The 49,059-nt window shown below is 73.1% G+C and carries 42 protein-coding genes and 1 pseudogene; 23 read left to right on the top strand and 20 right to left on the bottom strand.

What is annotated here, in order from left to right; all coding sequences use genetic code 11:
- Window positions 1–46: 46 nt before the first annotated feature.
- Window positions 47–268, bottom strand: coding sequence for a hypothetical protein (locus ACYVM4_RS07330; protein WP_368821554.1), 222 nt, complete (start codon window positions 266–268; stop codon window positions 47–49).
- A gap of 564 nt (window positions 269–832) precedes the next feature.
- Here ACYVM4_RS07330 and ACYVM4_RS07325 point away from each other — a divergent pair.
- Window positions 833–1,726, top strand: a complete 894-nt coding sequence (locus ACYVM4_RS07325; RefSeq protein WP_460668099.1) for a PIG-L deacetylase family protein — start codon at window positions 833–835, stop codon at window positions 1,724–1,726.
- 210 nt (window positions 1,727–1,936) lie between these two features.
- Here the strand turns inward: ACYVM4_RS07325 and ACYVM4_RS07320 are convergent, their stop codons facing one another.
- A complete protein-coding gene (locus ACYVM4_RS07320; protein ID WP_368821855.1) occupies window positions 1,937–3,292 on the bottom strand; it encodes a glucose-6-phosphate dehydrogenase in 1,356 nt (451 codons plus the stop codon).
- A 122-nt stretch (window positions 3,293–3,414) separates the two neighbouring features.
- On the opposite strand from ACYVM4_RS07320, the gene ACYVM4_RS07315 reads away from it, so the two are divergent.
- Both ACYVM4_RS07315 and ACYVM4_RS07310 read left to right on the top strand, forming a co-directional pair.
- Window positions 3,415–5,346: a glycoside hydrolase family 15 protein gene (locus tag ACYVM4_RS07315; RefSeq protein WP_368821856.1), complete on the top strand. Its 1,932-nt coding sequence runs from the start codon at window positions 3,415–3,417 to the stop codon at window positions 5,344–5,346.
- A 113-nt stretch (window positions 5,347–5,459) separates the two neighbouring features.
- Window positions 5,460–6,353 carry a fructosamine kinase family protein gene (locus ACYVM4_RS07310; protein WP_368821857.1) on the top strand — a complete coding sequence of 298 codons (894 nt, stop codon included), beginning with the start codon at window positions 5,460–5,462 and terminating at the stop codon, window positions 6,351–6,353.
- A 43-nt stretch (window positions 6,354–6,396) separates the two neighbouring features.
- Here ACYVM4_RS07310 and ACYVM4_RS07305 read toward each other — a convergent pair whose 3' ends face one another.
- Window positions 6,397–7,329, bottom strand: coding sequence for a tryptophan-rich sensory protein (locus ACYVM4_RS07305; protein WP_368821859.1), 933 nt, complete (start codon window positions 7,327–7,329; stop codon window positions 6,397–6,399).
- A gap of 372 nt (window positions 7,330–7,701) precedes the next feature.
- Between ACYVM4_RS07305 and ACYVM4_RS07300 the strand changes: the two genes are divergently transcribed.
- Window positions 7,702–8,985: a saccharopine dehydrogenase NADP-binding domain-containing protein gene (locus ACYVM4_RS07300; protein ID WP_368821860.1), complete on the top strand. Its 1,284-nt coding sequence runs from the start codon at window positions 7,702–7,704 to the stop codon at window positions 8,983–8,985.
- Between the two features lie 163 nt (window positions 8,986–9,148).
- On the opposite strand, the gene ACYVM4_RS07295 is transcribed toward ACYVM4_RS07300, so the two are convergent.
- Both ACYVM4_RS07295 and ACYVM4_RS07290 read right to left on the bottom strand, forming a co-directional pair.
- Window positions 9,149–10,324: a zinc-dependent alcohol dehydrogenase gene (locus tag ACYVM4_RS07295; protein WP_368821861.1), complete on the bottom strand. Its 1,176-nt coding sequence runs from the start codon at window positions 10,322–10,324 to the stop codon at window positions 9,149–9,151.
- A gap of 71 nt (window positions 10,325–10,395) precedes the next feature.
- Window positions 10,396–11,127, bottom strand: coding sequence for a hypothetical protein (locus ACYVM4_RS07290; protein ID WP_368821862.1), 732 nt, complete (start codon window positions 11,125–11,127; stop codon window positions 10,396–10,398).
- Window positions 11,128–11,408: 281 nt separating this feature from the next.
- Between ACYVM4_RS07290 and ACYVM4_RS07285 the strand changes: the two genes are divergently transcribed.
- Both ACYVM4_RS07285 and ACYVM4_RS07280 read left to right on the top strand, forming a co-directional pair.
- Window positions 11,409–12,071, top strand: a complete 663-nt coding sequence (locus ACYVM4_RS07285) for a TetR/AcrR family transcriptional regulator (RefSeq protein ID WP_368821864.1) — start codon at window positions 11,409–11,411, stop codon at window positions 12,069–12,071.
- 161 nt (window positions 12,072–12,232) lie between these two features.
- Entirely contained in the window at window positions 12,233–14,794 is a 2,562-nt protein-coding gene (locus ACYVM4_RS07280) for an MMPL family transporter (RefSeq protein ID WP_368821866.1), read from the top strand.
- Between the two features lie 285 nt (window positions 14,795–15,079).
- Here ACYVM4_RS07280 and ACYVM4_RS07275 read toward each other — a convergent pair.
- Window positions 15,080–16,675, bottom strand: a pseudogene (locus ACYVM4_RS07275) (N-acetylglutaminylglutamine amidotransferase); the annotation flags it as partial.
- Window positions 16,676–16,947: 272 nt separating this feature from the next.
- On the opposite strand from ACYVM4_RS07275, the gene ACYVM4_RS07270 reads away from it, so the two are divergent.
- From ACYVM4_RS07270 to ACYVM4_RS07250, 5 genes are all read left to right on the top strand, one after another.
- Window positions 16,948–18,201, top strand: coding sequence for a M20 family metallo-hydrolase (locus tag ACYVM4_RS07270; RefSeq protein ID WP_460668098.1), 1,254 nt, complete (start codon window positions 16,948–16,950; stop codon window positions 18,199–18,201).
- A gap of 66 nt (window positions 18,202–18,267) precedes the next feature.
- Window positions 18,268–18,993 carry a DUF5058 family protein gene (locus tag ACYVM4_RS07265; RefSeq protein ID WP_368821868.1) on the top strand — a complete coding sequence of 242 codons (726 nt, stop codon included), beginning with the start codon at window positions 18,268–18,270 and terminating at the stop codon, window positions 18,991–18,993.
- Between the two features lie 26 nt (window positions 18,994–19,019).
- A complete protein-coding gene (locus tag ACYVM4_RS07260) occupies window positions 19,020–19,757 on the top strand; it encodes a hypothetical protein (RefSeq protein WP_368821869.1) in 738 nt (245 codons plus the stop codon).
- 50 nt (window positions 19,758–19,807) lie between these two features.
- A complete protein-coding gene (locus ACYVM4_RS07255; RefSeq protein WP_460668097.1) occupies window positions 19,808–21,034 on the top strand; it encodes an amidohydrolase in 1,227 nt (408 codons plus the stop codon).
- Complete coding sequence (locus ACYVM4_RS07250) at window positions 21,031–22,488, top strand: amidase (protein WP_368821872.1); 1,458 nt, start codon at window positions 21,031–21,033, stop codon at window positions 22,486–22,488. The genes ACYVM4_RS07255 and ACYVM4_RS07250 overlap by 4 nt, the downstream gene beginning before the upstream one ends.
- Before the next feature lie 76 nt (window positions 22,489–22,564).
- Here ACYVM4_RS07250 and ACYVM4_RS07245 read toward each other — a convergent pair whose 3' ends face one another.
- From ACYVM4_RS07245 to ACYVM4_RS07225, 5 genes are all read right to left on the bottom strand, one after another.
- Window positions 22,565–23,194: a methylated-DNA--[protein]-cysteine S-methyltransferase gene (locus ACYVM4_RS07245; RefSeq protein WP_368821873.1), complete on the bottom strand. Its 630-nt coding sequence runs from the start codon at window positions 23,192–23,194 to the stop codon at window positions 22,565–22,567.
- Window positions 23,191–23,715, bottom strand: coding sequence for an RNA polymerase sigma factor (locus ACYVM4_RS07240; RefSeq protein ID WP_368821874.1), 525 nt, complete (start codon window positions 23,713–23,715; stop codon window positions 23,191–23,193). Before ACYVM4_RS07240 ends, ACYVM4_RS07245 begins: the two co-directional genes overlap by 4 nt.
- A gap of 189 nt (window positions 23,716–23,904) precedes the next feature.
- Window positions 23,905–25,410: a tripartite tricarboxylate transporter permease gene (locus ACYVM4_RS07235; RefSeq protein WP_368821875.1), complete on the bottom strand. Its 1,506-nt coding sequence runs from the start codon at window positions 25,408–25,410 to the stop codon at window positions 23,905–23,907.
- 1 nt (window position 25,411) lies between these two features.
- Window positions 25,412–25,987, bottom strand: a complete 576-nt coding sequence (locus tag ACYVM4_RS07230) for a tripartite tricarboxylate transporter TctB family protein (RefSeq protein WP_368821876.1) — start codon at window positions 25,985–25,987, stop codon at window positions 25,412–25,414.
- Window positions 25,988–25,989: 2 nt separating this feature from the next.
- Window positions 25,990–27,003 carry a tripartite tricarboxylate transporter substrate binding protein gene (locus ACYVM4_RS07225; protein ID WP_368821877.1) on the bottom strand — a complete coding sequence of 338 codons (1,014 nt, stop codon included), beginning with the start codon at window positions 27,001–27,003 and terminating at the stop codon, window positions 25,990–25,992.
- A 233-nt stretch (window positions 27,004–27,236) separates the two neighbouring features.
- On the opposite strand from ACYVM4_RS07225, the gene ACYVM4_RS07220 reads away from it, so the two are divergent.
- The 4 genes from ACYVM4_RS07220 to ACYVM4_RS07205 all read left to right on the top strand — a co-directional run bounded on the left by ACYVM4_RS07220 (window position 27,237) and on the right by ACYVM4_RS07205 (window position 32,127).
- Window positions 27,237–27,596 (top strand): universal stress protein, encoded by a 360-nt coding sequence (locus ACYVM4_RS07220; protein ID WP_368821878.1) that lies wholly within the window; start codon window positions 27,237–27,239, stop codon window positions 27,594–27,596.
- Between the two features lie 3 nt (window positions 27,597–27,599).
- Entirely contained in the window at window positions 27,600–28,868 is a 1,269-nt protein-coding gene (locus ACYVM4_RS07215) for an MFS transporter (RefSeq protein ID WP_368821879.1), read from the top strand.
- A 153-nt stretch (window positions 28,869–29,021) separates the two neighbouring features.
- Window positions 29,022–30,263, top strand: coding sequence for a heparan-alpha-glucosaminide N-acetyltransferase domain-containing protein (locus tag ACYVM4_RS07210; protein ID WP_460668096.1), 1,242 nt, complete (start codon window positions 29,022–29,024; stop codon window positions 30,261–30,263).
- Window positions 30,264–30,495: 232 nt separating this feature from the next.
- Window positions 30,496–32,127, top strand: a complete 1,632-nt coding sequence (locus tag ACYVM4_RS07205; protein WP_460668095.1) for a peptide chain release factor 3 — start codon at window positions 30,496–30,498, stop codon at window positions 32,125–32,127.
- Window positions 32,128–32,308: 181 nt separating this feature from the next.
- Here ACYVM4_RS07205 and ACYVM4_RS07200 read toward each other — a convergent pair whose 3' ends face one another.
- Both ACYVM4_RS07200 and ACYVM4_RS07195 read right to left on the bottom strand, forming a co-directional pair.
- A complete protein-coding gene (locus tag ACYVM4_RS07200; RefSeq protein WP_460668094.1) occupies window positions 32,309–33,532 on the bottom strand; it encodes a glycosyltransferase 87 family protein in 1,224 nt (407 codons plus the stop codon).
- A gap of 64 nt (window positions 33,533–33,596) precedes the next feature.
- A complete protein-coding gene (locus ACYVM4_RS07195; protein ID WP_460668093.1) occupies window positions 33,597–34,904 on the bottom strand; it encodes a glycosyltransferase 87 family protein in 1,308 nt (435 codons plus the stop codon).
- 284 nt (window positions 34,905–35,188) lie between these two features.
- On the opposite strand from ACYVM4_RS07195, the gene mptB reads away from it, so the two are divergent.
- Complete coding sequence (mptB, locus tag ACYVM4_RS07190) at window positions 35,189–36,766, top strand: polyprenol phosphomannose-dependent alpha 1,6 mannosyltransferase MptB (protein ID WP_460668092.1); 1,578 nt, start codon at window positions 35,189–35,191, stop codon at window positions 36,764–36,766.
- Window positions 36,767–36,784: 18 nt separating this feature from the next.
- Here mptB and ACYVM4_RS07185 read toward each other — a convergent pair whose 3' ends face one another.
- On the bottom strand, window positions 36,785–38,338 hold the full coding sequence (locus ACYVM4_RS07185) for a sensor histidine kinase (protein WP_460668091.1): 1,554 nt from the start codon (window positions 38,336–38,338) through the stop codon (window positions 36,785–36,787).
- Window positions 38,338–39,087: a response regulator transcription factor gene (locus ACYVM4_RS07180; protein WP_368821891.1), complete on the bottom strand. Its 750-nt coding sequence runs from the start codon at window positions 39,085–39,087 to the stop codon at window positions 38,338–38,340. Before ACYVM4_RS07180 ends, ACYVM4_RS07185 begins: the two co-directional genes overlap by 1 nt.
- A gap of 218 nt (window positions 39,088–39,305) precedes the next feature.
- Here ACYVM4_RS07180 and ACYVM4_RS07175 point away from each other — a divergent pair, with 218 nt between their 5' ends.
- The gene (locus ACYVM4_RS07175) at window positions 39,306–39,722 is read left to right on the top strand and encodes a hypothetical protein (RefSeq protein ID WP_368821892.1); all 417 of its coding nucleotides are present in this window, start codon (window positions 39,306–39,308) and stop codon (window positions 39,720–39,722) included.
- An 83-nt stretch (window positions 39,723–39,805) separates the two neighbouring features.
- Here the strand turns inward: ACYVM4_RS07175 and ACYVM4_RS07170 are convergent, their stop codons facing one another.
- Window positions 39,806–40,228, bottom strand: a complete 423-nt coding sequence (locus tag ACYVM4_RS07170) for a hypothetical protein (RefSeq protein ID WP_368821894.1) — start codon at window positions 40,226–40,228, stop codon at window positions 39,806–39,808.
- Window positions 40,229–40,374: 146 nt separating this feature from the next.
- Here ACYVM4_RS07170 and ACYVM4_RS07165 point away from each other — a divergent pair, with 146 nt between their 5' ends.
- Window positions 40,375–40,782: a hypothetical protein gene (locus ACYVM4_RS07165; protein ID WP_460668090.1), complete on the top strand. Its 408-nt coding sequence runs from the start codon at window positions 40,375–40,377 to the stop codon at window positions 40,780–40,782.
- Between the two features lie 121 nt (window positions 40,783–40,903).
- On the opposite strand, the gene ACYVM4_RS07160 is transcribed toward ACYVM4_RS07165, so the two are convergent.
- The gene (locus tag ACYVM4_RS07160) at window positions 40,904–42,121 is read right to left on the bottom strand and encodes an MFS transporter (protein ID WP_460668089.1); all 1,218 of its coding nucleotides are present in this window, start codon (window positions 42,119–42,121) and stop codon (window positions 40,904–40,906) included.
- A gap of 249 nt (window positions 42,122–42,370) precedes the next feature.
- Window positions 42,371–43,549 (bottom strand): acyl-CoA dehydrogenase family protein, encoded by a 1,179-nt coding sequence (locus ACYVM4_RS07155; protein ID WP_460668088.1) that lies wholly within the window; start codon window positions 43,547–43,549, stop codon window positions 42,371–42,373.
- Between the two features lie 273 nt (window positions 43,550–43,822).
- Between ACYVM4_RS07155 and ACYVM4_RS07150 the strand changes: the two genes are divergently transcribed.
- From ACYVM4_RS07150 to ACYVM4_RS07140, 3 genes are all read left to right on the top strand, one after another.
- Window positions 43,823–44,707, top strand: a complete 885-nt coding sequence (locus ACYVM4_RS07150) for a hypothetical protein (protein ID WP_460668087.1) — start codon at window positions 43,823–43,825, stop codon at window positions 44,705–44,707.
- Between the two features lie 330 nt (window positions 44,708–45,037).
- Entirely contained in the window at window positions 45,038–46,405 is a 1,368-nt protein-coding gene (locus tag ACYVM4_RS07145) for an acetamidase/formamidase family protein (protein WP_460668086.1), read from the top strand.
- A 23-nt stretch (window positions 46,406–46,428) separates the two neighbouring features.
- Window positions 46,429–46,881 carry a DoxX family protein gene (locus ACYVM4_RS07140; protein ID WP_368821903.1) on the top strand — a complete coding sequence of 151 codons (453 nt, stop codon included), beginning with the start codon at window positions 46,429–46,431 and terminating at the stop codon, window positions 46,879–46,881.
- On the opposite strand, the gene ACYVM4_RS07135 is transcribed toward ACYVM4_RS07140, so the two are convergent.
- On the bottom strand, window positions 46,860–47,054 hold the full coding sequence (locus tag ACYVM4_RS07135) for a hypothetical protein (RefSeq protein WP_368821905.1): 195 nt from the start codon (window positions 47,052–47,054) through the stop codon (window positions 46,860–46,862). The two genes, ACYVM4_RS07140 and ACYVM4_RS07135, sit on opposite strands and share 22 nt — an antisense overlap.
- A gap of 116 nt (window positions 47,055–47,170) precedes the next feature.
- Window positions 47,171–47,824, bottom strand: a complete 654-nt coding sequence (locus ACYVM4_RS07130) for a hypothetical protein (protein ID WP_368821907.1) — start codon at window positions 47,822–47,824, stop codon at window positions 47,171–47,173.
- A 149-nt stretch (window positions 47,825–47,973) separates the two neighbouring features.
- Here ACYVM4_RS07130 and ACYVM4_RS07125 point away from each other — a divergent pair, with 149 nt between their 5' ends.
- Together ACYVM4_RS07125 and ACYVM4_RS07120 are read left to right on the top strand one after the other, a co-directional pair.
- Window positions 47,974–48,525 carry a MarR family winged helix-turn-helix transcriptional regulator gene (locus ACYVM4_RS07125; RefSeq protein ID WP_368821909.1) on the top strand — a complete coding sequence of 184 codons (552 nt, stop codon included), beginning with the start codon at window positions 47,974–47,976 and terminating at the stop codon, window positions 48,523–48,525.
- A 122-nt stretch (window positions 48,526–48,647) separates the two neighbouring features.
- Window positions 48,648–48,842 (top strand): CsbD family protein, encoded by a 195-nt coding sequence (locus ACYVM4_RS07120; protein ID WP_368821910.1) that lies wholly within the window; start codon window positions 48,648–48,650, stop codon window positions 48,840–48,842.
- The last annotated feature ends 217 nt before the right edge of the window (window positions 48,843–49,059 follow it).

Here is a 49,059-nt window from a genome sequence, read left to right as displayed (position 1 = left end):
AGGATGGGGGCCGCCGCTGCGTCCGGGGACGTGCTGTCCGGAGGACCTACTTCTTGGAGGAGGTCTCCTCGAGCTTCAGCGCCACGCCGATCGCGAAGAAGGTCGGGGTCCACTCGCCCACGAAGAGGCCCCAGCGGTCGGCCTGGGGCTTGGACTTGCTCTTGCCGAGGCTGATCGTCCAGGAGAGGACCGACAGGCCGATGGAGGCGAAGCCCGCCGCGTAGGCGTGCTCGCTGCGGACACCAAGGTTCTGGATCGTGCTGATCATGGAAGTACCTCTTTCATGTGGCGGTCACCGGGAACGGTGAGCTCCTCGAGCGGTGTCCGCCCAGTCTCACACGAAACAGGAGAATACGAAAGCAGGCTGACTATAAAGTCGGCTGGGAACGGGAAGCGTGTGCTCAGCGCAGGGTGCGCCGGACCATCATGGGCCGACCACCAGGGGACCGGCTCCCAGAATCCGGCGTTGAGCCGTCCTGAGCCGTCTCGCGCATGCTGCTCCCTCTCGTGGTGCTGCCGCGGCAGCCGGAGAGCAGGTGCCCGCGGCGCCCGGTCAACCACTCGAGAGCGCGACGGGACCGGGGGCCGGCGGGCCAGTGCGGGGAGATCCTTCCGTCGATGTGGGCGGATGTGGGGTCGCCCGAACGCCTATTAACGGATGCAAAAAACTGTTTCCTCATGCAAACTGATTCATACCCGACCCGGTGGTGTCCACCACCCCGGTCGGGGGGACGTCGAACCGGTCGGGGGGCCGGTGGCGTCCTCGACCCGGAGCGAAGGAGCTTCCGGGCCGGGCCGATCATTCCTGGGGGGAAAAATGTTGCCATCCGTCGTGGGTGCTCTGCTGAGCACCGTCGTCCTCGTCTACGTCCTGTCGACCACCGCCTACACGCGGCACAAGCGGTTCATCGCCGGGGCCAGGTCGCTGCGCCAGGCCATCGTCGTCGTCTACTCGGTGTTGCTGGTGCTCAACCTGTGGTGCGCCACGGTCATGCCCGTGACTCTGGTCTGCGACGCGATCGCGGTGGCCACCCTGGTCGCCACCGGTGTCTTCGGCTTCGCCATCGCCGAGCGGCGGATCCCGGCCACCACCGTGGTCGAGCGACGGAGGGTGCTGGCCATCGGGGCCCACCCGGACGACCTCGAGCTCGCCTGCGGGGCGACCCTGGCCAAGCTGGTGGACACCGGTCACGAGGTCCGCGGCCTGGTGATGAGCTCCGGGGAGGTCGGCGGCAACGCCGGGGTGCGCCCGGCCGAGGCCCAGCGCGGCGCCTCGTTCCTCGGCCTCACGGGGCTGCGGGTGCACGACTTCCCGGACACCAAGCTGGAGGCGGCCAGCAACGACATGGTCCGGGCCATCGAGGCCGCGATCCGGGAGTTCGAGCCGGACGTGATCTTCACCCACTCCGCCCACGACCAGCACCAGGACCACTACGCGGTGCACCAGGCCACCCTGCGCGCCGCCCGGGCCCACCACTCGATCCTGTGCTACGAGTCCCCGTCGGTGACCCGCGACTTCGACCCGTCCGTGTTCGTGGACATCGACGGCTACGTCGACGTCAAGGTCGAGGCCGTGCTCTCCCACCGGGACCAGGCCGGCAAGCCCTACATGACCCCCGGGCGGGTCCGCGGCATGGCCGCGTTCCGCGGAGCGCAGGCCAAGAACACCAACGCGGAGGCCTTCGAGCCGGTCCGCCTGCTCGGCTCCGCGATCGGCGACCTCTAGGTCCCGGGGTGCCGAGGTCGTCCCGCGGACATCCCGGCACCCCGGCGGACCCGGACGGAGAGACCGACGGCGACTCCGGCCGTGGACCCCACCGGCGTTCCCGACGGAGCTCCCGTCCGGGACCCCGAGGGTGTTTCCGGCGACGGCCCCGGCGACGGCCGCCGCGACGGCTCGGCGGCGCCCGGCCGCGCTCCGGCCGGCGCCTCCCGCTCAGACGGGCCCGGAGCTGCCGGCCGGGTACTCGAGCAGCGGGACTCGGCCGTCCTCGAAGGCGGCGAGCACCTCGTCGACGATGCGCCATCCCTGCTCCGACGCGTCCCCGCGGACGCCGAAGGTGTGGTCGCCCTCGAGGATGCCCCGCAGCACGCTGCCGTAGGCGGTCAGGCCCGGCCGGGCCATCCCGGACGAGAGCGTCACCCGGGTCATCCCGCGGGAGTCGAAGGGCCCGCCCACGTTCAGCTCCAGGCTCAGCTGCTCCTCCTCGAGGCCCATGCGCAGGACGTTCGGGGCCACGTCCCCCGAGCGGGGCAGCTGCTCGTAGTCGTGCGGCGGGCGGCGGAACGTGATCGCGATCTCCTGGCGGGGGTTGCCGACCGCCTTGCCCGAGCGCAGGGTGACCGGCACGCCGTTCCAGCGCCACGTGTCGACCTCGAGGACCACCTGCGCGAACGTCTCCGTCCCGCGCCCCGGGTCCACGCCGTCCTCGGCCGTGTAGTCGGGCAGCTCCCGGCCGTCCACGCTGCCGGCGGTGTAGCGGCCACGGGCCGCGGCCCCCGCGACATCGTCCTGCCAGAGCTTCGTGGCCCGCAGCACGTGGCTGGTCAGCGTGGGGATCTCCACCTGGTCGAAGGAGGAGGGCGGTTCCATCATGACGAGGGCCATGACCTGCAGCAGGTGGGACTGGATCATGTCCCGCAGCGCCCCCGTGGCGTCGTAGAACCCCGCACGTCCCTCCAGGCCCAGGGTCTCGTCGAAGACGATCTCCACGGACTCCACGTGCTCCCGGCTCATGAGCGGCTCCAGCAGCCGGTTGGCGAAGCGCAGCCCCACGAAGTTGAGCACCGCCGGCATGCCCAGGAAGTGGTCCACCCGGAAGGTCCGCTCCTCGGGGACGATCCGGCCCACGAGCCGGTTCAGCTCCCGGGCGGTCTCCGTGTCGGAGCCGATCGGCTTCTCGAGGGCCAGCACCAGGTCCTCCGGCAGGTCCATCCCGGCCATGACCTCGCACGCCTGCGCGGTGACCGCCGGGGGCAGGGCGAAGTACAGGCAGACCGGGCCCTCGACGTCGTCGAGCAGGCGGGCGAGGTCCCCGGCATCGGTGACGTCGCCGGCCACGTAGCGGGCGGTCTCCCGCGTGTGCGCGGCGGCGGGCCCGGAGGCGCCGACGGCGTCGAAGGCCTCCGCCACGACCTGCTCCCACCCGTCCGCGGGCTCGCGGGAGGATCCGACGACGTCGATCCGCAGCTCCGGCTGCGAGCTGAGCAGCGTGCCCAGCCCCGGCAGGAGCAGGCGGGACGTGAGGTCGCCGGTGGCGCCGAGAACGATCAGGGTCCTGATGGTGGTCATGCCAGCACGGTACCCCGGCCTCCGAGGAGCACGCCTCCCGTCCCGCCGGCCCGGGCGGCCCGCGGCGACGGCGACGGCGCTGTGCCGACCGGACGCCGGGTCGAGGCTGGTTGAATGGGCGGATGAGCGACCACGCGACCCGGCCCCCGTCCACCCCCCTGGAGGACTACGCCCTGCTGTCCGATCTGCACACCGGGCCGCTCGTGTCCCGGGACGGCAGCGTCGACTGGCTGTGCTTCCCCCGCTTCGACTCGCCGTCGGTCTTCGGGGCCCTGCTGGGCACGCCCGAGGACGGGTGCTGGAAGCTCTCCGCCGTCGACGGCGAGGTCACGTCCCGCCGCTACCTGCCCCGCACGTTCGTGCTCGAGACGACGTGGCGCACCCCCACCGGGACCGTCGTGGTGACCGACTTCCTGCCCCCCGTGGCCGCCGGGGACGACCACCCGGACCACGCCGACCTCGTGCGGCGGGTCGAGTGCATCTCGGGGACGGTCGAGGTGGAGCACGACCTGCGGATCCGCTTCGACTACGGTCGCGCCCTGCCCTGGACGCGACGGGTCGACATCGACGGCAACGGCACGTGCGGGCAGCTCTCGATCGCCGGCCCGGACGCCCTGCTCCTGACCGGACCGATGCTGCACGCCGAGGACTTCCCGCGCGTCGACCCGCTCGAGGACGCCGTCCGGAACGGGACGGGGCACCCCGACGAGGACGAGGGCGTCGTCGCCGACCGGCTCGGCGGGCGCTTCCCGCTCTCGTCGGGGGAGTCCCTCGACTGGGTGCTGACCTGGCACGAGTCCCACCACCCGCTGCCCACCCCCGTGGACCCCGCCGCCGCCCTCGACCGGGCGGTGTCCTTCTGGACCGAGTGGTCCTCGCACGTGAGCACCCACAAGCGCCACGAGCAGGCGGTCCTGCGCTCGCTGCTCGTGCTGCGGGCCCTCACCCACCGCGGGACCGGGGGGATCGTCGCGGCGCCCACCACCTCGCTGCCCGAGGAGTTCGGGGGATCGCGCAACTGGGACTACCGCTACACGTGGCTCCGGGACGCCGCCCTGACCATCGAGGTGCTCGTCGCCCACGACTTCACCGACGGCGCGCTGCACTGGCGCAACTGGTTGCTGCGGGCCGTGGCCGGGGACCCCGACCAGGTCCAGATCATGTACGGCCTGGCGGGGGAGCGGCGACTGCCCGAGAGCGAGCTGGGCCACCTCGGCGGGTACGAGGCCTCGACTCCCGTGCGGATCGGCAACGGCGCGGTGGGCCAGTACCAGGCGGACGTCGTCGGGGAGGTCATGCTCGCGCTCGCCGCCCTCCGGGACGCCGGTGTGGAGGAGGACCAGTGGTCGTGGGGCCTGCAGAAGAACCTGCTGCGCTTCTGCGAGCGCAACTTCGACCGGGCCGGCCACGGGATCTGGGAGATGCGCGGGAACGCCGGGTTCTTCGTGCACGGGCGCGCCATGATGTGGGCGGCCTTCGACCAGGGCGTGCGCGCCGTCGAGGAGCACGGGTTCTCTGGGCCGGTGGAGCGGTGGCGGGACCTGCGGGACCGGCTGTGCGCCGAGATCCTGGAGCACGGCTTCAACACGGAGCTGAACACGTTCACACAGACCTACGACAACACCGAGGTGGACGCCTCGCTGCTGCAGCTGCCGCACACGGGCTTCGTGACCTACGACGACCCGCGGATGCTCGGCACCGTGGCCCGGATCGAGCGGGACCTGCGGGGAGCGCACGGTCTGGTCCACCGCTATCGGACCGCCTCCGGCCTGGACGGTCTCGAGGGCGACGAGTACCCGTTCCTCATCTGCACGTTCTGGCTCGTGGAGCAGTACGCGCGCAGCGGCCGGGTGGACGACGCCGGCGAGCTCCTGGAGCAGCTCGCGGGCTACGCCAACGACCTGGGCCTCTACGCCGAGGAGTACGACCCCGTGAGCAGGCGGCTCGCCGGGAACTTCCCCCAGGCGTTCAGCCACCTCGGGTTCATCCGCGCCGTCGACGCCGTGGTGCGGGCGCGGGCCGGCGTGAACCTCGCGGAACGGCTCGAGGCCTAGGCGCGGCATCGGCACGGCGCCCGCACGACAACCGCGGGACGACGGCCGGGTTCCGGCAGGGCGGGGGCGCGGACGTCGGCACGGAGCAGGACGGATCGAGGAGAACGGACCGCATGAGCACCTTCGACCGAGCGGCGGGCCTGCCGCACGACCTCACCGACGACCTCGTCGACGGACTCGGGGTGGAACGGGCCTCTCCTCTCGCCGGGGGCGACACCGCGTCGGCCTTCCGCCTGGAGACGGCACGGGGACCCCTGTTCGCGAAGACCATGGCGGACCCGCCAGCCGGGATGATGGCGGCGGAGGTCGCCGGCCTGCAGGCCCTGCGGGAGCACGTGCCGGAGGCCCTCGGGGTGCCGGAGGTCGTGCGGTGGACGGACGACGGCATCGTCCTCGAGTGGATCGACGAGGCCCCGGGCCGGCGTCGGCCCGGCACCGAGGAGGAGTGCGGGCGCGGGCTCGCGGGGCTGCACCGCACGCAGGGAAAGGCCTTCGGCGGGCTCGCCCCGGAGCTGCCCGCGAGGATCGGGTCCTTCCAGGTGGACCTGTCCCCGACCCAGGACTGGGCGGCGTTCCTGCTCGACCGGCGGATCCGCCCATTGCTGCGGGACGCGCTCGCGGCCGGCCGGATCGCTGCGCACGCCGCGGACCTGCTCGAGGAGCTCGCCCCACGGGCCGAGGAGCTCGCCGGTCCGCAGGAACCGCCCACCCTGGTGCACGGCGACCTGTGGGCCGGCAACCGACTCGTGGACGTCCGCGGGCGGAACTGGCTGATCGACCCGTCGGCACACTGGGGGCACCGCGAGGTCGACATCGCGATGATGCTGCTGTTCGGGGGCTTCGGCGAGGAGTGCCTGGCCGCCTACGACGCCGAGCACCCGCTCGCGCCCGGCTGGCAGGAGCGGGTGCCGTGGTACCAGCTGCCGCCGCTGCTGGTGCACGCCGTCCGGTTCGGCGGCGGCTACGGGGACGCGGCGGTGCGGGCGCTCCTTCGGCTGCGCGGCTGACCCGCGGCGCGGGAAATCGGTGGCGGGGGCTCGCGGAGGACCCTCAGTGCTGCTCGTCCGCCGTTCGATCGGTGTGCGCAGTCCGATCGGCCCGGTGCTGGTCGGCGCCGATCCGACCCGCACCGTTCCGGCCGGCGCCGTGCTGGGCGGTGCCGTCCCGGACGCCGGCGCGCCGGCGGAGGTACGCGGTGGCCAGCACGACCAGGACCGCCGCCGCGGCGGCGCCCCAGGCCAGGAGCATGGACCGCGGCTCGTCCGTGGCCCGGCCGACCGCGATCCAGGACAGCCCCCACGCGGAGGCGGCGGCCACGGCCCACCGGCCGCCGACCCGCCTCTGGATGGCGGCGACGACCGCGGCGAGCACGAGCACGACGCCGACGCCGATCCACTCGGCGCCCCGGCCCTCCTGCGGGACGCCCGAGGCCACGAGGGCGGCCGCCACGTTGGCGGCCGTCGCGACGGACACCCATCCCAGGTACAGCCCGAAGGTGCCGTCGACCACGAGCAGGTCGAGCGGGCCGCGCCGGCCGGGGAGCTCGGTCAGGCGCACCACCAGCAGGCCCAGGACCAGCACCAGGGCGACGATGACCCCGACACTGGTCCAGATCCAGCCCTGCTGGGTGACCAGCAGCCAGCCGGCGTTGAGGAGCATGGACGCCGCCGCGAGCCAGCCGGTGGCGCGGGCCCGGGGGTCCGTCGCCCGCGAGGGCAGCCACTGCCAGACGGTGTAGGCGAACAGTCCCAGGTAGATCACCGACCAGATCGAGAACGCCGTGCCGGCCGGGGCGAGCAGGGTGGCGTCCGCGGAGAGGCTGCCGCCGGACGACTCCTCGACCCGGGTGCCGAAGATGCCGATCCCGACGAGCGTGCCCAGCAGGCACGCGATCTCGCTGACGGTGACCACGACCTGCCGGACGCGGTCCGCGGTGGTGGGCCGCAGCCCGGTGCGGCGGGTGCTGGCGGGGGAGGCGGTCACGGCGGGACCTTTCTCGAGTGGCGCGGGTCGGGAGTCACGGAGCGGGAAGGGCGGAGCGGGAAGGGCGGAGCGGGAAGGGCGGAGCGGGAAGGGCGGAGCGGGAAGGGCGGAGCGGGAAGGGCGGAGCGGGAAGGGCGGAGCGGGAAGGGCGGAGCGGGAAGGGCGGGAGGCGCGGAGCGGAAGTCACAGGCCGGGAGGCGCGGATCGGCGGATGTGGATCAGTGGGCACGGGCCGAGGACCCGGACCCCTGTCCGCCACGGTAGGCCCTGGACCTGGGCGCCGCCAGGGACGATGCGGTGCCTGAGGGACTCCGGCGCCCGGGACGCCCCGGTGCCCGGCCGGCGGCCGGGCCGTTCCCCTAGAGTGGCCGGATGGAACCCGAGCACAGTCCCCGGCCCGTCGTGGGCCTTCTCGGCGCCACCGGCATCACCGGGCGTGTGGCGCTGGCCCATCTCCTGGCGCGGGCGCCCGAGGCGGGAGTGGACGTCGTCGTCGGCGCCCGGGACCCCGAGCGCGTCCGCGCCCTGTGCGCCGACCGGCACCTCCCCGTCCCCGAGGTCCTGCACGCCGACATCGCCGACCCCGACTCCCTGCGCGCGTTCGTCCGCCGGGTCGACGTGCTGGTCGACCTCGCCGGGCCCTACACGCGGCTGGCGCCCCCGGTGCTCGCCGCGTGCGTCGCGGAGGAAACCCACTACGTCGACGTGACGGGAGAGTCCCAGCTCGTGCACCGGACCGACCGGGACCTGCACGAGGCCGCGCGGGCCGCCGGGGTCACGCTCGTGCACACGGCGGGCTTCGAGGCCCTGCCCGCCGACGTCCTCGTCGACGCCGCCCGCCGGCACGCCGCCGCCCGGGGCGAGACCCTGCGCACCGCGGACGTCGTGACCTCCGTGCGCACTCCACCCGGGACCGGATTCTCGGAGTCGGTCTCGGGCGGGACCGTGCAGAGCCTCGTCGAGGTGCTGCGGGACCCCGACCCCGCCCGCACCGGGGACGTCGCCGCCCGCCTCCCGGACCCGGCGCCGGGCAGCGGGACCGCCGCGGACCCCGACGCCGTCCGCGCGTTCAGCCCGCTGCGCCTGCGCGCCCGGACCGCCGGCGGCCGGGTGCTCGCGGCCATGAGCCCGCTCGCGGCGATCAACCCCCCGGTGGTGCACCGCACCCAGGCCCTCAGTCCCGTCCCGGGGGCCGCCGCGCACCCCGTGGCCTTCCGCGAGGCCATGGACGTCGGCCGCGCGGGCGGGCTCCGAGGGGCCGGGCGCTTCGCCGCGGCCGTGGCGGTGGCCGTCTTCCAGGCGCTCGCCGGTCTCGCCACCGGCCTGCCGCACCCGGTGCGGGCGCGGCTCGCCGACGTCCTGGCGGAGGTCCTGCCGCAGGTCGGGACGGGTCCGGTGGGCGATGTGCGCACCGGCTGGTCCTGGACGACCCGCGGGGTGTTCACCACCCACGAGGGCAGCAGCTTTCCCGCCGTGCTGGAGGCGGAGGGCAACCCCGGCTACGGCACCACCCCGTGGCTGACCACGGAGCTCGCCCTGCGCATGGCGGTGCACGGCGTCCCGGACGCCGCCCTCGGCTCGAGCACGCCCGCCCTGGCCCTGGACGGCGATCTCGACGCCCTGCGCCCGGCCCGGGTGCGGATCACGGTCGGTTGAGCGCGGCCGCTCGAGCGCGGCCGGCGGGGCACGGGGGGCCGAGCGCGGCCGGCGGGGCACGGGGGGCCGAGCGCGCGCCGGCGTGGCACCGTGGGCCGAGCGCGCGCCGGCCCCCGTCCCTCGCGAGGGACGGGGGCCGGCGGCACGTCCGCGGTGGGCGGGACTACGGCTTGAGCACCACCTTGATGCAGCCGTCCTCCTTCTTCTGGAACTTCTCGTACATCTCCGGGGCCTGCGACAGCGGGACCTGGTGGGTCGCCAGGTCGAGGACGCCCAGCGGGTCCGAGGGGTCGTCCACGAGCGGCAGGAGCTCGTCGACCCAGAACTTCACGTTGCACTGGCCCATGCGCATCTGGATCTGCTTGTCGAACAGCGTGAGCATCGGCATGGGGTCCTTCATGCCGCCGTACACGCCGCTGAGCGAGATGGTGCCGCCGCGCCGGACGGCGTCGATGGCGGTGTACAGCGCGCTGAGCTTGTCCACCCCGGCCGTCTCCATCGCCTTGCGGCCCAGGGGGGACGGCAGGAGCCCGACCGCCTTGTGGGCCACACCGGCCACGTGGGAGCCGTGGGCCTCCATCCCGACCGCGTCCACCACGGAGTCCGGGCCGCGGCCGTCCGTGAGGTCCTTCAGCCGCTCGGCCACGTCGCCGGAGGAGTCCAGCGTCTCGATGCCGTGGCGCTCGGCCATGGCCCGGCGCTCGGCGACCGGGTCCACCGCGAGCACGCGGTAGCCCAGGTGCCGGCCGATCCGGGCGGACATCTGGCCGATCGGGCCCAGGCCCAGCACGGCCAGGGAGCCGCCCTCCGGGGGAGCGGCGTACTTCACGGCCTGCCACGCGGTGGGCACCACGTCGGACAGGTAGAGGTAGCGCTCGTCCTCACCGGTCTCGGGGACCTTGATGGGCCCGTAGTCGGCGTGCGGCACCCGCAGGTACTCGGCCTGGCCGCCCGGCACGGAGCCGTAGAGCCGCGAGTAGCCGAGGAACGCCGCGCCGCTGTTGTACTCGCGGACCTGGGTGGTCTCGCACTGCGACTGCAGCCCCTGGTTGCACATGAAGCAGTGCCCGCAGGAGACGTTGAACGGGATGACCACGCGGTCCCCGGCCTTAATGTGGGTGACGGCCGAGCCGACCTCCTCGACGATGCCCATCGGCTCGTGGCCGATGATGTCGCCCTTGTCCATGAACGGGCCCAGCACCTCGTACAGGTGCAGGTCCGACCCGCAGATCCCGCTCGACGTGATCCGCACGATCGCGTCCGTGGGCTCCTGGATCTGCGGATCCGGAACCTCCTCGACGCTCACCGAGCGCTTTCCCTGCCATGTCAGAGCCTTCATCGATCCTCCTTCTCAGAGCCGCCCTTCCGGTCCGGAACGACAGCATGCTGATCTGTTCGGTTGGCCCCAGCCTACTCGGCGGTGTCCGCGCCCGCATAGTGCGCGGCCTCGGCCGAGGTCTCGCCGCGGAGGAAGTACGCCCCCACCGAACCGGCCAGGGTGGCGAAGACGGCCACGGAGTAGAGCGCCAGCACCACCTCCAGCACACGGGGAAAGACCCCCTGCGCCCCGAGCTCCCGGCCCGTGACGGTGGACATCGCAGCGTCTGACAGCGCCGTTCCGTATCCCGCGTAGTGGCCGAGGACGTACAGCAGCTGGCTCGAGACCAGGACGACGACGCCGGTGACCGCTGCGAGCCAGCCGATCCGGCTGGACAGCAGCTTCCCCGCCGAGCGGGAGCCCCGCACCCCGGCCGAGAGCACGCTCCCCGCCCGCGTCAGCCGGGTGAACCGGAGCAGCCGGGCGGCCTGCAGTGCGCGGACGAAGCGCAGGAAGGGCAGCAGGAGGAACAGCACCTGCCACCAGTTGCGCTTCCAGAACCGGACGGAGAACCGGGCGATGTAGGCCCGGAGCAGGAACTCGCCGACGAACACGGCCCAGAAGAGCCAGCCGACCACGTTGAGGGCGGCCACGAGCCCGGGGTCCTCGGCGAGCAGCTGGCCCAGCACCACGAACAGGAACAGGACGCCCAGGATGCCCATCGGCCGGTCGAGCCGGCGTGAGAGCCCCTCCGCGAGGCCGAGCTGCTCGGCCTCGTCGACCGGCCGCCGGTGCTGGTGCCGGGCGTCCTCGTTCCGCTCCACTGCTGTCCTCTCCGTCGGGCCGGCCGGTCCTGGCCCCACGGTAGGTCACGTGCCCGGGCCTCGCCCGCCCCGCCCGCCCGCCCGATCCTCGGGCGCAGCCGCCCGATCTGCCCTCTCCGTGTCCCGGAGGGGCTGCGGTCCCTGCCGCAGACCCGCGGCCCCCGTGGGGAACGAGCGCGCGTCGGGAGCGCAGAGGGGGCGCTCCACCTGCTGTCGGAGTGAGCCATTGCACTTTGTGCAACGTTGCACAGAGTGCACGCTTGCACGTAGTGTCAGCACTCGTGACGAATCTGCCCGCCGAGCCGGCCCAGGACCGCCCCCCGGAGGACCGGCGGGAGGCGGTGAAGTACCACAACCGCCGCGCCATCATCGACGCCGCCGCCGCTCTGGCCGCGGAGCGGGGACTGGGCCGCTTCACCGTCAACGACCTCGCCGGGCGGGCCGGGGTCTCCCGGCGCACGATCTTCAACCACTTCGCCTCCGCGGACGACGCCGTCTACGCGCGCTTCAGCGAGCTGCTCGGAGTGTTCGTCGACAACTTCGCGCGGGTCGTGGCGGCCACCCCGCCGCCTGCGAACCCCAGCCCCGGAGCCGTCCTCGAGCAGCTGGCCGACGTCATCGAGCGCACCGAGCTGATTCCTGCCATGTGTCACATCGCCCACCTCATGGGCGCGAGCGAGGACAGCCCCATCACCGCGATGTGGGCGCACGAGGTGTTCCAGACCCTCACCGCCCGGCTGGCCTCCGAGATCACCGACCGGGTCCCCGGCGCGCCCCCCTTCACCGTGGACCTGCTCGCGAGCCTGCTGCTCCACGCCCTGGCCGTCGCCTTCGAGCGGTGGGCCGAGGAGACCGGCGCGGTGGACACCCCGGACAGCCGCGCGACCTGGCAGCGGCTGGTGCGCACAGCCGTGGACCGCCTGCGCCACGGCTTCGCGGACTGACCCGCACCGCCGTGGACCGCCTGCGCCACGGCTTCGCGGACTGACCCGCACCCACGACCCGCCTTCCCGGCACGAGCTTCCCGGCACGAGATCCCTGAGACGACAGTCCGCACACGACCGTCCTGACACGACCGTCCTGACACGACCGACAGAGAAGAGACATGGCACATCTGCTGTACCGACTCGGGCGCTTCGCCGCCCGCCGCGCCTGGGCCGTGGTCGCGGCCTGGGCGGCGGTCCTGCTCCTCGCCGGCGGCGCCTTCGCGACCTTCGGCGGGCAGCTGACCAACGCGATCACCGTTCCCGGCACCGAGACCCAGCGGCTGGCCGACCGCCTGCAGACCGAGCTCCCCGACGCCGGCCACGGCACCGGCCGGATCGTGTTCCAGACCGAGGACGGCGACCCGTTCGGCGCCGGCCAGCGCGAGCAGATCGGCGAGGCGCTCGCCGCGGCGGAGGAGTCCCCGGGCGTCGACGGCGTCCTGGACCCGTTCGCCGCGCAGGACGAGCGCGAGGCGCAGGAGCAGCAGCTCGCGGACGGGCGCGAGCAGGCGGCCGACGGCCGCGCGCAGCTCGACGCCGCCGAGGGCACGCTCGACAAGAACCAGGAGAGGCTCGACGCCGCCCGCGAGCAGGCCGAGCGGGCCGACGCCCCCGACCAGGTCCTGGACGAGCTCGACGACCGCCAGGAGGCCCTCGACGACGGCCGCGCGGAGCTCGAGCGCAACCGGGAGCGGCTCGCGGACGGGCTGCCCGAGCTCGACCGCGGCGAGCGGATGATGGCCCTGGCCGCGGAGACCCGCACGGTCTCCGCGGACGGGACCACCGCGATGGCCGTGGTGACCTTCACCGCCGAGCAGCAGGCGGTCACCGCGGAGGAGAAGGAGTCCCTCCAGGCCGCCGTGGACGGCACGGAGATCGAGGGCGTGCAGGTCGACTACTCCCTGGAGATCGCCCAGGACATCTCCCAGCTCGTCGGCCCCGCCGAGATCATCGGTGTGGCCATCGCCGGGATCGTGCTGCTGGCCATGCTCGGCACCCTCGTGGCCGCCGGCCTGCCCATCCTGATGGCGCTCACCGGCGTGTCCGTCGGCGCCCTGGGGGTGCTGTCCTTCTCCGGGGTCCTGGACATGATGTCCGTGACCCCGATGCTGGGCGTCATGCTAGGCCTGGCCGTGGGCATCGACTACTCGCTGTTCATCCTCAACCGGCACCGCCAGCAGCTGCTGGCCGGCACGGAGCTGCACGAGTCCATCGGCCTGGCCACCGGGACCTCCGGCAACGCGGTGGTCTTCGCCGGGCTGACCGTCATCATCGCCCTGGCCGCGCTCAACGTCACCGGCATCCCGTTCCTGGGCGTCATGGGCACCGCGGCGGCGATCTGCGTGGCCGTGGCCGTGCTGATCGCCGTGACCCTCACCCCGGCGCTGCTGTCCCTCGTGGGCGGACGCCTGCTCTCCGCCCGCGCCCGGGCCCGCGCCGCCCGCCGGCCCGCCCACCTCGGGGAGCCCCGCCCCGGGGTGGCCACCCGCCACCCGGTGCTGACCCTCGTGGCCGGCGTGCTCGCGCTCGTCGTCGTCGCGCTCCCCGCGGCCTCGATGCGCCTGGGCCTGCCGGACGCCTCCTCCGAGCCCGAGGACTCCACCCAGTACCGCACCTACCAGGTCCTCGACGAGAAGTTCGGCGCCGGCGCCAACGGCCCGCTGCTCGTGGTCGCCGACTTGCCGGAGGGCACGGACGCGTCCGGGGCCGCCGAGCTGCAGCTCACCGTGGGCGAGGAGCTCATGGCGAACGACGACGTCGTCTCCGTGGTCCCGGCCGGCCTGTCGGAGGACCACCGGACCGCCGCGTTCCAGGTCGTGCCCGTGGACGGCCCCGCCGCCGAGTCCACCGAGGAGCTCGTCAACGACCTGCGCGCCCTGTCCCCCGCCCTGGAGGAGGAGCACGGTGTGGGCATCGGCGTCACCGGCCAGACCGGCGGCAACATCGACGTCTCCCAACTGCTGGCCGACGCGCTGCCGCTCTACCTCACCGTGGTGATCGGGCTGTCCCTGGTGCTGCTGGTGCTCGTCTTCCGCTCGATCCTCGTGCCGGTCGTCGCGACCGCCGGGTTCATGCTCTCCCTCTTCGCCGCGTTCGGCGCGGTGGTGGCGATCTACCAGTGGGGCTGGCTGGGCGGGCTCCTCGGCGTGCACGCGCCCGGCCCGGTGCTCAGCTTCCTGCCCACCATCCTCGTGGGCGTGCTGTTCGGCCTGGCCATGGACTACCAGCTGTTCCTGGTCTCCGGGATGCGCGAGGCGTTCGTGCACGGCCGCTCGGCACGGGCCGCCGTGCAGGAGGGGCTCCAGGCCGGCCGGGCCGTGGTCACCGCCGCGGCGATCATCATGATCTCCGTGTTCGCCGGCTTCATGTTCTCCCACATGGCGATGATCCGGCCCCTGGGCTTCGGCCTCGCCTTCGGCGTGCTCGTCGACGCCTTCGTGGTGCGCATGATGCTGATCCCCGCGGTCATGCACCTGCTCGGTGACAAGGCCTGGTGGTTGCCCCGCCGGCTCGACCGGATCCTGCCGAACGTGGACGTCGAGGGCGACTCCCTGCGCCGCGACCGCACGCCGCCCGCTCCGGCCGACCCGGCCGGCGCGGCCGGGCCAAGCGGCTGGGGCGGCGCGGCGCCGGGTCCGGACGCCGAGCGCGAGCTGGTCGGCGCCGGCCGGCGCGACTGACGCGGCGCCGGGACACCCCGGCGACAGCGGCGCGCCCCTCCACCCGCAGCGGGTGGAGGGGCGCGCCGTCGTCCTGGGCCCGGCCGCTCGAGCCGTCAGGCGACGCCGTTCTCCTGCAGCCACATCTCCAGCAGGCCCAGCTGCCACAGCACGTTGGAGCGCAGCGGCGTGTGGTGCTGGTTCGGGTCGGCCAGCAGGGTCTCCACGACCTCCGAGTTGTAGAGCCCGCGCCCGCACCGCCGCCGGGTCGGTCAGGGCGGCCTCGACCCGGTCCAGGGTGCCGCCCTCGAGGGTGCGGATCGCCGGGACGGGGAAGTAGCCCTTCTTCCGGTCGATCACCTCGTCCGGGACGATGCCGCGCGCCGCGCGCTTGAGCACGCCCTTGCCGCCGTCGGCGAGCTTGAGCTCCGGGGGGATGCGCCCGGCGAACTCGACGAGCTCGTGGTCGAGGAACGGCACCCGCGCCTCGAGGCCCCAGGACATCGTCATGTTGTCGACGCGCTTCACGGGGTCGTCCACGAGCATCACCGTGGAGTCGGTGCGCAGGGCGGCGTCCACGGCGGTCTCCGCGCCGGGGCGGCCGAAGTGGCGCTCGATGAACGCGGTCGGCGCGTCGTGGGTCGCCATCCACTCGGGGGAGAGGACCTTCGCGAGCCGGGACCACGGCCGGTCGAAGAACGACTCGGAGTAGGTCCTCCGGGCGTCGTCGCGCGCGACGTCGGCCAGCGGCGGGTACCAGTGGTAGCCGCCGAGCACCTCGTCGGCGCCCTGGCCGGACTGCACCACCTTGACGTGCTTCGAGACCTCCTCGCTGAGCAGGTAGAAGGCCACGCAGTCGTGGCTGATCGTCGGCTCGCTCATCGCGGCGACGGTCCGGTCGATCGCCGGGACCAGGCGGACGTCGTCGATCGCGATCTGGTGGTGGTCGGTGCCGAAGCGGCGGGCCACCGGGGACGAGAACTCGAACTCGTCCCCGGACTCCTCGCCCCGGGACTCGAAGCCGATGCTGAACGTCTGCAGGTCCTCCTGCCCGCTCTCCGCGAGCAGGGCGACGACGAGGCTCGAGTCGATGCCGCCGGACAGCAGCACGCCCACGGGGACGTCCGCCACCATGCGCCGCCTCACCGCGGTGCGCAGCTTCTCGACGAGCCCGTCCTGCCAGTCCTGCTCGGACCAGTCCGAGCGGTCCTCGTCGCGGGTGAACTGGGGGTTCCAGTACTCGTGGTCCGAGGCCGAGCCGTCGCGCTCGACCGTGCGCACGGTCGCCGGCGGCAGCTTCCGCACGCCCTGGAGGATCGTGCGCGGGGCCGGGACCACCGAGTGGAAGGTGAGGTAGTAGGACAGGGCGGTGCGGTCGATCGAGGTGTCGACGTCCCCGGCCGCCAGCAGCGCCTGCACCGTGGACGCGAACCGCAGCCGCGACCCCGTGTGGTCGACGTAGAGCGGCTTGATGCCCAGCCGGTCGCGGGCCAGGACCGTGCGCCCGCTCGTGTGCTCGGTGAGCGCGAAGGCGAACATGCCGTGGAAGTGGTCGACGCATCCCCGGCCCCAGCGGTGGTAGGCCTTCAGGACCACCTCCGTGTCCGAGGTGGAGAAGAACTCGTAGCCCATCCCGCGCAGCTCCTCGCGCAGCTGCCGGTAGTTGTAGATCATCCCGTTGAACACGATCGACAGCCCCAGCCGGGAGTCGACCATCGGCTGTCCGCCCGAGGGGCTCAGGTCGACGATCCTCAGCCGGCAGTGGCCCATGACCACCGGCCCCTGGGCCCAGGCGCCCTGCCCGTCCGGGCCGCGGCCGGACTGGGCGCACGTCATGCGGTGGATCGTGCTCGGGTCCGCGGCGGCGCCGTCGAATTGGATCTCACCGGCGATGCCGCACATCAGCGCTCGCCCCCGCTCCGGGGCGCAGGGCCGGTCGGGACCGGAGATCCGTGGCGCGAGAGCATCATCCTCCCCTGCTACGGGCTCGGTCCGGACGGTCCCCCTGACGGAGGTCCTTCACCGGAGCCCCACCAGGAGGCGTGCCCTGGTGCGGCGGGGCCGGAGTGGGTAGGGTGCGGCCTACCTGACCGGACCACTCGGAATGCCATGGTGTCGGCTCCGACCGCCCGAGCAGGGCAGGACCCGACCGCTCCGCCGGAAGGACGTGCTCGATGCATTTCGACCTGGAGGAGACGACCCAGCGGGTCGAGGAGCAGGTCGGTCGGCTGTCCCGGCTGCGCCGGGACGACCGACGCGGATGGACGCGCCAGGTCTTCAGCGATCCCTACCGGGAGTCCCGCGACTGGGTCGCCGCGCGGATGAAGGACGCCGGTCTGGAGGTGCGGCGGGACGCCGCCGGGAACCTGGTCGGCCGGCTCGCCGGCGCCCGGCCCTCCGCGCCCGCGCTGATGACCGGTTCCCACACGGACACCGTCGACGGCGGCGGGCGCTTCGACGGCGTCGTCGGCGTGCTCGCGGCCATCGAGGTCGCCCGGAGCATCCGTGCCTCGGGCTCCCCGCTGTCCCGGGACCTCCTGATCGTCGACTTCCTCGGCGAGGAGCCCAACGACTTCGGCCTCAGCTGCCTGGGCAGCCGGTCCATGGCCCGGGAGATGACGGCCGCCGACCTCGGCCGCCGCGACGGGGCCGGGCGGACCCTGGCCACGGCCTACGAGGACTTCGGCCTCGACCCGTCCGCCGTGCTGCACTCGTCCGCTCCCGGTCCGGGCCCGCTGCACGCCTTCGTGGAGCTCCACATCGAGCAGGGCCCGGCGCTCGAGCAGGGCGGGGAGCAGATCGGCGTGGTGACCTCCGTCTGCGGCATCGAACGCTTCGTGGCCCACTTCGCCGGCCGGGAGGACCACGCCGGCACCCGGCTCGTCGACGACCGGCAGGATGCCCTGGTGGCCGCCGCCGAAGCCGTTCTGGCCGTGCGCCGCGAGGGCTGCGGGGCGCCCGGCAACGGGGTGGCGACGGCCACGCACGTCAACAATCTCTCGCCGTCCCCCAACGTGGTCCCCAGCGCGGTCGACCTCCGGGGCGAGCTGCGCAGCATCGACCGGTCGTGGCTGTCCGGGGCCCGGCGGAGGCTGGGGGAGGCCGTGCTCGCGGCGTCCCGCGGCTACGGCGTCGACGTCGAGTTCGACTGGACGACGGACAACGAGGTCGTCGACGCCCATCCGCGCGCCCACGACGTCGTCGCCGCGACGGCGGACCGGCTCGGGTACTCCTGGCGGCCGATCCCCAGCGGCGCCACGCACGACGCCGTGCACATGGCGGCCCTGGCCCCGATGGCGATGATCTTCATCCCCTCCCGCGACGGCCGCAGCCACTGCCCCGAGGAGTGGACCGACCCCCTGGAGATCGGCCGGGGCGTCCACGTCCTCGGCGAGACCCTCCGGGCCCTCGACACCGCGCCGCTGTGACCTCCGGCCGCCGGCACCTCCGGACGGCACCACCCGAGCACGACATCCCACGATTGGAGCGTCCCGATGGAACCCCTCCTGGACTACGCGAACAGCCCGGTGCTGTGGCTGTCCGCGCTCGCCGTCTTCGCCGTGATCATCCTGCAGACCGTGATCTACATGCGGGCGGCCAGCCGCGCGGGCCCGGCGGTGGGCTTCACCCGGCAGGACCTGCGGGAGTCCTTCCGCGCCGGTGGGGTCGCCGCGATCGGGCCCTCCCTCGCCGTCGTCATCGTGGCCATCGCCCTCCTGCCGCTCTTCGGTGCCCCTGCGGTGCTCGTGCGGATCGGCCTGGTCGGTTCCGCCGCGACCGAGACGTCCTCGGCCAATCTGGCGGCCGGCACGATGGACGCCGCGCTCGGCGGCCCCACGTGGACGCCGGAGGTCTTCGCCGTGGCGTTCATGGCCATGTCCCTCTCCGGCGGCATGTGGATGATCGCGACGCTCATCCTGACCCCGATGCTGAAACGGGGGGACACCAAGCTGCGCACGGTGAACCCCGCACTCATGGCGATCGTCCCCTCGGCCGCGCTGCTCGCCGCGTTCGCCTCGCTCGGGATCGCCGAGCTGCCCAAGAGCACCGTGCACATCATCACGGTCGTCGTCTCGGCGCTGGTGATGGCCGTGTGCCTGTGGCTGGCCAAGGCGTTGCACGCGCCGTGGCTGCGGGAGTGGGGACTCGGCTTCTCGATCATCGTCGGCCTGGTGGTCGCCTACTTCGCCCACGGCGCCGGCCTCGGCCCCACGGCCTGACCGCTCCAAGACCCCGAGGAGTTCCCATGTCCGCACCCTCCGCCGCCTCCGCATCTGCCGCCTACGCCGACTACGACCGGACCACCTCCCGGTGGGGGCGGACCACCATGCTCCTGGGCCTGCTGGTCTCCTACATCGGCCCCCTCTACCTGGTGTTCTTCACCGACCTCGAGATCGCGTTCGGCGACCTCCTCACAGGGTTCCTCGCGGTGGCTGCCGTCTTCGCGGTCATCTGGGTGATCGAGCCCATCACCTACTACCCGGTGCTCGGCCCCGCGGCCATGTACCAGGCGTTCATGATCGGCAACATCGCGAACAAGCTGCTGCCCTCGGCGATCGTCGCGCAGGCCGCCATCGACGCCAAGCCAGGGACCCGCCGTGCGGAGCTCGCCGCCGTGATGGCGATCTGCGGGGCGGCCGTGGTCCACATCTTCTCGCTGCTGCTGTTCGTCGGCGTGCTGGGCACCTGGCTGGTCAGCGTGGTGCCGGCGGCCGTCACGGACATCGCAAGGCTCTACATCTTCCCCGCCATCATCGGCGCGGTGATCGTGCAGCTGGCAGCCTACGTGAAGCAGCCGCGGATCCTCCTCGTCGCCCTCGCCGTGGGAGCGGTCGTCCAGCTGCTGCTCGTGCCCGTCCTGGGGCCGGTGTTCCGCAACTTCGCCACCGCCGTCGTCGTGCTGCTGACGATGGTGCTGGCCTGGGTGCTGCGCAACCGCAAGACCGAGCATCCGCCCGTCGCCGGCGAGGACGGTGTGCTCTGACACTGCGTCACCTGCCCGCCCCGACCTGCCATCGTGAACGAGAGGACATCATGACTGTCATCCTGCCCGACCTCCCCGCCGAGCTGCGCGAGGACCTGCACACCCTGTACCGCCACCTGCACGGCGCCCCCGAGCTGTCCATGCAGGAGTACGCGACCGCCGAGCTGATCCGGGCGAGGATGGACGAGCTGGGCTGCGAGACCTTCGTCTGCGGCGGCACCGGCGTCGTCGCCGTGCTGCGCAACGGCGAGGGACCGGTGGTCGGCTTCCGCGCGGACACCGACGCCCTGCCCGTGGCGGAGGACACCGGCCTGGACTACGCCTCGACCGCCCGGGGCGTGCTGCCCGACGGGACCGAGGTCCCCGTCATGCACGCCTGCGGGCACGACACCCACATCACGAGCGCCATCGGGGCGGCCACCCTGCTGGCCGGTGACCGGGATGCCTGGGCGGGGACCGTGGTCTTCCTGTTCCAGCCGGGCGAGGAGACGGCCGAGGGCGCGCTGGCCATGCTGCAGGACGGCCTGTGGGACCGCGCCCCCCGCCCCGAGATCGTCTACGGCCAGCACGTCTGGCCCGGGCGCGCCGGCCAGGTGGAGCTCACCAGCGGTCCGGCCATGGCGATGGCCGACGGCTGGAAGGTCACGGTCCACGGCCGGGGCGGCCACGGCTCCCGTCCCGAGGACACGATCGACCCGGTGGTGCTCGCGGCCCACATGGTGGTGCGGATCCAGAGCATCGTCTCCCGCGAGATCCCCGCCCAGCAGGCGGCGGTGATCACCATCGCCAGCTTCCACGCCGGGCTCAAGGAGAACATCATCCCGGCGGTCGCGGAGTTCACCGTCAACGTCCGCAACCTGGACGCCGACGTCCGGGAGCAGGTGCTGGCGGCCATCCGGCGGGTCATCCGCGGGGAGGCCGTGACCTCCGGCGCCCCGGAGCCCCGGATCGACGAGATCTACACCTTTCCGCTGCTCGTCAACGACCCGGTCGAGACGGATGCCCTCCGCGCCGTGCTCGGTGCGGCCCTCGGCGCGGAGAACGTGCTCGACCGCCCCGCGCAGATGGGCAGCGAGGACTTCGGGCACCTGCCCGACGCCATCGGGGTGCCCGGTGTCTACTGGTTCTTCGGCGGGATGTCCGACGAGGCGGTCGACGGCGACGCACCGGTGCCGACCAACCACTCGCCGTTCTTCGCCCCTGTCATGGAGCCCACGCTGAGCACCGGGGTCACGGCCGCGGTCAGCGCGATCCTCTCCCGCGTGGGCACCCGATGACGGGGGGCGCAGGGACCACGGAGCTGCTCCAGCTCTCCGCCCGGGACCTGGCCGCGGCCGTGCGGGCGCGCACGGTCTCCGCGCGGGAGGTGCTCGACGCCCACTTCGCCCGGATCGACGCCGTGAACCCCGTCGTGAACGCCGTGGTCACGCAGGTCCGCGAACGGGCGTACGAGGCCGCCGTCCGCGCCGACGAGCTCACCGCCGTCACGCCCGCGGACGAGCTGCCGCCCCTGCACGGGGTGCCGATGACGCACAAGGACACCCACGCCACCGCCGGGATCCGCACCACGTCCGGCTCGCCGGTGTTCGCGGAGCACGTCCCGGAGCACGACGACCTGATCGTCGCGCGGTTCACGGCGGCCGGGGTGATCAGCACCGGGAAGAACAACGTGCCCGAGTTCGCCGCGGGCTCCCACAGCTTCAACGAGGTCTTCGGCACCACGAACAACCCCTGGGCGCTCGACCGCAGCGCGGGCGGGTCCAGCGGCGGGGCGGCCGCCGCGATCGCGTCCCGGATCCAGCCCCTGGGCGACGGCTCCGACATGGGCGGGTCCCTGCGCAACCCGGCTGCGTTCTGCAACATCGCCGGGTTCCGGCCCTCCGCCGGGGTCGTGCCCTCGGCTCCCGCCGGCAACGCCTGGGCCTGGCTGGGCCGCTCCGGTCCGCTCGCCCGCAGCGTGGACGACATCGCCCTGGCCATGTCAGTGCTGGCCGGCCCCGATCCGCGGATCCCCCTGGACTGCCCGGCGCCGCGGACGGGGTTCCGGGCGCTCGCGGGGGAGGACCCGCCCGACCCCGGGACCCGCCCCCTCGCCGGCGTCCGGATCGGACTGAGCACGGACCTCGGCCTCGGCGTCCCGGTGGAGCGGGAGATCGTCGAGGTGCTTCTCGCCCAGGCGCGGGTGTTCGAGGAGCTCGGTGCCGTGGTCGAGGAGGCCGTCCCGGACCTGCGCGACGCCGACGAGGTGTTCGACGTGACCCGGGCCTTCGACATGGCCGTCAACCTGCGCACGGTGCTCGCGGAGCATCGCGAGCTCGTGAAGCCGGAGATCGTCTGGAACGTGGAGAAGGGGCTGGCGCTGACCGCCGAGCAGCTCATGGACGCCGCCCTGGCGCGCACCCGCCTGCACGAGGCGGTGCGCGCGTTCTTCGACCGGTGGGACGTGCTGCTGACGCCCACCTCCCAGGTCCTGCCGTTCCCGTCCGAGGAGCGCTGGCCCCGTACGGTCGCCGGTATGCCGATGCAGACATATGTCGAGTGGATGCGCTCGGCGAGCCTGATCTCGGCCACCGGGTGCCCGGCGGTCTCGGTGCCGGGCGGCTTCAGCCCGGGTGGTCTGCCCGTGGGGCTGCAGCTCGTCGCCGCGCACGGGCGCGACGTCGAGCTGCTCCGGACCGCTCGCGCCTACGACCACGCCACCCGCCACGCGGACGTCGCGCCGCGCCTCTGAACGACGCTCCTGAGCCGCGTCTCGGAGGCGCGGTGCCGAGCCGAGCCGCCGCATCGAGCCGCCCGGCCGGGCGTGCTCAAGCCGCCGCCTCCAGCTCGAGCAGCGCCGTCTTGGCCTCGAGGCCGCCGACGTATCCACCCAGGGCGCCGTCGCTTCGCAGCACGCGGTGGCACGGCACGACCACCGGCAGCGGGTTGGTGGCGCACGCCGTGCCCACCGCCCGCACGGCCTGCGGGCGCCCGACCGACCGGGCCACCGCGCCGTAGCTCTCCGTGCGGCCGTAGCCGATCTCGGGCAGGTGCTCCTGGACCAGGCGCCGGAACCCGTGCGAGAGCGACCGGTCCAGCGGGAGCTCGAAGCGGGTGCGGGTCCCGGCGAAGTACTCCTCGAGCTGCCGCACCGCCGGGGCCAGGCGGGCCGGGGCGCGCAGCACCCGCGGGCTGATCCGGCGCGCGAGGTCCTGCAGCACCGCCTCGTGGTCCTCCCGGGCGTAGGCGACCCGCACCAGGCCCTCCTCCGTGGCGGCCAGCAGCAGCACTCCCACCGGGGTGCTGACGGTTGTGTACGCGACGTCGAGCAGACCTGCCGCGGCGGCACCGTGCTCCAGGCGGCGGTGCAGGCCTCGCAGGGCGGTCTCCGGCACAGGCTCGGCGCGGAGGTCGTGCAGGGGTGAGTTCGAGGGCGTGCTGAAAGGATGGGTGGTCATCGGTCCTCTCCTGTCCGGTCGGGCTCCGCGGGGGTCCCGGTGGTTGTCGTGGCGAGGGTCCTGCGAAGGGAGGCCACGCCGTCGGCGGCGGCCCGGCGGGCGGCCTCCGGGGTGCCGCCCAGCAGCTCGGCGATCTGCCGGTAGGGCAGTCCGCCGAGATAGCGGTAGGCCACGGCGTGCCGCTGCTTGGGCGGCAGGGCGGCGACGGCCGCCCACAGCGGGGAGTCGTGCTCGTGCGGCGCGTCCCGGTGCGCCGGGGGCTCGGGCAGCGAGGCTACGGGCACCGCCGCCCGGGATCGTGCCCGGACGACGTCGATCGCCTTGCGGTGGGCGATCGTCACCAGCCACGCCTGCACGTTCGCGGTGGCCGGCAGATCCGGGTACGCCCGCAGGGCGGCCAGGAACGTCTCCGACCACGCGTCCTCGGTGTCGGCGGGGGTGCTCAGTACGGCTCGGCAGACGCGCCACACCACGGGGCCGTGCCGGCTCACCAGCGTCTCGAAAGGCTCTTTCGTGTTCATCACCCCGTAGACGGACGGACCGGCCGGAACGTGAGGTCGGCGCCGGGACATTCCTCCTATCCTGCCGGACGGGGTGTCGCGAGAGCCGCTCACCGCCCCGGCAGCACGTCCTCCGGGCGGACGTGCCGCAACGCCCCGCCCCGGGGACTCCCGGGACGGGGCGCTGCGGCACGCGGTGGAGCCGGGGAACTACACGTCCTGGCGGGCCCGGTTGACGATCTTGGAACGGACCGTGAAGGCGAGGACCACGAGCAGCAGGCCGTAGAGCACCAGCGGGATGGGCCCGGACACGAAGATCGAGTAGTCGCCGTTGGAGGACAGCAGGGCGTCGCGCATGCTCGTCTCGGCCAGCGGGCCGAGCACGATGCCGATCATCAGCGGCGCCAGGGGCATCCCGTAGCGGCGCATCACGAAGCCGAGCACGCCCAGGCCCAGGAGCAGGAACAGGTCGAACGTCGAGCCCGAGGTCGCGTAGATGCCGAGGCCGCAGAAGACGGTGATCCCCGCGTACAGGTAGGGCCGCGGGATCAGCAGCAGCTTCGACCAGACCCGCGCGAACGGCAGGTTGATGGCGATCAGCACGATCATGGCGATGAAGAAGCTGGCCAGCAGGGACCACACCAGGTCCGGGGAGCGGTCGAACAGCAGCGGGCCCGGCTGGAGGCCGTACTGCTGGAAGGCCGCGAGCATGATCGCCGCCGTGGAGGACACCGGGAGGCCCAGGGCCAGCAGGGCGCCCATGGCGGTGCCGGTGGTGGCGTTGCCGGCCGCCTCCGGAGCGGCCAGGCCGCGGATGGAGCCGCGGCCGAAGGACGGCTCGGCCCGGCGCCGGTCGAGGCGGCGCTCGAGGTCGTAGGACATGAAGGTCGGGACCTCGGCCCCGCCCACGGGGATGACGCCGAAGGGCAGCCCGATCGCCGTGCCGCGGGCCCAGGCCGGGGCGGCCTCGCGGATCTCCTGGCGGGAGAGGAACGGCCGCCCGGTGAGCTTCATCTGGTGGGCGGCCGGGTCCCGGCGGATGCGGGAGGCCACGTGCAGCGCCTCGCCCAGGGCCAGCACCGCCACCGAGACGGTGACCAGGGAGATGCCGTCGAACAGGTCCGGGGATCCGAGGGTGAAGCGCTCGGTGCCCGAGACCGAGTCGATGCCCACGGTGGCGATGCCCAGGCCCAGCACCAGGGCCGCCAGTCCCTTGACCGCGGAGTCGGCGACCACCGAGGAGGTGGCCACGAAGGCGAACAGGGCCAGGGCGAAGTACTCGGCGGGGCCGAAGTTGGCGGAGAGGTTCGCCAGCGCCGGGGCCAGGAAGACGACGACGACGGAGGCGGTCATGCCGCCGATGAACGCGCCGATCGCCGCGGTGGCCAGCGCCTGTGGCGCCCGGCCGTCCTTGGCCATCTTGTGGCCCTCGAAGGTCGAGGCGATCGCCGAGCCCTGGCCCGGGGTGTTCATCAGGATGGCCATGGTCGAGTCGCCGAACAGGCCGCCGAAGTAGACGCCGGAGAACATGATGAACGCCGCCGTGGGGTCCAGGGCGAAGGTCAGGGGCAGCAGCAGGGCCACCGCCATGGAGGAGCCCATGCCCGGCAGGGTGCCCACCGCGGTGCCCAGCAGACACCCCACCACGACCCAGAGCAGGTTCATGGGGCTGAGGGCTCCCTCGAAGCCCTGCATCAACAGGTTCAGTGTCTCCATGTCAGAAACCGCCTCCCAGGATGCCGGAGGGCAGGTTCAGGCCCAGCCCGACGTCGAATGCCAGGTAGATGGCGCTGCTCAGGGTCAGCGCCAGTGAGATGTCGAAGAGGTGGCGCTGGGAGCCCACCCCGCGGGCCACGCACCAGAACAGCAGCGCGGCGGCCAGGATCCAACCGAGGAACTCCAGGGTGAGGGCGAAGAGCAGGAACCCGCCCACGGCCCAGACCAGCGCGGACCAGTCCGTGTAGGTCCGGTACGTGCGTCCGGTCGTCTCCTCCACCGGCTCCGGGGAGCGCAGGTAATGCAGCACCATCAGGGCGGCCAGGACGTAGCCGGCCACCATCAGGATGCCGGGGTAGAACCGGGGGCCCGGGAAGTCGGTGCCCTCGGGGACCTCCATGACGAGGATGCCGTGCAGGAGGTAGGAGCTGAAGGCCGCCATGATCAGCGGCAGGACCAGCCCGCTGCGGCCGTGCCACCACGAGCGCTCGGCCCGGGAGGCGGGCTCGTGGTGCGGGGGAGCCCCGTCGTGGATCTTCTCGTCGGTGCCCGTGTGCGAGGACATGGGGGTGCTCATTCCTACTTCAACTCCTTCACCAGGTCGGCGATGCGCTGCCGCTCCGAGGCCATGAACTCGTCGAACTCCTCGCCGGCCAGGTACACCTCGGTCCACTTGTTGCGCTCCACGGCGTCCTTCCACTCCGGGGTGGCGACGGTCTCCTCGAGCAGCGTCTGCAGCTCGGCGAACTCCTCGTCGGTGATCCCGGGGGCGGCGACCGCGGCCCGCCAGTTCGCCAGGTCGACCTCGTACCCCTGCTCGGTGAGCGTCGGGATGTCGACGCCCTCCAGCTGCTGCGGGGCGGCCAGCCCCAGGGCCCGCAGGCGCCCGGCGTCGATCTGGTCGGAGACGTCCTTGTAGCCGGAGGTCGCGGCGTCGGCGGTGTGGGTGATCAGGGCCTGGGTGGCCTCGCCGCCGCCGGAGTTGGGGATGTAGGTGGTGTCCGACGGGTCGATGCCGACCTCGAGGGCGAGCTCGGTCATCACCAGCTGGTCGAAGGTGCCGCCGCCGGTCCAGGCCACCGACTTGGGGTCGGCTTTCCAGGCGGTCACGAGGTCGTCGATCGTCTCGTAGGGCGAGTCGGCGGGCACGACCACGACGTCGTACTCCTCGACCACGCGGGCGATCGGGCGCACGTCCTCGTGGGTGACGGCCGAGTCCAGCTGCTCCACGCCGGCGACCAGCCCCGCGCCGGTGACCATCATCTTGTTGGGCTCCCCCTCCATGGTGGAGAGCTTGCCGAGCCCGATGGTGCCGGCCGCGCCCGGGATGTTGACCACCTCGGAGTTCACGACGAGGTTGTTCGCCCGCATCGCCTGCTGCTGCTCGCGCATGAACGTGTCCCACCCGCCGCCGGGGCCTGCCGGAGCGATGAGGGTCAGGTTCGCCCGCAGGTCGGTGCCCGCAGTGGCGGACTGGACCGAGAAGAAGGCGGCCAGGCCGATCACTGCGGCCGCGGCGACGCCGTAGACCGTCATGGCGACCGGGTGCCGGCGCCGCGTGGCGGTCTGGGCCTGATCTGGTGGTGAGCTCACGGGAATTCGCTTCCTTCGCAGGAGTGGAGGAGAGGTGGCTCCGATCGAGCCGCTGGTTCGACGATAAGTGAGCCGGATCACGCGACCGGCGTTGATGGGCCTTTCGTGCGTAGTGATCGTTGTGCTGGTTCTGCGCATTCTGCTCACGCCGGAAGAGACGCTCCTCACACGTTCGGCCGTAGGGTGGACCTCGTTTTGTTCCCCGATTTCCCCACCCCACCGCGGAGGCTCCCATGACCGTCGTCGTTGCTCGAACCAGCACCCCCGAGGGCGAGGCCGCGCTCGCGGCCGCGGTCGAGGAGGCCGGACGCCGCCAGGAGGACCTGCTGGTCTTCAACCTCGGGGGCACCCAGCTCGACCCCGAGACCGGGGAGCTCGACGGCGTGCCCGTCACCTTCCGCACCCCCGACACCCGCAACCGGGACGCCGTGGGGGAGCTCCTCGACGCCGCCGAGCAGGTGAGCGCCTCGGCCGTGGTGATCGGCGTGAAGCACCGCAGCCCCGTGGGCAAGCTGCTGCTGGGCAGCGCCGCCCAGCAGATCCTCCTCGAGGCCAACGCCCCGGTGATCGCGGTCAAGCCCCGGCGCTCCTGAGGCATGGCCTCGACCGTCCCCGGAGCCCGGCCGGGGGCTTGGCTGTGGTTCCTCGTGGCCGGGGCCCTGCTCACGCAGACCGCCCTGAACCTGGTGCGCCCGGTCACGACCTACAAGCTGCTGTCCCTGGACGCCGACTCCGTGACGATCGGTCTGGTCACGGCCGCCTACGCGGTGCTGCCCCTCGTCACCGCCATGTGGCTGGGCCGGATGACCGACCGGGTGCGGGACCTGCGGACCATGGTGGTGGTCGGCGCCCTGGTCCTGGCCCTCGGCGCGGGGGCACTGGCCCTGGCGCCCGGCGTGGTGCTCGTCGCCGTGGCGAGCGCCCTGCTGGGCATGGGACACCTGGTGTTCACCATCGCCGGGCAGTCGGCGGTCGCCCGCTTCTCCCCGCCCGGCCAGCTGGACAAGGGCTTCGGCTGGTTCACCGCCGCCTTCTCCGCCGGGCAGCTGGTGGGACCGCTGCTCGTCGGCGTGCTCCTGGGCTCGGGCGGCGACGTCGCCTCGCCCGAACGGATCGCCGACATCACCCTGTCCCTGTGGATCGGGGCCGGGCTCTCGCTCCTCGTGGTGCCCGTCATGCTCCTGCGCCCCCGGGCGACCGGGTCCGCCCGGGCGGACGCCCGCAACGACGACGACGCCCCTGCCGCGGAGCCGGCCGTTCCCGCCACCGGTGAACTCGAGGTGGTCGAGGGCACGGCGCCGCGGGCGTCGATGCTGCGGATCCTCAAGGTCCCCGGCGTCCCGTCCCACATGCTGGCGTCCCTGGCCCTGCTGGCGATGCTCGACATCCTCACCGCGTTCCTGCCGCTGGTGGGGGAGCGGGCGGGGGTCTCCCCGGCGTGGATCGGCGTCCTGCTGGCCGTGCGCGGCGGCGCCTCGATCGTCTCGCGCGTCCTGCTGCCGTGGCTGGCCGGCCGGATGTCCCGGCGGTCCCTGCTGCTGATCAGCCTCTACGGCGCCGGGTTCACCCTGGCCGTGCCGCCGGCCGTCATCACGGTGCCGTGGCTCGCCGCGGTGCTCCTCTTCGTGGGCGGGTTCTGCCTGGGCCTGGGGCAGCCGATCACGATGACGCTGGTGTCCACCGCCGTGCCCTCCTCGTGGCGGGGGTCGGCGCTCGCCGTGCGCCTGGTCGGCAACCGGGTGGGCCAGGTCGCCATGCCCCTGCTGGCCGGCCTGGTGGCCGCGCCGCTCGGTCCGGCCGGGGCGATCTGGTCCACGTGCGCGGTGCTGCTGGTCAGCGGGCTGGAAAAGACCCTGCGGCGCTAGCCGGGCGCGGGGAACCGCTTCGACAGTCCCGGCACAGGATCGCCACAAGGACGGCACAATCCGGCCTGGTCAGCTGGAGGACGTGAAGGACCGAGAGGTCCGGGCCGGCGGGCGGGAGCTCGTCGGCACGTCCGACAGAAGGAACCTGCCGCCATGGTCCACGTCCACCACCCTGCCCCCGGTGCACGGTCAGCAGAGCAGGGCCCGGCCCTGCCACTGGTCCGGAGGCGCCGGCTCGTGGGGGTCGACGCCGCCCGGGGCCTCGCCCTGGTCGGGATGATGTCGATCCACATCCTCCCCGCCTGGAACCCCGAGACCTACGGTCCCACCCTCCAGTGGGAGCTGTTCGCGGGCCGTGCCGCGGCCCTGTTCGCGCTGCTCGCCGGGGTGGGCCTGGCCTTTTCCTCCGGCGGGCACACCCCGCACCGGGGCCGGACGATGACCGCCGACCGGGTGGGACTGCTCGTCCGGGCCGTGCTGATCACCGTGGTGGGGCTGTTGATCAACCAGGTCATGCCGGGGGATCCGCCCGCGTACAACATCCTCGTCTACTACGGCATGTTCTTCCTGCTGGCCATCCCCTTCCTGCACCTGCCGGTGCGGGCGCTGTTCGGCCTCGCCGCCGCGGCCGCCGTGGTGGGGCCCGTACTGGTGCAGGCGCTCCGCGGGGTGCTGCCCGCGCTCGACGTGTACAACCCCACCTTCGCCGACGTGCTCGCCGAGCCGGGGACCGTCCTGGCCCAGGTGCTGTTCACGGGCACCTATCCGGCGGTCCCGTACCTGGCCTACCTGCTCGCCGGGATGGCCATCGGGCGGCTGAACCTGCGGGCCGTGCGGGTTCAGAGCCGGCTGGTGTGGGCGGGGCTCGCCCTCGCCGTGGGCGCGTGGCTGGTGTACTGGGTGCTGGTCCTCCGGTCCGGGGGCTACGACCAGCTCATGAGCTCCGCCCCGTGGCTGAGCGAGGACCAGATCGACGAGATCATCGTCTGGGGACCGGACCCGGTGCTGCCGGACACCTCCTGGTGGTGGCTGCTGATCCCCGGTCCGCACACCAACACCCCGGTGGCGATCCTGCAGGACCTCGGCTCCGGCGCCGCCGTGCTGGGCCTCTTCCTCCTCGTGGCCCGCCGGGCCGGTGCCTGGCTGCTGCCGCTGAGCGCGATGGGGTCGATGACCCTGACGCTCTACTCCGCGCACCTGCTGGCCCTGGCCGCCATGCTCCACTACGAGGTGCCGCTGCTGTGGTTCCTCATCCACGTGGCGGTCGCGGCGCTGTTCGCGGTGGCGTGGCACCGCTCCTTCGGGCGGGGTCCGCTGGAGCGGGTCGTGGCGCGGGCGGCCGGCGCCGGCCGTGGCCTGGTCCTGAGGCCCGGTCGGCCCCCGGAGGACCGGTGAGCTGGAACCGTTGCTCTCGTCCGGCGCGGGCAACCGCTCGGGGGCGCAGCCGACCGGTTCCATGACCCGCAGCGTGGTGAGCATCGGCCGCAGCGCACGGGGGTGGTGGCCGCGAAGGCCTCGGCCGCCGGGACCAGGACCGCTCCGGAGAGGGGCGCGGCGGGGCGGAACGTGTGAGGGCGGTGCATCACGCGTCGAAAGAACACCGTGACGTCAGAGTAGATTCAGAGCCATGGCTGTCCACCACTCAGAACGCTCGCCGGCCGAGACGACCGGCCAGGATGCGGCCGCCCAGGTGCGCCGGGAGGCGTCCCGGCGGCGGACGTTCGCGGTGATCTCGCACCCGGACGCGGGGAAGTCGACGCTGACGGAAGCCCTGGCCCTGCACGCACACGTCATCGCCGAGGCCGGCGCCACGCACGGCAAGGCCAGCCGGAAGGCGACCGTCTCGGACTGGTTGCAGATGGAGCAGGAGCGGGGCATCTCGATCAGCTCGGCCGCACTGCAGTTCACCTACCGCGACACCGTGGTCAACCTCCTGGACACTCCCGGCCACGCCGACTTCTCCGAGGACACCTACCGGGTGCTGGCCGCGGTGGACTGCGCGGTGATGCTGATCGACGCGGCCAAGGGTCTGGAGGCCCAGACCCTGAAGCTCTTCGACGTGTGCCGGCGACGGGGCCTGCCGGTGATCACCGTGATCAACAAGTGGGACCGGCCGGGCAAGGACGCCCTGGAGCTGATGGACGAGGTGCAGCAGCGCACCGGGCGGGTGCCGGTGCCCCTGAACTGGCCGGTGGGGCTGTCCGGGGACTTCCGGGGCACCCTGGATCCGCGCAGCCGCGCCTACACCCGGTACCGGAGGGTGGCCTCCGGTGCCTCCCTGGCCGAGGTGGACGTCTTCTCCGCCGAAGAGGCCGCGGCGTCGGAGGGTGCGGCGTGGACCGAGGCGACGGAGACCGCGGCCCTGGTGGCCGAGAGCAACGGTGACTTCGAGCGCGACGCCTTTCTCGCGGCGGAGTCCACCCCGGTGCTGTTCGCCGCCGCCGCTCTGAACTTCGGTGTGGCCGCCCTGCTCGACGTCCTGGTCGACCTCGCGCCCCCGGCCGGCGCCCGGGTGGACGCCGACGGTGCCCCGCGCCTGGTGGACGCGCCGTTCTCCGGGTTCGTGTTCAAGCTGCAGGCGGGGATGGATCGCGCCCACCGGGACCACGTGGCGTTCCTGCGGGTGTGCTCCGGTGTGTTCCACCGCGGGATGGTCCTCACCCACGCGGCCACGGGCAAGCCGTTCGCCACCAAGTACGCCCACCACGTGTTCGGCCGGGACCGGGAGACCATCGAGACGGCGTTTCCCGGGGACGTGGTGGGGCTGGTCAACGCCTCGGCGCTGCGGGCCGGGGACAGCGTGTACGTGGACACGCCGGTGACCTTCCCGCCCATCCCGCACTTCTCCCCCGAGCACTTCCAGGTGGCCCGGGCCGTGGACGCCGGGCGGGCCAAGCAGTTCCGCCGCGGGATCATCCAGCTCGAGCACGAGGGAGTGATCCAGGTGCTGCGCTCCGAGGCCCGCGGGGACCAGGCCCCGGTGCTGGCGGCGGTGGGGCCGATGCAGTTCGAGGTCGTCGCCGACCGGATGGACCGGGAGTTCGGCGCGCAGGTGCGCCTGGAGCCCCTGGCCTACACCCTCGCCCGGCGGGTCATCGCCCCGGACCCTGAGGTCCTCAACCGCATCCCCGGGACCGAGGTCCTCCGGCGGGCCGACGGCGAGCCGATCGCGGTGTTCAGCGACAAGTGGAAGCTCGGCCGCGTGGCCACCCACGCCCCCGAGGTCGCCCTGGAACCGATCGGCGGGGACCTCGACTGAGCACTTCTGGCCCCGTGCCACCGACGAGCAGCCCACCCGGCGCCCCGCCGGTGACCGTCGCCGTCGCCACGGCAGCCGTCGTCGCGCACGTCCCGTCGGGCCCGCGGTCGGGGACGAGGGCGCGCTGCCCGACGGGCTGCCCACCCTGTTCCTCCCGAACGTGCCCCTCACACGTCGCGGTTCAGGCGGTGGCCAGCTGTGCGGAGCGGGCAGGCACGCGGTGGAGCTGGGCCACGCGCTGCACGGACCACCACAGCAGGACCACGAGCAGCACGTTGCGCGTGGTCAGGACGGCCGCCATCACCGGGTGCGCGTGGATGAGCGGGGTGTAGAACAGCGGATAGATCACGAACGTGGTGACCGCGATGCCCATCAGCAGCGCCGCCGGCGTCCGCCACCGCTGCCAGTCGTGCACCAGTCCGGCCACGACGACCGGGGCGAGCCAGATCATGAACTGCGGGGAGCCCACCTTGTTGAACACGATGAAGATCGTGGTCATCATCAGCGCCCCCTCGTAGAAGAGCTCCTCCCGCTCGGCCCCGCGCCGCAGCGCACGGACCAGCAGGACCGCCCCCACGAGCACGGCGAGCACGAGCAGCGGCTGCATGAGGAACGCGACGACCTCGGCACCGGGGCCGTAGACCTCCGTGGAGTTGATGGCCACGTTGTCGGCCATCCGCGCCCCGGCCACGTCGAAGACGCTCAGCCACACCCACGGGGTGGAGAACGTGGCCTCCAGCTGCATGCCGCGCTCTCCCTGGTTGACCAGGAAGTCCGCGATCCGCGGGAGGCCGCCCGACAGGTACGTCCCCAGCACCACCGCGGCGGTGACGGCGACCCCGGCGGCCACCACCTGGAGGCGCTGCCGGCAGGCGATGAACAGGGCGAGCAGGACGGCCGCCGGCCACACCTTGATCCACGTGGCGATACTCAGCAGCACGGAGCCGAGCACGGGACGCTCGGACGCGTAGAGCAGGCCCACGAGCACGATCGGGGCCGCGATGCCCTCGACCCGGGCGAAGCTCAGGTAGCCCAGGAAGACCGTGAAGAAAAGCCACCACCATGCCGGGGCGACACCCTGTTCGCCCCGCCGGCCACGGGTGAGGCAGACCAGGCCGAGGGCGTTGAGCACGGTGATGATCAGCGTCCACACCAGCAGATAAGGACCGTGACCGGCGATCCCGGCCAGGAGGATCGGGATCTGCGCCAGCACGGGGTACACCCACGGGCTGATCTCGCCCTCGCGATCGCCCGGGTCGTACCCGGCCATGGCCCACGTGCGGTACTGCTCGGTGTCGCTGAAGGCGTCGCCGTGGATGACGAAGGACATCATCCAGCCCAGGAAGTACAGGTGGACGACGGCGAAACCCCACCACACGCTGGACGGACGGGAGAACCAGCCCACGGCGCGGGCGGGCAGGACGGCGTCGCGGACCCCAGTCAGCCGGTCGAAGAAGGCGGCGGAGATCTCAGACCTCCTTCGCGGCGAGCGCGGTGGCGGGGCGCCGGGTGCCCAGCTGGTACAGGCGGCGCGACGACCACCCCAGCAGCAGCACCAGCAGGGCGTTGCGCAGGGTCAGCACCAGGGCCATCAGCGGATCGTTGTGGCTGAGTTCGTAGTAGAACAACGGATAGACGAAGAACGTGGCCACGGCGATGGCGATCAGCATGGCCGCCGGCACCCGCCACGCCTTCCAGTGGTGGGTCAGTCCCACGGCCACGGCCGGAGCCAGCCACACCATGAACTGCGGGGAGCCGACCTTGTTGAACACGATGAAGGCGGTGACCATGGTCAGCGATCCGGCCAGCAGCAGCTCCGTGCGATCGGTGTCCCCGGGCCGCTCGCCGTTGCGGAGGGCCCGCGCGATCAGGACGGTGACCACGGCGGCGGCCAGCAGCAGCAGCGGCTGCATCAGCACGGCCATCGTCGCCGTGCCGGGACCGTCGACCTGCATGGAGTTGATCTCCGTGTTCATGTACATCTGGGACCCGCCCACTCCCAGCACGGACGACCACAGCCACGGGGTGGTGAACGTGGCCTCCAGCTGCATGCCCCGGTCGCCCTGCTGGGTGAGGAAGTCGAAGAGCCTCGGCAGCGCGCCCATGGCGGCGGCGATCCCGGCCGCGGCCGCGCTGACCAGCAGGCCCGCGACGACGACCGCCACCCGTCGGCGCGTCACGGTGACGAGGGTGAGCACGACGGCCGCCGGCCAGACCTTCATCCAGGTCGCGACGCTGAGCAGGACCGAGGCGGCGACCGGGTGCGCCACGCCGTAGACCAGTGCGATGAGCACCAGGGGGGCCGTGAGCCCGTCGACGCGGGCGAAGCCCAGCCATCCCATCAGGAAGAGGAAGCCCAGCCACCACCACGCGGCCGGGAAGGCGTGCCGGTCGCGTCCCCAGTCCGTCAGCTTCCCCACGGCCCAGCCGTTGAGCACGGTGATCATGAGGACCCACAGGAAGAAGAACGGTCCCGGGCCGGCCACGCCGGCCACCGCGATGGGCACGAGCGCCAGCACCGGATAGACCCACGGGCTGGGCTCCGGACCCAGGTTCTGCTCGTCGAAGCCGGCCCGGGCCCACTCGCGGTAGATGTAGGTGTCGCTGAAGGCGCCGCCGGACAGGGACACGACGAGGGCGAACACCAGGAACACCAGGTGCACCGCGATGAAGCCGGCGAGCAGTCCGCGCGGAGATCTCGACCAGGCCGGCCACCGCCGGTTCGCGAGGCGGTTGCGGAACCGCGTGAGCATGCTGAAGGTCGTGTCCGTGGACATGGGGCAATCCTCGTCGAGGGGGTGGGGTCGCAGGGACGCAGGTCCGCTGCCCCACCATGGTACGTGCCCGGGAACGGTCCGCCCGGAACCGCGCGTCATCATTAGCCCGGGCATCCGCCCCGGAGGCCGCCCCGGCGGCCGTTCCTGCCCCGGGCCCGCGATCCCGGCGACGCCTCACGACGCCGGGGCGGCGAGGTGGCATCATGGCTGAAAAGACGCTCCTGGAGAGCGTTCTGCACACCTGTCCGCCCAGCAGTGACACACGTAGGGGATCAGCGCACGTCATGACGGCAGGGGGTTCGCATCTGGAGGCGCCGCAGGGCCGCGGGGACCAGGCCGCCGCCGCCGTACCGTTCTGCCGGGACGCGTCCGCGCCCCACCCGCACCCCCGAGCGCACATCGCCGTCCTGCAGGGGTTCATCGGCTCCCTGATGATGCTCGTCGGATCGGTCGGCACCGGGTGGATCGCCAACGGCTCACCCATGGTGCGCCATCCGCTGGTCATCGCGCTGCGGGTCGAGGGGTGGGGCGTCTACACCTGCACGGTGCTGCTGACCCTGGGCGCCATGCTGCTGGTGCGCTCCTGGCTCCGGCTCGGCCAGAGGCTCCAGGGCTGGCCGGAGGGCGCCCAGCGCTCCGTGGTGGTGGCCGTGTGCGCCTGGTCGCTGCCCCTGCTGTTCGCCGTGCCCATCTTCTCCCGCGACGTGTACGCCTACATCGGGCAGGGCCGCCTGATGCTGGCCGACCAGAACCCGTACACGACCGGCATCTCCGTCCTGGAGAACTGGTTCATGCTGGGAGCGGATCCCGTCTGGGCCGAGGCCCGGACACCGTACGGGCCGTACTTCCTGTGGCTGGCGCGGGCGATTGTGGGCCTCACGGGCGCGCAGCCGGACCTCTCCGTCCTGCTCTTCCGGATCCTGGCCTGCGCCGGTGTCCTGCTCTGCGTCGTGTACGTGCCCAAGCTCGCGCGGCTGCACGGGATCGACCCGGCCCGGGCGCTGTGGATCGCGGTGGCCAATCCGCTGTTCCTCATCAGCTTCGTGGCCAGCGCGCACAACGACGCGCTGATGCTCGGGCTGGCCGTGGCGGGAACGTACTTCGCGGCCACGGGCCGCCCCGTCACCGGTGTTCTGCTGGTGACCGCGTCCATCGGCATCAAGCCGATCACCATCCTGCTGCTGCCGTTCGTCGGGCTCCTGTGGGCCGGGCCGAAAGCGTCCTGGAGGCGGAAGTTCACCCTCTGGGCGGCCACGGCGGCCATCGGCTTCGGAGTGCTGGTGCTCAGCGGCCTCCCCTATCAACTGGGTCTCGGGTGGACGTGGGCGATCGTGGACTCCACTCCGGGATACACCGGGTACTCGCCCTCGGGGTTCCTGGGCCAGCAGGTCCAGCACCTCGCGAGCGCAGTGGGACTGCCGGGCGCGGCGATGGCCTCGGTGCTGCGTGCGGTCCTGCAGTACGCCGCCATCGGCCTGGTCCTGCTCCTGATGTTCCGCGGCGACGACCACCGCGTGGTCCGCAGGCTCGGTCTGGCCTTTGCCGCCGTGGTGCTGCTCTCCCCGATCATCCAGCCCTGGTACATCCTCTGGTTCCTCCCCTTCCTCGCCGTGACCGGGATCAGGGACAACTGGCAGATCCGCACCCTGTACGTCGTGATCACCTTCTTCGTGATCTTCGGCGCTCAGGACCAGCTCTCCGTGTGGCCCTTCATCGAGCTGACGGTCAACGCCTCGACGATCGCGTTCGTCACCGCCCTGGTGTTCACCGCCTACCTGATGCTCCTGGATCCCCACACCCGCCACCTGCTCGTCCACGGCGGCCCGGCGGGCTGGCTCGGCCGTCGTCGTCGTCGGAGCTGAAGCGCACGCGGCCGTCGATCACCGTGGGGGAGCGGGCACCGATCCGTCAGTGCCCAGTGGGAGCCGGACGGTGAAGCGCGTGCGTCCCGGGCGGGACTCCACGTCCACAGTGCCGCCGTGCGCCCGCACCACCGAGCGGACGATGGACAGGCCCAGCCCGGTGCTGCCCTCCCGGGTCTGCCGGGAGGTGTCCAGGCGGCTGAAGCGCTCGAAGAGCCTGCCCTGGAACTCCCGCGGGATGCCCGGGCCCGCGTCGAGGACGGAGGCCTCCGCCCAGCCGTCCCAGGTGGCCCGCACGGCCGCGGTGACCGCGGTGCCGGGCGGGGTGTGCTTGCGGGCGTTGGAGAGCAGGTTGGCCAGCACCTGGTGGAGCTGGGCGACGTCCGCGCGCACGGGCACCGGCTCCTCCGGCACGTCCAGGGCCCAGTCGTGGTCGGGGCCCGCGGCCGAGGCGTCGGTGAGGGCCTCGAGCACGAGCTCGCCGAGGTCCGCGTCCCGCAGCTCCGGGGGGCGGCCCTCGTCCAGGCGGGCCAGTAGCAGCAGGTCCTCGACCAGGGCGGTCATCCGCAGCGTCTGCTGCTCGACCCGGGCCAGCGAGGCGCGGCCGGTGTCGGTCAGGGGCTCGGTGAGCTGCAGCATGTCCGTGTAGCCGCGCACGGCCGCCAGGGGAGTGCGCAGCTCGTGGGAGGCGTCCGCCACGAACTCGCGCAGCCGGGTCTCGGAGTGCTGGCGCGCGGCCAGGGCCGAGTCGACGTTGTCGAGCAGGGAGTTCAGGGCGTGGCCGACCTCCCCGACCTCGGTGCCGGGCCGGGCGAGCTCGGTGGGCACGTGCTGGTCGGCCAGGGAGACCTCCCCGGAGGCCAGCGGCAGACGGGCGACGCCGGAGGCCGCGGCCGAGACCTGTTCCAGCGGCCGCAGGGCACGACGCACGACGACGGTCCCGGCCACCGCCGTGGTCACCAGCGCGAGCAGGCTGCCCGCGGTCATCGTGGTCACGAGCTCCGCCACGGTGTCGTCGACCGACGCCGTGGGCAGCCCGGTCACCAGCACCTGGCTCCCGTTGCGCGCGGTCAGGGCGACCGACTCGACCCGGTATTCGCCCACGGACAGGGCCACGTCGGAGAGCCGGCCCTGCTCCGTGCCCGTGGAGCGCCGACGGTCCCCGAAGCCTCGCTCGTCCGGGCTCTCGGCCTCGAAGGCGCCCGCCTCCTGCAGGGCGGCGACGTCCTCCTCGGGGAGCGGCGCGGGCTCCCCGGACCCGGTGCGGTAGGACGCCGTGACCACCTCGTCCTCCTGCGCCACGGCCACCAGGACGCCCACCGGCTGGCCGGGGGCGTCGAGCGGGTCCCGCTCCAGGGCCGGGTCCCCCCGGGTGAAGGTCAGCGCCCGCCCGGTGGCCTGGCGCAGGGACCCGTCGAGCCGCTCGACGAGGTCCTGGCGGGTGAGCTCCACGATCGTGGCGCCCAGCACGAGGAGGACCACCGCCAGGAGGACGAGCACTCCGGCGATGAGCCGGGTGGCCAGGCGCAGGCGGCGCCGGGATGGCGGCGGCGTCCGAGGGCCGGGGGGCATCAGGACGCGGGCTTGATGACGTAGCCGGCGCCGCGCACGGTGTGGATCATCGGGGCGCGGCCGGCGTCGATCCGCTTGCGGAGGTAGGAGATGTAGAGCTCCACGATGTTGGCCTGGCCCGAGAAGTCGTAGTGCCACACGTTGTCCAGGATCTGGGCCTTGGACAGGACCCGCCGTGGGTTCTCCATCAGGTAGCGCAGCAGCTCGAACTGGGTGGTGGTCAGCTCGATCGGCTCCCCGGCGCGGGTGACCTCGCGGCTGTCGATGTTCAGGACCAGGTCCCCGACCACCAGGGTGGCGCTGTCCTGCGCGGCGGCCCCGGACCGCTGCACGAGCCGGTGCAGCCGGATGAGCACCTCCTCGATCGAGAAGGGCTTCGTCACGTAGTCGTCCCCGCCCGAGGCCAGGCCCTCGATCCGGTCCTGCACCGTGTCCTTGGCCGTGAGGAACAGCACCGGCACCTCGGGATAGGACTGGCGGATCCGGGCCAGGACCTCCAGGCCGTCCAGGCCGGGCAGCATCCGGTCCAGGACCAGCACGTCGGGCGCGAAGTCGCGCGCCTGGGCGACGGCGTCGAAGCCCTCGTGGGAGATCCGGGCGTCCCACCCGCACATGCCCGTGCCCATGGCCACGAGATCGGCGAGGGCCGGCTCGTCGTCCACGACCAGCACCCGGATCGGCGAGCCGTCCGGGTGGGTCAGGCGGGGCAGGACCTCGGTGAGGACGGAGAAGCTGGAGGAGTAGGACATGGGAGCTCCCGGTTCCGGGGCGGACGTGACACTGCCACTGTTGTCCACCAGATTAGGCGCACGTCCTGTGGAACCTGTGTGCAGCCTGTGCCGTGGTGCCAGGACTCTCAGGGACACCGGGACCGCCGGCACAGCCGGGGCACAGACTCCGGACGGACAGTGGAACCACTCGGACCACCCGGACCAGCCACCCACCCACCGGACACCCAGGAGCGGACATGCGCCCCATCACCATCACCGACGCCGTCGAGGCCGCCGCCCGCGCCCAGTACGAGCGGGCTTCCCACTCCGGGGCGCCCCGGTGGGAGGACTGCGCCGAGACCGACCGCGCCGTCTACCGCCACGCGGTGCGGCCCCACGTCGAAGCGGCCGCCCCGTTCATCGCCGCGCGGTCCCTGCAGGACGCCGCCACCGCCTTCGCCACCACCCGCCCCAGCGAGGCCGCCCGGCGCGGCCTCGAGTACCCGGTGGTGGAGCTGCAGGCCATGGCCTACCGGCACACGGCGGCCCAGCGCCCCGTTGCGGTCCCGTCGTCGTCGGCCACGGTCACAGCCCCCGCCCCCGCCGCCGCGCCGCGCCGGGCGCGCGGCGTCCTGAACGCGCTCCGCCCGTCGAGGCGCCCGGAGACCGTGTAGGCGGGCCGTCCAGCCGGCCCTTCCCCGGCGCCGGGCCATGGGCCAGGGTTCCCTCGGGCGGCCGGTGACCGCCCTGGTGCGGCTCACCCGCCGGAGCGTGCTGTTCCGGGAGCGCCGCCCGGGCTGAGGGAGGCCCGCTGGGGCATGAACAGCAGGACGGCGAAGATGGCCGGCCAGAGGAGGAAGAGGCCCAGCACCGGTTCCACGGGCTGCGGCAGGCGCCCGCCCAGGACCATCAGCCCGATCAGCCCGGGCGGCACGAGGAACAGCCCGAGCACCACGCGGTCACCCGTGGGCCGCAGCCGCCGGCGGACGGTGCCGGCCAGCAGGAGCAGCCCCAGCGCCGTGATGAGCACCCCCGAGACGGCGTTGGTCCACGCGAGCTCCCCGTACGCCGCGATCTCCGGGGCCGTGGGCCACCCGAGGGCGGTCGTGAGGACGCCCGCCGCCGCGACGGTCGCGCACAGCGCGATGCCCCGCCGCCGTGCGCGCTCGGAAGCCTCCATGTCCGTCCGCCTCCACGGGTCCGACTGCAGATCTCGGTCCAGTATGGGACACCCCGTGCCTGGGGCACCGCGTCCGACGGAACCGTCCCCGGGCGTGCCGTGGCGTGCCGACGGCCCCGCTGAGCACGCGGGTAGGCTCTCGCCCCATGAGGTCCTGCTCGACCGGCCGGCGGTTCCCGTCCGGCGCCTCCCTCTATCCGCTGGCCGCGGTGGCCATGCTCGGGGCGCTGCTCGCGGTCCTGCTCGACCTCGTCTACGTGGCGTTCCGCAGCCGCGGTGACCCTGACGCGGCGTGCGCCGCCTCCGTGCCGCGGAGCGCGGAGCTCCTTCCCGGGGAGCAGGCCGTCGGCCACCGCACGTGGTGGCCTCCCTCGGTGGTCTGCGAGCACCCCTCCCTGGATCCCACCGCCGCCGTGGTCCACTCGCTCACGCCGGGGTCCCAGCTCGTCTTCTGGGCCGCGGTCGTCGTCTTCGCCGCGGGGCTCCTGACCGTCGGGGCGGTCTGCCTCGGTCACTCCCGCGGGCCGCGGCGCCCGGTGGACGCCGAGGCCTGACCGAGGGGACTCGCGGCCCGGTCCGCGTCAGTGGTCGTGGTCCTGGGCCGTCGTCTGTCGTGCGGCGGGCAGGTGCGGAACGCGCGGCTCCCGCACGGCCCGGTCCTGTGGTGGAACGGGTCTACCGGGCCTCGACCGCGGCGTGCCGGCGCCGCAGCGCCGCGTAGCCCAGGATGAGCAGGCCGGCCACGGCCAGGCCGACGCCCACCCAGGCGGGGGAGCGGTAGCCCCAGCCGGCGGAGATCACGATCCCGCCGAGGAAGGCGCCCATGGCGTTGGCCAGGTTGAACGCCGCGTGGTTCATGGCGGCGGTCAGGGACGGGGCGTCCTTGGCCTCGCGCAGCAGGCGCACCTGCAGCGAGGTCGTGAAGATCGATCCCATGATGCCGATCCACAGCGCCCCCAGGACGGCCGCGACGGGCACGTGGACGAACAGCGCGAAGAACGCCAGGGCCACTCCGGACACGGCGCCGGCGCCGAGGGCGGTGCGCTCGATCGAGCGGTCGATGAGCGGGCCGGCCAGCAGCGATCCCACGGTCATGCCCACACCGAAGACGGCCAGCACCCACGGCACGGTGCCGATGTCGAGGCCGGTCAGCTCGGTCAGGGTCGGGGAGATGTAGGTGTAGACCGCGAACATGCCGCCGAAGCCGACGGACCCGGCCAGCAGCGTCAGGGCCACCTGGGGCCGGGCCAGGGCGCGGACCTCCTGGGCCGCCGAGGCCATGCCCTCGTTGCGGGTGCGCGGCACCCAGAGGGCCAGGGCCCCGATGGTCAGGGCGCCCAGGAGCACCACCAGGAGATAGGCGGAGCGCCAGCCGAGGGCCCCGCCCAGGGCCGCGGCGAACGGCACGCCCACGATGTTGGCGATGGTCAGGCCCAGCATCACCCGGGCCACCGCGGTGCCGCGCCGCTCGCGGGCCACCAGGGAGGAGGCCACCACCGCGGCGACCCCGAAGTAGGCGCCGTGGGGCAGACCGGCGAGGAACCGGGCGACGTAGAGCCACTCGAGGGAGGGCGCGGCGGCCGACAGCCCGTTGCCCACCACGAACGTGAGCATCAGCGCCAGCAGCAGGGTCTTGCGCTCCACCCGGGCGGCGAGGGACGTGATGAGCGGCGCGCCGACCACCACGCCCAGGGCGTAGAGCGAGATGGACTGGCCCACGGCCGGGATGGAGGCGTCGAAGTCCTCGGCGATGAACGGCAGCAGGCCCATCGAGGCGAACTCGGTGGTGCCCACCCCGAAGCCGCCCATCGCCAGGGCGAAGATGGCGAGGCGGGTGCCGGCGGGGCCGGGGGCGTTGACCACCTGGAGCAGGGCGGTGCGGGGTGCGGGCACGGCGGGTCCTTCCGGGGAGGGCGCAGGGACGGGGAACGAGCACGTCGTCGAGCCCGAGCGAAAGGGGAGGGGTGGCTTTCGATGCTACGCGCGTTCGCCCCGGTCTCCCATGCCTGCCGGTGTGATCTTCGTCCGGTCCGCCGGCGCCGGCGGGTGCCCCCGGCGCCGCCTCCGGACCCGCAGAGGCCCGGCCGACCACCTCGTGGCGTGGTCGGCCGGGCCCCTGCGGGTCGAGCGGCAGGTGCGTGCTCAGCGGAAGGCGGAGTGCCCGGTCAGCTGCTGGCCCAGGATGAGGGTGTGCACCTCGTCGGTGCCCTCGTAGGTGCGCACCGACTCGAGGTTGTTGGCGTGGCGCAGCGGCGAGTGCTCGAGGGTGACCCCGTTGCCGCCGAGCATCGTGCGCGCCTCCCGGCACACCTCGATCGCGATCCGGCAGTTGTTGAGCTTGCCCACCGAGATCATGTGGTTCTCCAGACGGCCCTCGTCCTTGAGCCGCCCGATGCGCAGCGCCAGCAGCTGCCCCTTCTGGATCTCCAGGGCCATGTTCACCAGCTTCGCCTGCGAGAGCTGGTAGGCCGCGAGCGGCCTGTCGAACTGGATGCGCTGCTGCGAGTAGGCCAGCGCGGCGTCGAAACTGTCCCGGGCGGCGCCCAGGGCGCCCCACACGATCCCGTAGCGGGCCTCGTTGAGGCACGAGAACGGTCCCCGCAGACCGGGGTTGTGCGGCAGGAGGGCGTCGGCGGGCAGCCGGACGTCCTCGAGGACGATGTCGCACTGGATGGAGGCGCGCATGGACAGCTTCGGCTCGATCGGCGTGGCCGTGAACCCGGGGGTGTCCGTGGGCACGAGGAAGCCGCGGACGCGCTCCTGCCCGCTCTCGTCCACGGCCTTGGCCCAGATCACGGCCACCTGGGCGATCGAGGCGAGGCCGATCCAGCGCTTGGCGCCGTTGAGGACCCACTCGTCGCCGTCGCGCACCGCGGTGGTCGCCATGGTCGAGGGGTCCGATCCGGCGGTGGGCTCCGTGAGGCCGAAGCAGCCGATGATCTCGCCGGCGGCCATGCCGGGCAGCCAGCGCTGCTTCTGCTCCTCGGAGCCGTGCTTGGCGATCGCGGACATCGCCAGCGAGCCCTGCACGGAGACGAACGTGCGCAGACCGGAGTCACCGGCCTCGAGCTCCTGCATCGCGATGCCGTACTGCACCGCGGACTTCCCTGCGCACCCGTAGCCCTGGATGTGCATGCCGAGCAGTCCCAGCTGCGCCATCTCGGGAACGATCTCCTGCGGGAAGACGGCCTCGGCGAACCACCCGGCGATGTACGGCCGGATCCGCCGGTCCACGAACTCGCGGACCGCGTCCCGGGTCTCGAGCTCCTCGGCGCTGAGGTCTGCTTCGACGTTGAGCAGGTCGGTCGCGGCGGCGTTCATGGGTCCTCCTGGGGATCGGGGTGCTCGGATGCCTCTGTCGAGGATGCCGCATCTGTGACCTGGACAACACGGCCCGGCGCATCTTCGGGCTCGAGGCGGCACGGTAAGGCTTTCGTCGCAATTGTCATTTGTGGGGCTTGCCCGCCCGTCCGTGGCATGCTTCGTCTCGTTATGAGGATCGTCATGCTCCGGAAACACGACGTGCCCGATGCAGTAACACGCACTTCCTACCGTCGGAGCAGTACCGCTCGCCCCGCCCCCAAGGAGCAGCCCATGACCGAGCACGCCGGACCAGGACCCGCGCCCGTGGTGCCGCACGCCCGGCGGCCGGACCTCCGGGTGGTGGGCGGAACTGCCGTCGGGCCCGCCCGCACCGGGCCCACCTCCACCGAGGCCGACCCCGACGACGCCGCGCGGGCCCGTGCCGCGGCCGCGCGGGCCGCCCACCCCTCGTCCGGCCTGGGCGTGCCGGGTTTCCAGCGCCCGCAGCCGGCCGCGGATCCGGGGCCGGGCGACCGTCCGGCGCCCCGGGCCGAGGCCCCCGCGGCGCCCCTGGAGGAGCCGCAGGCAGAGCAGCAGCCCGACGTCCCCGCTCTCGCCGTCCCCACTCGCGACGGGCTCGGCCCGCACGTGGTCACGGGCCCGGTGCTCCTGCCGGCGGCCCGGTCCGGCGACGCGCTCAAGGTCGAGGTGCTCGACGTCGTGGACCCCGGCGCGTCCGACGGACCCCTCGAGACCGGGTGCACCGCCTACCTGCCGGTCCGCGCGGACGGCGCCGCCTTCTGCCCCCGGGAGCTCCACAAGGCACTGGGGGCGGCAGGACAGCCCCTGCGCGGCACCTTCCGGGTGACCGTGTGCCGGACCGGCGCCCAGGACGTGCCCGCCGTGGCGCACCGGCAGCCGTTCGCCGAGACCGAGGAGCACTGGATCGTCGTCGGGCGCTCGGGGACGGACGACGTCGACGAGCGGACGTTCTGCCTGACCGCGGCCATGCAGCGGGCCGTGCGCGCCGGGGTGGACTTCCTGGCGCGGGATCGCGGCATGGACCGGCCCATCGCCCACGCCTATCTCTCCAGCGCCGCGGAGTTCGCCGTCACCCGGCTGGAGGACAGCTCCGCGGGCGCCCACGGACGGATCCGCAAGTCCGACTTCCGCTGAGCCACCTCCTCGCAACGGGCTCGTCCGTCCCGTTCCGATCGACGTGCATTCGTAACCGTCACATTTCGCATGAAGTGCGTCACACCCCCCGGTAACCCCCTACTGTGGGTGACGCAGGTCACGCGGGCGTCCGTGCGCGGTCCCGACAACGAGGTCGGGCTGTCGCCGCCGGTAGCACCACGGCCGGGGCGCCCGGTGACCTGTCCAATCCCCCACCGCCACCGGCGTCCGCCGTCACGGCACGGAAACACGGGGACCCCGCACCCGAAACACCGTCTCCCTAGGGTCGAAGGCATTCGAGCACGCCGCCCCTGACCGCAGGAGACCCCCATGACCGAGCACTTCGCCCGCCGCGCCGCCGACGAACTCCAGCGGGGTCTGGGACGGCGGACCTTCTTCCGGGCGGCCACCGCCGTGGCCGCCGCCGGCACGGTCACCGGCACGGGACTGAGCGCGGCATCCGCGGCCGCTCCGATGGGGGCCCAGCACGCGGGAGGCGGCCGCCCCGGGTTCCGGGGCACCGTCCTGCAGCCCGGGAAGGGCAGGATCCCCGGGGACCACTACCTGCCGTCCGACGTGGGCAGCGTGCTGTGGGGCTACGTCCCCTCCCTGGACGCCGAGCCCTCGCTGCGCATGCGCTCGGGGCGCACCGTCACCATCGACGCCGTCTCCCACGAGGGGATCCTCGAGGACCAGGGCCGGGACCCGGTGGAGTTCTTCGGCGGGCGCGGGGTGTCCCGCGCGCAGGTCCTGGAGGACGCGGTCGAGATCGCCCGCGACTACGACCGCACCGAGCGCGACTTCGACCGGGACGGTCCGCACGTGGTGACCGGCCCCGTGTTCGTCGAGGAGGCGCGGCCGGGGGACGTCCTGAAGATCGAGACCCTGCACGCCGACCTGCGCGTGCCGTACGGGGTGGTCTCGAGCCGCCACGGCAAGGGCGCGCTGCCCCGGGCCGCGGACGGCGGCGCCCCCGCCGGGATCGAGCTCGACGAGGTCATGCCCCCGGTCGGCGAGGACGGCCGCGCCACGGGCGAGCCCGAGGACTACGGCAACGTCTCGGTCTTCACCCCGGTCGAGAAGGGGCAGGGCGTGATGGGCGGAGGCCGGGTCCGCTTCCCGCTGCGGCCGTTCATGGGCATGATGGGCGTCGCCCACCACCAGGGCTCCGGGCCCACCGACGACCTGCTCAACTCGATCCCGCCGACGCTGGGCGGCGGCAACATCGACATCCGCCACCTCGGCGTGGGCTCCACCTTCTACCTGCCCGTGCAGACGGACGGCGCGCTGTTCTACGTGGGTGACCCGCACATGGCCATGGGCGACGGCGAGGTGGCGCTGACCGCGATGGAGGGCTCGCTGCGCGGCACGTTCCGCCTCACGGTCTGCAGGGCGGGGGAGGGTGACGCGCCCTCCGTGGCCCACGCCTACCCCTTCGCGGAGACCGACGAGCACTGGATCCCGATCGGTCTGTCGGACCCGGACGGCGCGGCCGGCGGCCAGAGGTCCGACCTGGACGTGGCGATGCGCCGGGCCGTGGTCAACGCCCTGGACTTCCTGGAGCAGGACAAGGGCATGGACCGGGCGGTGGCCTACGCCTACCTCTCGGCCGCCGCGGACTTCGCCGTCTCCCAGGTGGTGGACCGCACCGTGGGGGTGCACGGGCTGATCCGCAAGGCGGACTTCGACCGCTCCTGAGCCTGCACTGTTAATCTGCGGGCATGACATCGTCCGACCGGGCCCCCGCCACGTCCCTGCCGCGCACGCTCGCGCGGGTGCTCCTCGGGCTCGTCCTGCTCGGCGCCGGGATCAGCCACCTGACGGTGGCCCGTCAGGAGTTCACGGCCCAGGTGCCCGAGTGGGTGCCCGTCCCCGACGACGCCGTGGTGCTCGGGTCCGGGGTGGTGGAGATCCTCCTCGGTGCCGCGCTGGTGGTCCTGCCCCGGCGGCGGGTGCTGCTCGGGTGGCTCGCCGCGGCGTTCTTCGTGGCCGTATTCCCGGGCAACGTCTCGCAGTACCTCACGGGCACCGACGCCTTCGGTCTGGACACGGACCGCGCCCGGGCCGTGCGCCTGTTGTTCCAGCCGCTGCTCGTGCTGTGGGCGCTGTGGTCCACCGGGGCGTGGCGGGCGTGGCGCCGCTCCCGCCGGGATCAGTCCCGGCGGTCGGCGTAACGGTCGGCGTAGCGGTCCCGCGCGCGCCGGTACAGGGTGAACGTGCCGAGATAGGCGAGGGCCGCGAGCACCACGACGGGCAGCCACTCCTGGGCGTCCACGGAGGTCAGCAGCGCCCCGGCCGAGGTCAGCACCAGGGCCAGGACGAGCAGGCTGGCGACGATCGACTTCACGGGCGTCCTTCCGGGGCGCGGAGGCGGGGCGGAACCCCTCCAGCGTAGCGGCCCCGTGTCATCGGTCCGGTGTCGTCGGGCCCGGCGGTGGCGGCCCGGAGCAGGAGGCCCGGGGCTCAGCAGGCCGCGGCGAGCGCGGGGCCGGACCCACCCGCGCGGGACTGCGCGGGGACGTCGCCCAGGTGCAGCAGGTCCACCACGTCCGCCTCGTCGAGCGCGGCCTCGCGGGCCAGGAGGGTGATCGGCACGCCGTGGCGCACAGCCAGGCGGAGCTCCTCGCGCAGGGCCTCGACGGCCTGGTCCAGCCGCCAGCGCTCGGCCTCGAGGTCGGCCTCGAAGGTGCGCAGGCGCTGGGCCTGCTCCTCGGCGTCCGCGGCGGCGAGGGACCCGGCGTCCGCCACGGCCTGGTCGAAGGACCACTCGGCGGTCTCGACGCGTCCGGCCGCGGCCAGGACCCGGCGGGTGAAGAACGGGCGGAACAGCATCGTCTCGCCCTCGGGAACGATCGAGGGCTCCGTGCGCTCGGGTAGCGCCGTCTCCTGCAGGAAGCCGCAGCCGCACGCGTGCACCCGCCGGCCCTCGACCGCGGCCTGGGCCACGGCGTGGTTGACGCGGTCCTGCACCTCGGCGAAGTCGAGGGTGCGCACCGGCATGGGCCGCCCGCAGTGCACGGGGTAGGCGGAGAGGTCCCTCGGATCGTCCTGGACCGCCCGGAGAAAGGAGAGGTCGGCCTGCTCGTCGGTGCTCCTGGACTTCTGCTGCTGGCTCATTCCTCGACCTCTTCCTCACGTACCCTGCTGCGTTCCGCTGCGACTGCCTGCGGGCTCCGGGGGAACCGCACGAGTCCCATCGAACAGCAGTATTGCTAGGTTGTCTAGTTATCAGAGAAACTCTTTTGTAGATCGCCTACACTGTGGGCATGAGCGCACAACCCGAGACCTCCTCCGGCTACTGGTATGCCACCGAGGGTCAGCGCCCGCCGGCGCTGCAGGTCCTCGAAGCCATGCGCGCGTACCGCGCGGCCGAGACGGCCATGCGCCTCCGCACCCGTGAGTCCATGGGCATGGGGGAGAGGGACGTGCTGGCCCTGCGCTACCTGCTCGAGGCGGACCGCGCCGGGACCCCCCTGAGTCCGCGGGACCTGGCGAGCAAGCTGGGCATCTCCTCGGCCTCCACCACCACGCTGCTGGACCGGCTGACCCGCAGCGGCCACGTGGCGCGCCGCCCGCACCCCACGGACCGGCGGGCGCTGGTGATCGTGGCCACCGACGAGGCCGACTGCGAGGTCCGCTCCACCCTCGGGGCCGTGCACGAGCGCATGATGCGCGCCGCGCGCGCGCTGACCGCCGAGGAGGCCGCCACCGTCACCGCCTTCCTGCACGCGATGGCGGAGGCGGTCGAGGCCGTCGACGAGCCCCAGTCAAAGGCGCGGGTCGAGGACCGCCGGCATCAGGGTCCCGGAGCCGCCTGAGCCGGGCGCCCGCTCCGCCGGGCACCGCACCGGCAGGTCGCCGCTCGCGCGGGACCTCTCGGCACCAGGTCCCCGGCACCAGACCCCCGGCACAGGACGCCGGGGCACGAAAGGAGATCCCCATGGGACTCGACGACAAGATCCGCAACGCGACCGACAAGGCGGTCGGCTCGGCCAAGGAGGCGGTCGGTGGCGCCACCGACAACCGCGACCTGCAGGCCGAGGGCAAGGTGCAGAAGACGGCCGGGAGCACGAGACAGGCCGGCGAGCACCTGAAGGACGCCGCCCGGAACGTCGGCGACGGCCTGAAGAGCTGAGGCGACGAGTGCGCCCCCGGCCCGGGAGAGGGTGGGGGCGCACCGTTGCGCCGCAGCGCACCGTGCAGACCGGACCCGCCGGGGAACGGGCCGCCGGTCTGCGGCACCGGTGTGTGAGCCAGCGCCGGACAATAATCTACCAGTCGGTAAGAATCGCCGGGACCACCCTGGTCGTCCTCCGACCACGGCGGACCGTCCCTGCCACGACGCCGGTCCC

The organism is Kocuria himachalensis, from assembly GCF_054784195.1.
Note: the sequence above shows the minus strand (reverse complement) of the source record. Positions and strands in the feature narration are given on the sequence as shown.

Excerpts from the sequence above, each read along its gene's own strand:
- ACYVM4_RS07295 (WP_368821861.1), bottom strand. The coding sequence starts at position 10,324 with ATGAAGGCTCTGACATGGCAGGGAAAGCGCTCGGTGAGCGTCGAGGAG.
- ACYVM4_RS07270 (WP_460668098.1), top strand. The coding sequence starts at position 16,948 with ATGCATTTCGACCTGGAGGAGACGACCCAGCGGGTCGAGGAGCAGGTC.
- ACYVM4_RS07175 (WP_368821892.1), top strand. The coding sequence starts at position 39,306 with ATGCGCCCCATCACCATCACCGACGCCGTCGAGGCCGCCGCCCGCGCC.
- ACYVM4_RS07195 (WP_460668093.1), bottom strand. The coding sequence starts at position 34,904 with ATGTCCACGGACACGACCTTCAGCATGCTCACGCGGTTCCGCAACCGC.
- ACYVM4_RS07215 (WP_368821879.1), top strand. The coding sequence starts at position 27,600 with ATGGCCTCGACCGTCCCCGGAGCCCGGCCGGGGGCTTGGCTGTGGTTC.
- ACYVM4_RS07180 (WP_368821891.1), bottom strand. The coding sequence starts at position 39,087 with ATGTCCTACTCCTCCAGCTTCTCCGTCCTCACCGAGGTCCTGCCCCGC.
- ACYVM4_RS07165 (WP_460668090.1), top strand. The coding sequence starts at position 40,375 with ATGAGGTCCTGCTCGACCGGCCGGCGGTTCCCGTCCGGCGCCTCCCTC.
- ACYVM4_RS07125 (WP_368821909.1), top strand. The coding sequence starts at position 47,974 with ATGAGCGCACAACCCGAGACCTCCTCCGGCTACTGGTATGCCACCGAG.
- ACYVM4_RS07170 (WP_368821894.1), bottom strand. The coding sequence starts at position 40,228 with ATGGAGGCTTCCGAGCGCGCACGGCGGCGGGGCATCGCGCTGTGCGCG.
- ACYVM4_RS07250 (WP_368821872.1), top strand. The coding sequence starts at position 21,031 with ATGACGGGGGGCGCAGGGACCACGGAGCTGCTCCAGCTCTCCGCCCGG.
- ACYVM4_RS07235 (WP_368821875.1), bottom strand. The coding sequence starts at position 25,410 with ATGGAGACACTGAACCTGTTGATGCAGGGCTTCGAGGGAGCCCTCAGC.
- ACYVM4_RS07210 (WP_460668096.1), top strand. The coding sequence starts at position 29,022 with ATGGTCCACGTCCACCACCCTGCCCCCGGTGCACGGTCAGCAGAGCAG.
- ACYVM4_RS07255 (WP_460668097.1), top strand. The coding sequence starts at position 19,808 with ATGACTGTCATCCTGCCCGACCTCCCCGCCGAGCTGCGCGAGGACCTG.
- ACYVM4_RS07315 (WP_368821856.1), top strand. The coding sequence starts at position 3,415 with ATGAGCGACCACGCGACCCGGCCCCCGTCCACCCCCCTGGAGGACTAC.
- ACYVM4_RS07130 (WP_368821907.1), bottom strand. The coding sequence starts at position 47,824 with ATGAGCCAGCAGCAGAAGTCCAGGAGCACCGACGAGCAGGCCGACCTC.
- ACYVM4_RS07265 (WP_368821868.1), top strand. The coding sequence starts at position 18,268 with ATGGAACCCCTCCTGGACTACGCGAACAGCCCGGTGCTGTGGCTGTCC.
- mptB (WP_460668092.1), top strand. The coding sequence starts at position 35,189 with ATGACGGCAGGGGGTTCGCATCTGGAGGCGCCGCAGGGCCGCGGGGAC.
- ACYVM4_RS07150 (WP_460668087.1), top strand. The coding sequence starts at position 43,823 with ATGACCGAGCACGCCGGACCAGGACCCGCGCCCGTGGTGCCGCACGCC.
- ACYVM4_RS07145 (WP_460668086.1), top strand. The coding sequence starts at position 45,038 with ATGACCGAGCACTTCGCCCGCCGCGCCGCCGACGAACTCCAGCGGGGT.
- ACYVM4_RS07185 (WP_460668091.1), bottom strand. The coding sequence starts at position 38,338 with ATGCCCCCCGGCCCTCGGACGCCGCCGCCATCCCGGCGCCGCCTGCGC.
- ACYVM4_RS07220 (WP_368821878.1), top strand. The coding sequence starts at position 27,237 with ATGACCGTCGTCGTTGCTCGAACCAGCACCCCCGAGGGCGAGGCCGCG.
- ACYVM4_RS07260 (WP_368821869.1), top strand. The coding sequence starts at position 19,020 with ATGTCCGCACCCTCCGCCGCCTCCGCATCTGCCGCCTACGCCGACTAC.
- ACYVM4_RS07280 (WP_368821866.1), top strand. The coding sequence starts at position 12,233 with ATGGCACATCTGCTGTACCGACTCGGGCGCTTCGCCGCCCGCCGCGCC.
- ACYVM4_RS07140 (WP_368821903.1), top strand. The coding sequence starts at position 46,429 with ATGACATCGTCCGACCGGGCCCCCGCCACGTCCCTGCCGCGCACGCTC.
- ACYVM4_RS07320 (WP_368821855.1), bottom strand. The coding sequence starts at position 3,292 with ATGACCACCATCAGGACCCTGATCGTTCTCGGCGCCACCGGCGACCTC.
- ACYVM4_RS07120 (WP_368821910.1), top strand. The coding sequence starts at position 48,648 with ATGGGACTCGACGACAAGATCCGCAACGCGACCGACAAGGCGGTCGGC.
- ACYVM4_RS07300 (WP_368821860.1), top strand. The coding sequence starts at position 7,702 with ATGGAACCCGAGCACAGTCCCCGGCCCGTCGTGGGCCTTCTCGGCGCC.
- ACYVM4_RS07330 (WP_368821554.1), bottom strand. The coding sequence starts at position 268 with ATGATCAGCACGATCCAGAACCTTGGTGTCCGCAGCGAGCACGCCTAC.
- ACYVM4_RS07245 (WP_368821873.1), bottom strand. The coding sequence starts at position 23,194 with ATGACCACCCATCCTTTCAGCACGCCCTCGAACTCACCCCTGCACGAC.
- ACYVM4_RS07205 (WP_460668095.1), top strand. The coding sequence starts at position 30,496 with ATGGCTGTCCACCACTCAGAACGCTCGCCGGCCGAGACGACCGGCCAG.
- ACYVM4_RS07155 (WP_460668088.1), bottom strand. The coding sequence starts at position 43,549 with ATGAACGCCGCCGCGACCGACCTGCTCAACGTCGAAGCAGACCTCAGC.
- ACYVM4_RS07310 (WP_368821857.1), top strand. The coding sequence starts at position 5,460 with ATGAGCACCTTCGACCGAGCGGCGGGCCTGCCGCACGACCTCACCGAC.
- ACYVM4_RS07230 (WP_368821876.1), bottom strand. The coding sequence starts at position 25,987 with ATGAGCACCCCCATGTCCTCGCACACGGGCACCGACGAGAAGATCCAC.
- ACYVM4_RS07240 (WP_368821874.1), bottom strand. The coding sequence starts at position 23,715 with ATGAACACGAAAGAGCCTTTCGAGACGCTGGTGAGCCGGCACGGCCCC.